The organism is Bacteroides muris (ex Fokt et al. 2023) (assembly GCF_024704895.1).
GTDB lineage: Bacteria > Bacteroidota > Bacteroidia > Bacteroidales > Bacteroidaceae > Bacteroides > Bacteroides muris.
Genome location: NZ_JAMZEE010000018.1, coordinates 1 through 57,671 on the forward strand (window position 1 = coordinate 1; position 57,671 = coordinate 57,671).

General features: G+C 48.0%; 43 protein-coding genes and 2 tRNA genes (1 of these 45 running past the window's edge). 41 read left to right on the forward strand and 4 right to left on the reverse strand.

Features of this window, described 5'->3' with window-relative positions:
- The 11 genes from M1B78_RS09055 to tsf all read left to right on the forward strand — a co-directional run.
- The coding region (locus tag M1B78_RS09055; protein ID WP_257940475.1) for a hypothetical protein at positions 1-222 on the forward strand (222 nt) is incomplete at its 5' end.
- A gap of 121 nt (positions 223-343) precedes the next feature.
- Positions 344-418: transfer RNA gene (locus tag M1B78_RS09060), tRNA-Val, on the forward strand.
- 31 nt (positions 419-449) lie between these two features.
- Positions 450-524 (forward strand) — tRNA-Val (locus M1B78_RS09065).
- A 157-nt stretch (positions 525-681) separates the two neighbouring features.
- The gene (purB, locus tag M1B78_RS09070; protein ID WP_136010321.1) at positions 682-2,028 is read left to right on the forward strand and encodes an adenylosuccinate lyase; all 1,347 of its coding nucleotides are present in this window, start codon (positions 682-684) and stop codon (positions 2,026-2,028) included.
- 136 nt (positions 2,029-2,164) lie between these two features.
- Positions 2,165-3,631: a pseudouridine synthase gene (locus M1B78_RS09075; RefSeq protein WP_257940476.1), complete on the forward strand. Its 1,467-nt coding sequence runs from the start codon at positions 2,165-2,167 to the stop codon at positions 3,629-3,631.
- 29 nt (positions 3,632-3,660) lie between these two features.
- A complete protein-coding gene (asnS, locus tag M1B78_RS09080) occupies positions 3,661-5,064 on the forward strand; it encodes an asparagine--tRNA ligase (RefSeq protein WP_257940477.1) in 1,404 nt (467 codons plus the stop codon).
- Between the two features lie 149 nt (positions 5,065-5,213).
- Positions 5,214-5,705 (forward strand): DUF4488 domain-containing protein, encoded by a 492-nt coding sequence (locus tag M1B78_RS09085; RefSeq protein WP_257940478.1) that lies wholly within the window; start codon positions 5,214-5,216, stop codon positions 5,703-5,705.
- Positions 5,706-6,041: 336 nt separating this feature from the next.
- Complete coding sequence (rplM, locus tag M1B78_RS09090; RefSeq protein ID WP_176469011.1) at positions 6,042-6,503, forward strand: 50S ribosomal protein L13; 462 nt, start codon at positions 6,042-6,044, stop codon at positions 6,501-6,503.
- A 6-nt stretch (positions 6,504-6,509) separates the two neighbouring features.
- Complete coding sequence (rpsI, locus tag M1B78_RS09095) at positions 6,510-6,896, forward strand: 30S ribosomal protein S9 (protein WP_005829603.1); 387 nt, start codon at positions 6,510-6,512, stop codon at positions 6,894-6,896.
- A gap of 172 nt (positions 6,897-7,068) precedes the next feature.
- Positions 7,069-7,905, forward strand: a complete 837-nt coding sequence (rpsB, locus tag M1B78_RS09100) for a 30S ribosomal protein S2 (protein WP_136010324.1) — start codon at positions 7,069-7,071, stop codon at positions 7,903-7,905.
- Positions 7,906-8,027: 122 nt separating this feature from the next.
- Positions 8,028-9,020: a translation elongation factor Ts gene (tsf, locus tag M1B78_RS09105; protein ID WP_136010325.1), complete on the forward strand. Its 993-nt coding sequence runs from the start codon at positions 8,028-8,030 to the stop codon at positions 9,018-9,020.
- A 112-nt stretch (positions 9,021-9,132) separates the two neighbouring features.
- Here the strand turns inward: tsf and M1B78_RS09110 are convergent, their stop codons facing one another.
- Positions 9,133-9,480, reverse strand: coding sequence for a translation initiation factor (locus M1B78_RS09110; RefSeq protein ID WP_257930854.1), 348 nt, complete (start codon positions 9,478-9,480; stop codon positions 9,133-9,135).
- A 149-nt stretch (positions 9,481-9,629) separates the two neighbouring features.
- Here M1B78_RS09110 and M1B78_RS09115 point away from each other — a divergent pair, with 149 nt between their 5' ends.
- The 9 genes from M1B78_RS09115 to M1B78_RS09155 all read left to right on the forward strand — a co-directional run bounded on the left by M1B78_RS09115 (position 9,630) and on the right by M1B78_RS09155 (position 22,061).
- Entirely contained in the window at positions 9,630-10,286 is a 657-nt protein-coding gene (locus M1B78_RS09115) for a redox-sensing transcriptional repressor Rex (protein ID WP_136010327.1), read from the forward strand.
- A complete protein-coding gene (locus M1B78_RS09120; RefSeq protein ID WP_136010328.1) occupies positions 10,286-10,903 on the forward strand; it encodes a fumarylacetoacetate hydrolase family protein in 618 nt (205 codons plus the stop codon). Before M1B78_RS09115 ends, M1B78_RS09120 begins: the two co-directional genes overlap by 1 nt.
- A gap of 184 nt (positions 10,904-11,087) precedes the next feature.
- Positions 11,088-12,707, forward strand: coding sequence for a DUF6377 domain-containing protein (locus tag M1B78_RS09125; RefSeq protein WP_016274428.1), 1,620 nt, complete (start codon positions 11,088-11,090; stop codon positions 12,705-12,707).
- A gap of 302 nt (positions 12,708-13,009) precedes the next feature.
- Positions 13,010-15,958, forward strand: a complete 2,949-nt coding sequence (locus M1B78_RS09130) for a SusC/RagA family TonB-linked outer membrane protein (protein ID WP_257940479.1) — start codon at positions 13,010-13,012, stop codon at positions 15,956-15,958.
- Between the two features lie 23 nt (positions 15,959-15,981).
- Positions 15,982-17,676 (forward strand): RagB/SusD family nutrient uptake outer membrane protein, encoded by a 1,695-nt coding sequence (locus M1B78_RS09135; protein ID WP_005833437.1) that lies wholly within the window; start codon positions 15,982-15,984, stop codon positions 17,674-17,676.
- Positions 17,677-17,692: 16 nt separating this feature from the next.
- Positions 17,693-18,994: a histidine-type phosphatase gene (locus tag M1B78_RS09140; RefSeq protein WP_005833436.1), complete on the forward strand. Its 1,302-nt coding sequence runs from the start codon at positions 17,693-17,695 to the stop codon at positions 18,992-18,994.
- Between the two features lie 156 nt (positions 18,995-19,150).
- On the forward strand, positions 19,151-19,630 hold the full coding sequence (gene ispF, locus M1B78_RS09145) for a 2-C-methyl-D-erythritol 2,4-cyclodiphosphate synthase (RefSeq protein ID WP_005833434.1): 480 nt from the start codon (positions 19,151-19,153) through the stop codon (positions 19,628-19,630).
- 38 nt (positions 19,631-19,668) lie between these two features.
- The gene (locus M1B78_RS09150) at positions 19,669-20,685 is read left to right on the forward strand and encodes a metallophosphoesterase family protein (RefSeq protein WP_257940480.1); all 1,017 of its coding nucleotides are present in this window, start codon (positions 19,669-19,671) and stop codon (positions 20,683-20,685) included.
- Between the two features lie 320 nt (positions 20,686-21,005).
- The gene (locus M1B78_RS09155) at positions 21,006-22,061 is read left to right on the forward strand and encodes a Gfo/Idh/MocA family oxidoreductase (RefSeq protein ID WP_136010334.1); all 1,056 of its coding nucleotides are present in this window, start codon (positions 21,006-21,008) and stop codon (positions 22,059-22,061) included.
- 9 nt (positions 22,062-22,070) lie between these two features.
- Here the strand turns inward: M1B78_RS09155 and M1B78_RS09160 are convergent, their stop codons facing one another.
- Positions 22,071-22,931, reverse strand: a complete 861-nt coding sequence (locus tag M1B78_RS09160; RefSeq protein WP_136010335.1) for a hypothetical protein — start codon at positions 22,929-22,931, stop codon at positions 22,071-22,073.
- 270 nt (positions 22,932-23,201) lie between these two features.
- On the opposite strand from M1B78_RS09160, the gene M1B78_RS09165 reads away from it, so the two are divergent.
- The 18 genes from M1B78_RS09165 (at position 23,202) to M1B78_RS09250 (ending at position 53,031) form a co-directional block, all read left to right on the forward strand.
- Positions 23,202-25,736: a Kelch repeat-containing protein gene (locus M1B78_RS09165; RefSeq protein WP_257940481.1), complete on the forward strand. Its 2,535-nt coding sequence runs from the start codon at positions 23,202-23,204 to the stop codon at positions 25,734-25,736.
- A gap of 559 nt (positions 25,737-26,295) precedes the next feature.
- Entirely contained in the window at positions 26,296-28,137 is a 1,842-nt protein-coding gene (locus tag M1B78_RS09170; protein ID WP_257940482.1) for an MSCRAMM family protein, read from the forward strand.
- A 100-nt stretch (positions 28,138-28,237) separates the two neighbouring features.
- A complete protein-coding gene (locus tag M1B78_RS09175; RefSeq protein ID WP_257940483.1) occupies positions 28,238-29,695 on the forward strand; it encodes a glycoside hydrolase family 76 protein in 1,458 nt (485 codons plus the stop codon).
- Between the two features lie 19 nt (positions 29,696-29,714).
- Positions 29,715-32,885 carry a SusC/RagA family TonB-linked outer membrane protein gene (locus M1B78_RS09180; RefSeq protein ID WP_257940484.1) on the forward strand — a complete coding sequence of 1,057 codons (3,171 nt, stop codon included), beginning with the start codon at positions 29,715-29,717 and terminating at the stop codon, positions 32,883-32,885.
- A 36-nt stretch (positions 32,886-32,921) separates the two neighbouring features.
- Positions 32,922-34,988: a RagB/SusD family nutrient uptake outer membrane protein gene (locus M1B78_RS09185; RefSeq protein ID WP_136010340.1), complete on the forward strand. Its 2,067-nt coding sequence runs from the start codon at positions 32,922-32,924 to the stop codon at positions 34,986-34,988.
- Positions 34,989-35,019: 31 nt separating this feature from the next.
- Positions 35,020-35,835, forward strand: coding sequence for a DUF3823 domain-containing protein (locus tag M1B78_RS09190; RefSeq protein WP_136010341.1), 816 nt, complete (start codon positions 35,020-35,022; stop codon positions 35,833-35,835).
- 176 nt (positions 35,836-36,011) lie between these two features.
- Positions 36,012-38,192 (forward strand): hypothetical protein, encoded by a 2,181-nt coding sequence (locus M1B78_RS09195; RefSeq protein ID WP_257940485.1) that lies wholly within the window; start codon positions 36,012-36,014, stop codon positions 38,190-38,192.
- A gap of 58 nt (positions 38,193-38,250) precedes the next feature.
- Positions 38,251-40,740, forward strand: a complete 2,490-nt coding sequence (locus tag M1B78_RS09200) for a glutaminase domain-containing protein (protein WP_257940486.1) — start codon at positions 38,251-38,253, stop codon at positions 40,738-40,740.
- Between the two features lie 68 nt (positions 40,741-40,808).
- Positions 40,809-43,067: a GH92 family glycosyl hydrolase gene (locus tag M1B78_RS09205; RefSeq protein WP_257930895.1), complete on the forward strand. Its 2,259-nt coding sequence runs from the start codon at positions 40,809-40,811 to the stop codon at positions 43,065-43,067.
- 128 nt (positions 43,068-43,195) lie between these two features.
- Positions 43,196-44,200, forward strand: coding sequence for a glycoside hydrolase family 43 protein (locus M1B78_RS09210; protein WP_136010344.1), 1,005 nt, complete (start codon positions 43,196-43,198; stop codon positions 44,198-44,200).
- Between the two features lie 161 nt (positions 44,201-44,361).
- On the forward strand, positions 44,362-45,450 hold the full coding sequence (locus M1B78_RS09215) for an acyltransferase (protein ID WP_257940487.1): 1,089 nt from the start codon (positions 44,362-44,364) through the stop codon (positions 45,448-45,450).
- Between the two features lie 608 nt (positions 45,451-46,058).
- On the forward strand, positions 46,059-47,153 hold the full coding sequence (gene mnmA, locus M1B78_RS09220) for a tRNA 2-thiouridine(34) synthase MnmA (RefSeq protein WP_136010346.1): 1,095 nt from the start codon (positions 46,059-46,061) through the stop codon (positions 47,151-47,153).
- Positions 47,150-48,511, forward strand: coding sequence for a S8 family peptidase (locus M1B78_RS09225; RefSeq protein ID WP_257940488.1), 1,362 nt, complete (start codon positions 47,150-47,152; stop codon positions 48,509-48,511). Before mnmA ends, M1B78_RS09225 begins: the two co-directional genes overlap by 4 nt.
- A gap of 24 nt (positions 48,512-48,535) precedes the next feature.
- A complete protein-coding gene (gene xseA / locus M1B78_RS09230; RefSeq protein ID WP_257940506.1) occupies positions 48,536-49,771 on the forward strand; it encodes an exodeoxyribonuclease VII large subunit in 1,236 nt (411 codons plus the stop codon).
- Position 49,772: 1 nt separating this feature from the next.
- Positions 49,773-49,985: an exodeoxyribonuclease VII small subunit gene (gene xseB, locus M1B78_RS09235; RefSeq protein WP_257930875.1), complete on the forward strand. Its 213-nt coding sequence runs from the start codon at positions 49,773-49,775 to the stop codon at positions 49,983-49,985.
- A 53-nt stretch (positions 49,986-50,038) separates the two neighbouring features.
- Entirely contained in the window at positions 50,039-51,058 is a 1,020-nt protein-coding gene (locus M1B78_RS09240) for a branched-chain amino acid aminotransferase (protein ID WP_176469494.1), read from the forward strand.
- Between the two features lie 76 nt (positions 51,059-51,134).
- On the forward strand, positions 51,135-51,893 hold the full coding sequence (gene trmB / locus M1B78_RS09245) for a tRNA (guanosine(46)-N7)-methyltransferase TrmB (RefSeq protein ID WP_136010350.1): 759 nt from the start codon (positions 51,135-51,137) through the stop codon (positions 51,891-51,893).
- A gap of 37 nt (positions 51,894-51,930) precedes the next feature.
- Positions 51,931-53,031, forward strand: coding sequence for an Mrp/NBP35 family ATP-binding protein (locus M1B78_RS09250; RefSeq protein WP_257940489.1), 1,101 nt, complete (start codon positions 51,931-51,933; stop codon positions 53,029-53,031).
- Positions 53,032-53,123: 92 nt separating this feature from the next.
- On the opposite strand, the gene M1B78_RS09255 is transcribed toward M1B78_RS09250, so the two are convergent.
- Both M1B78_RS09255 and M1B78_RS09260 read right to left on the reverse strand, forming a co-directional pair.
- Positions 53,124-54,728: a M56 family metallopeptidase gene (locus tag M1B78_RS09255; RefSeq protein WP_257940490.1), complete on the reverse strand. Its 1,605-nt coding sequence runs from the start codon at positions 54,726-54,728 to the stop codon at positions 53,124-53,126.
- A 1-nt stretch (position 54,729) separates the two neighbouring features.
- Positions 54,730-55,092, reverse strand: coding sequence for a BlaI/MecI/CopY family transcriptional regulator (locus M1B78_RS09260; protein ID WP_257930879.1), 363 nt, complete (start codon positions 55,090-55,092; stop codon positions 54,730-54,732).
- Between the two features lie 557 nt (positions 55,093-55,649).
- Here M1B78_RS09260 and M1B78_RS09265 point away from each other — a divergent pair.
- The 3 genes from M1B78_RS09265 to M1B78_RS09275 all read left to right on the forward strand — a co-directional run.
- Positions 55,650-56,153 (forward strand): RNA polymerase sigma factor, encoded by a 504-nt coding sequence (locus tag M1B78_RS09265; RefSeq protein WP_430732567.1) that lies wholly within the window; start codon positions 55,650-55,652, stop codon positions 56,151-56,153.
- Positions 56,154-56,215: 62 nt separating this feature from the next.
- A complete protein-coding gene (locus M1B78_RS09270) occupies positions 56,216-57,397 on the forward strand; it encodes a FecR family protein (RefSeq protein ID WP_257940492.1) in 1,182 nt (393 codons plus the stop codon).
- Positions 57,398-57,565: 168 nt separating this feature from the next.
- Positions 57,566-57,671: the start of a TonB-dependent receptor gene (locus M1B78_RS09275; RefSeq protein WP_257940493.1), read on the forward strand. 3,203 nt of this gene lie beyond the right edge of the window; 106 of the gene's 3,309 nt are visible here — the first part of the coding sequence; the start codon lies at positions 57,566-57,568; the stop codon falls past the right edge of the window.

The following is a 57,671-nucleotide window of genomic DNA, read 5'->3' on the forward strand; positions in this document are numbered from 1 at the left end:
AACAAAGCCTGGGCTTGGGAAAGTCCGGGCTTTGCGCATAAAAAAAGGTTGTGCCAGCATTTTGACACAACCTCCTTTTGTTATACTGGGCTTATTTCCCTGTCTTGGCTTAGGGTTGAGTCTCTGTATGAAGCAAAAGAAGAAACTTTATCCGATAGCATAGCCGTTGGCAATCCGGCAAAGGTAATCCGGAAAATGAAGCAAAAAAAAATAATAGTATAAGTATTTGAAAATCAGAGTATATTATTAATTGGTTAAAAAAATATCGAAAAATATTATGCAAAAGTTTTGGTAATATCAAAATAAGCTGTATCTTTGCATCGCTTTTGAAACGGAAGTGTACGGGCGTTTAGCTCAGCTGGTTCAGAGCATCTGCCTTACAAGCAGAGGGTCGGCGGTTCGAATCCGTCAACGCCCACAAAAATCCAAAACACTTTCGTTCATCAAAAGGGCGTTTAGCTCAGCTGGTTCAGAGCATCTGCCTTACAAGCAGAGGGTCGGCGGTTCGAATCCGTCAACGCCCACTGGAAATTTTGTTCGAAAGTGGTCTTGCAAGCGATTGTAAGGCCATTTTTTTTATCCATTGACTTCCTTTTCTTAAAATCTTTATCCTTTATGTCTTGTTACTCAGAAAAAAGCAGTAATTTTGCAATCCGATAATTATCATCATAAATACGACGTATGAAACTTGATTTACTTACCGCAATCTCTCCGATTGACGGTCGATACAGAGGCAAAACGGATGTTTTGTCTGCCTATTTCTCAGAATTTGCACTGATTAAATACCGTGTACAGGTTGAAGTGGAGTACTTTATCACGCTGTGTGAGCTGCCTTTGCCGCAGTTGAAAGGGGTGGATAAAGGTGTTTTCGAAACCTTGAGAAACATTTATCGTAATTTTTCCGAAGCCGACGCACAACGCATTAAGGACATTGAGAGCGTGACGAACCATGATGTGAAGGCTGTGGAGTATTTCTTGAAAGAAGAGTTTGACAAATTGGGTGGTATGGACGACTATAAGGAGTTCATCCATTTCGGCTTGACTTCACAAGACATCAACAATACGTCTGTTCCTTTGTCTGTAAAGGAAGCGCTGGAGCAAGTGTATTATCCCCAAATAGAGGAACTGATAGCGCAACTCCGCACTTATGCGGAAGAGTGGGCTGCTATTCCCATGCTTGCCAAGACGCACGGGCAACCGGCTTCGCCTACCCGTTTGGGTAAGGAAATAATGGTGTTTGTCTACCGTCTGGAACGCCAGCTGGCAACGCTGAAGGCTTGTCCGGTGACAGCAAAGTTCGGTGGCGCTACGGGTAATTATAATGCCCATCATGTGGCTTATCCGGAATATGACTGGAAGGTGTTCGGCGATAAGTTCGTTTCCGAAAAACTTGGTTTGGAACGCGAGGAGTATACTACCCAGATATCCAATTACGATAATCTGTCTGCTATTTTTGATGCCATGAAGCGCATCAATACGGTGATGATTGATATGAACCGTGATTTCTGGCAATATATATCTATGGAATACTTCAAGCAGAAGATTAAAGCCGGTGAAGTGGGCTCCAGTGCGATGCCGCACAAGGTGAACCCGATTGACTTTGAAAATGCGGAAGGAAACTTGGGCATGGCGAATGCCATTCTTGAACACTTGGCGGTGAAACTGCCGGTTTCTCGTTTGCAGCGTGACTTGACGGACTCTACTGTACTCCGAAATGTGGGTATGCCGTTCGGGCATATCATTATTGCCATACAAAGTTCCTTGAAGGGCTTGCGCAAGCTGCTGCTGAACGAGCCGGCTATCTACCGTGACCTGGACAACTGCTGGAGTGTGGTGGCCGAAGCTATCCAGACCATCCTGCGCCGTGAGGCTTATCCGCATCCCTATGAAGCGTTGAAAGCGCTGACTCGTACCAATCAGGCCATTACGGAAGTGTCCATCAAGGAATTTATAGAAGGGCTGAGTGTAAGTGAAGAGATAAAGAAAGAATTGCGGGTGATTACTCCCCATACTTATACGGGAATTTAAGTAATCACAGAGGTGTGCCGGATGAATTTTAACTTTTTAGTCCGGCAATTGTTATAGAAACATATAAAATTCAAGGTATAATAGAGACAATGAATGGCCGTGAGGCCAAGGTTTAATTTTATTCGAATAAAAAACAATGAGTACAGAAAACGAAATTTGGCGTGATGCTTCTTTCTCAGAGGAGAACTCAGGTGCCGGCCGCGATGGTAACCAATTCAGCAAGGAGGGTGGCTACAGCCGCCCGTCTTACAACCGTGATAATGGCGACCGTCCTTATCGCCCTAGATTTAACAGTGAGAACGGTGATCGTTCGCAGCGTCCTTATAACAGTGACCGTCCTTATCGTCCGCGCTTTAATGTCGGTGCAGACAATGGTGACCGTCCGCAGCGTCCTCGTTACAATAACGATAATAGCGACCGTCCCTATCGTCCGCGCTATAACAGCGAAGGCGGTGACCGTCCGCAACGTCCTTATGGAAACAATTCGGGCGACCGTCCCTATCGTCCGCGCTATAGCAGCGAAGGTGGCGACCGTCCGCAACGCTCTTATAACAGTGACCGTCCGCAGCGCCCGCGCTATGGCAATGAAGGTGTTGACCGTCCGCAACGTCCTTATAACAGCGACCGCTCTTGTAATACAGACCGTCCCTATCGTCCGCGCTATAACAGCGAAGATGGCGACCGTCCGCAGCGTCCTCGCTACAATAATGAAGGTGGTGATCGTCCTTATCGTCCGCGCTTCAATTCGGGTGGTGGAAGACCGGGTGGATACGGTAATAGAGACAGCTATAGCCGTCCTATCCGTCGTTCAGCCGATTATGATCCCAATGCTAAGTACAGCAAGAAGAAACAGATAGAATATAAGGAGCAGTTTGTAGACCCGAACGAGCCTATCCGTCTGAACAAATTCCTGGCTAATGCCGGTGTCTGTTCCCGTCGCGAGGCTGATGAATTCATCACTGCCGGAGTTGTTTCTGTAAATGGAGAGGTGGTGACGGAATTGGGAACCAAGATTAAGCGTGGCGATGAAGTGAAGTTCCATGACCAGACGGTCAGCATCGAACGTAAGATTTACGTCCTGCTGAACAAGCCTAAAGATACAGTGACTACTTCGGATGATCCTCAAGCACGTCGCACGGTGATGGATTTGGTGAAAGGTGCTTGCAACGAACGTATCTATCCGGTAGGTCGTCTGGACCGCAATACTACAGGCGTATTGCTGCTGACAAATGATGGTGACCTGGCCTCTAAGCTGACGCATCCCAAGTATCTGAAAAAGAAAATATATCATGTGCATTTGGATAAGAATCTGACAAAAGCCGATATGGAGCAGATTGCCGCCGGTATCCAATTGGATGACGGGGAAATTCGTGCAGATGCCATCAGTTATACGGATGACTTTAAGAAAGATGATGTCGGCATCGAAATTCACTCTGGTAAGAACCGTATCGTACGTCGTATTTTCGAGTCGTTGGGATACAAGGTGATGAAGCTGGATCGTGTTTATTTTGCCGGTTTAACCAAGAAAGGCCTGCGCCGCGGTGAATGGCGTTATCTCACGGAACAAGAGGTGAACTTCCTGCGCATGGGATCTTTTGAGTAATATATATAATAAGGTATAATAACTGTTTTATGGAAAAGATTAGTAGAACAAAGATTATTGACCTGCTGAAGTGTGAGGATTTTGGCGCTATGGTCAATGTGAAGGGATGGGTTCGTACCCGCAGAGGTAGTAAGCAAGTAAACTTTATCGCGCTGAATGACGGTTCTACAATAAATAATGTGCAGATTGTAGTGGATTTGGGCAACTTCGATGAAGAGATGCTGAAAGAGATTACTACCGGTGCTTGTTTGAGTGTAAACGGTGTGCTGACGGAATCTGTCGGTTCCGGTCAGAAGGCCGAAGTGCAGGCCCGCGAAATCGAAGTGCTGGGAACTTGCGATAACACGTATCCGTTGCAGAAGAAAGGCCATTCCATGGAGTTCCTCCGTGAAATAGCTCATCTGCGTCCTCGTACCAATACGTTCGGTGCGGTGTTCCGTATTCGTCATAACATGGCAATTGCCATCCACAAGTTCTTCCATGACAGAGGATTCTTTTATTTCCATACCCCAATCATCACGGCTTCCGATTGTGAGGGTGCCGGACAGATGTTCCAGGTGACTACGAAGAATCTGTATGACTTGAAGAAAGATGAGAACGGTTCCATTATTTATGACGACGACTTTTTCGGGAAGCAGGCCAGTCTGACGGTTTCCGGGCAGTTGGAAGGTGAACTTGCTGCTACTGCATTGGGAGCCATCTATACATTCGGTCCTACATTCCGTGCCGAGAACTCCAATACTCCCCGCCACTTGGCGGAGTTCTGGATGATTGAGCCGGAAGTGGCGTTCAATGATATTACGGACAATATGGATTTGGCGGAAGACTTCATCAAGCATTGTGTGCGGTGGGCTTTGGACAACTGTGCCGATGACGTGAAGTTCCTCAATGACATGTTCGACAAAGGGTTGATTGAGCGTCTGCAAGGTGTCTTGAAAGAAAGCTTCGTGCGCCTGCCTTATACGGAAGGTATCAAGATACTGGAAGAGGCTGTTGCCAAAGGACATAAGTTTGAATTTCCGGTATACTGGGGAGTTGACTTGGCTTCCGAACATGAGCGCTATCTGGTGGAAGACCACTTCAAGCGTCCGGTTATCCTGACTGACTATCCTAAGGAAATCAAGGCGTTCTATATGAAACAGAACGAAGACGGCAAGACTGTGCGTGCTATGGATGTGCTCTTCCCGAAGATTGGTGAAATTATTGGCGGTTCCGAGCGTGAGTCGGATTACAACAAGCTGATGACGCGTATTGACGAACTCCATATACCGATGAAAGATATGTGGTGGTATCTTGATACCCGTAAGTTTGGTACGTGTCCCCACTCCGGATTCGGTTTGGGCTTTGAGCGTCTGTTGCTGTTCGTGACGGGCATGACAAATATCCGTGATGTCATACCGTTCCCGCGTACGCCGCGTAACGCTGAGTTTTAGTTCTCGGAACATACGGATTATATAAGACCGCACAAACATTTTGTTGTTTGTGCGGCTTTTTTTTGTATCTAAAAGTGTTACAATCTCGAAATAAATCTTTATATTTGTGTCTGATGGAATGGCATAACGTTAACCAATATCATACGAATATGAAACGAAACTATTTCTTTACCATGCTGGCGGCGGTGCTGTTTGCGGTAGTGGAATCCAATGCGCAGGAGAGTATAAAGTTTAAGCCTGCAGATTTGGCAGGAATTTGGCAGTTATGTCATTATGTGTCCGAAATCCCGGATGTGCCCGGGATATTGAAACCGAGTAATACCTTTAAGGTGCTAAGCGATGATGGTCGCATTGTTAATTTTACGATTATTCCGGGCAAGGATGCCATCATTACGGGATATGGTACTTATCAACGGCTGACGGATAATTCTTATAAAGAAAGCATCGAGAAAAACATCCATCTGCCCATGCTGGACCATAAAGACAATATCTTGGAATTTGAAATAGGGGATGATGGGGTGATGTATCTGAAGTATTTTATAGCCAAGGATTTGAATGGGAATGAACTGAATACATGGTTTCATGAAACATGGAAGCGGATAGATATGCCTTCGAAATTCCCTGAAGACATTGTCCGCTGATGCTTTTACCCCTTTTCACGTTTCTTTCTCAATATAACTTTAAAAGCCTTTTATGACGGTATCGGCCGATGAAAGGCTTATCCTAAAGAGTTGTCCTACGGAGATTCTTCCGTTTCTCCGCAGGATAACCTTGTCTATTGTATATCAGCCAAGTGGCTCTCTAAAAAAAAGTGGAAAACTTTTGCCAGTTCTAAGAAAAACCGTACCTTTGCAAGCCGATTATTATCTCAAAAGGATAAGCATTTAATTCATAGTGAGTTAATCTTTCATTGTCCGGGATGATTGGCTTGCGGTGAAGAGAAACATTTAGTAGTAACATTTAAAAAACAATTAAGAGTGGATACTTTAAGTTACAAGACCATTTCTGCAAACAAGGCTACAGTGACTAAAGAATGGGTCATTGTTGACGCTACAGACCAGGTGTTGGGCCGTCTGGGCGCAAAAGTTGCGAAACTGTTGAGAGGAAAGTATAAACCTAACTTTACTCCTCACGTAGATTGCGGCGATAATGTAATCATTATCAATGCCGACAAAGTAAAATTAACCGGTAACAAGTGGAATGACAAGGTATATCTGTCATATACAGGTTATCCCGGCGGTCAGAGAGAAATCACTCCTGCTCGTTTGCAGGCAAAACCGAACGGTGATGACAAGTTGCTGAGAAAAGTAGTAAAGGGTATGTTGCCTAAAAACAAGTTGGGCGCACAATTGCTGGGTAATATGTATGTATATGCCGGCAGCGAGCACAAACACGAGGCACAGAACCCGAAAATGATTGATATTAACGTACTTAAATAAGAGATAATGGAAGTAGTAAATGCATTAGGCAGACGTAAAAGTGCAATTGCACGTATTTTCGTAAGCGAAGGTACCGGAAAGATTACTATTAATAAGAGAGACCTCGCAGAGTACTTTCCATCAAGCATTCTTCAGTATGTAGTTAAACAGCCGTTGAACAAGCTGGGTGTTGCTGAAAAGTACGACATCAAAGTTAATCTCTGCGGTGGCGGTTTCACCGGACAGTCTCAGGCTTTGCGTTTGGCAATTGCCCGCGCACTGGTGAAAATCAATGCTGAGGACAAGGCTGCTCTCCGTTCTGAAGGCTTCATGACTCGTGATCCTCGTTCTGTTGAACGTAAGAAACCGGGACAACCGAAAGCACGTCGTAGATTCCAGTTCAGTAAACGTTAAGAGTTGGAGAACGGTTGGGGCGGACAAGTTGCTTAATTCTCAACTTTCACCTCTCAACTCTCAACTGAAAAAGCGTTTAGTATCTAAACTACCGGGACTCTTCAGATTCAGACTACCCGGCGGTTGGTTTAGAAGAAACAAAAAAGAAAGTAAACGATTAATTTAAAAGAAAATGTCTAGAACAAATTTTGATACATTATTGGAAGCCGGTTGCCACTTCGGTCACTTGAAAAGAAAGTGGAACCCTGCAATGGCTCCTTACATCTTCATGGAGCGCAATGGTATTCATATCATTGACCTCAACAAGACGGTTGCTAAAATTGACGAAGCTGCTGAAGCTTTGAAGCAAATCGCTAAATCAGGAAAGAAAGTCCTGTTTGTTGCTACTAAAAAACAAGCTAAGCAGGTGGTTGCCGACAAGGCTGCATCTGTAAATATGCCTTATGTAATCGAGCGTTGGCCGGGTGGTATGTTGACTAACTTCCCGACTATCCGTAAGGCTGTGAAGAAGATGGCTACCATCGACAAGTTGACTAACGACGGTACCTATTCAAACCTCTCCAAAAGAGAGATTCTTCAGATTTCACGTCAACGTGCAAAATTGGACAAGACTTTAGGCTCTATCGCTGACCTGACTCGTCTGCCGTCTGCCCTGTTCGTTATCGACGTGATGAAGGAAAACATCGCAGTTCGTGAAGCTAACCGTCTGGGTATTCCCGTATTCGGTATCGTTGATACAAACTCCGATCCTACAAACATCGATTTCGTAATCCCGGCAAATGATGATGCTACTAAGTCTGTAGAGGTGATTCTTGATGCTTGCTGCGCTGCTATGCAGGAAGGTCTGGAAGAACGTAAGGCTGAAAAGGTAGATATGGAAGCTGCCGGTGAAGCTCCTGCAAACAAAGGCAAGAAGAAAGCTACAAAAGCAAGACTCGACAAGTCCGATGAGGAAGCAATCAATGCTGCTAAGGCTGCTGCTTTCATGAAGGAAGAAGAAGAGGCTTAATCATACTGTTGAGAGTTGAGAATTGAAAGTTGAGAGTTACTTTACAGCAATTCTCAATTCTCTATTCTCAGCTCTCAATTACTTTATAAAGATATTATTAACAATTAAAATAGAAAGATATTATGGCTGTAAGTATGGCTGATATAACCAAGCTCCGCAAGATGACCGGTGCTGGTATGATGGATTGCAAGAATGCTTTGACAGAAGCTGAAGGCGATTTCGACAAGGCAATGGAAATTATCCGTAAGAAGGGACAAGCTGTTGCAGCTAAGCGTTCAGACCGCGAGGCTTCTGAAGGCTGTGTGCTGGCTAAGACTACGGGTGACTTTGCCGTTGTCATCGCTCTGAAGTGCGAAACTGACTTCGTGGCTCAGAATGCTGATTTCGTGAAACTGACTCAAGATATTCTAGACCTTGCCGTAGCTAACAAGTGCAAGACTTTGGACGAAGTAAAAGCTCTGCCGATGGGTAACGGTACTGTACAGGATGCAGTAACAGACCGTAGCGGTATCACTGGCGAGAAGATGGAGTTGGATGGTTACATGACTGTAGAAGGCGCAAGCACTGTAGTCTATAACCACATGAACAGAAACGGTCTCTGCACCATCGTTGCTTTCAACAAGGCTGTTGAAGAAGGATTGGCTAAGCAGGTTGCCATGCAGATTGCTGCTATGAGTCCGATTGCAGTAGACGAAGACGGCGTATCTGAAGAAATCAAACAGAAGGAAATTGATGTTGCTATCGAAAAGACAAAAGCTGAACAAGTACAGAAGGCTGTTGAAGCTGCTTTAAAAAAGGCTGGTATCAATCCGGCTCACGTGGACAGCGAAGACCACATGGAAAGCAACATGGCTAAAGGCTGGATTACTGCTGAAGACGTGGCAAAGGCAAAGGAAATCATTGCTACTGTTTCTGCCGAGAAGGCTGCAAACCTGCCCGAACAAATGATTCAGAATATTGCTAAGGGGCGTCTTGGCAAGTTCTTGAAGGAAGTTTGCTTGCTGAACCAGGAAGACATCATGGACGGTAAGAAGACAGTTAGAGAAGTATTGAAGGAAGCTGATCCTGAATTGAAGGTTGTTGACTTCAAGCGTTTTACTTTGCGTGCTGAATAATTCCGCTTAGAGACGATTTAATAAAAAGAAGTGACCGTATTGGGAGTAAATCCTGAACGGTCACTTTTTTTGTGTCTTTTCGGTTGTTTTGAAGCGGAGGATATGCTTGAGTTCATCCCACGGGTTTGGTCTGCGTGTATCCTTCTGATTTCAGCAGTTCGATGACTCTCTGCTTGAAGTCGCCTTGCACGATGATTTCTCCATCTTTGGCACTTCCGCCTACTCCACATTTGCTTTTCAGCAATTTGCCCAGTTCTTTCAAGTCATTATCGGTGCCCACGAAGCCGGTGACAAGGGTGACGACTTTGCCACCCCGGTTCTTGCGGTCCAGTTGTACGCGCAAGCGTTGTTGTGTGGGGGGAAGGGTAGTTTCCTCCTTGTCGTCGCTCATCTCATAGTTGTAGTCCGGATTGGTGGAATAGACTATATTCAACCGGTCTTTCCAATCATTATTTTTCATATTTCTTTCTTTTAGACTTTCCAAAAGTACAATATTGTGTGGAATTATGCAATTAGAAATTATGTTAAGCTTTTGTTGCATCCGTATCACGGATTAGAAAAAAGCATTACTTTTGTCAATCACAATATTGAGAACTTAAATAAGGAACTATGAGCAGTACGTTACAGAAAAAAGAAACCATGAAGGTGCCGGAGCCTACCTTGCGCCGACTTCCGTGGTATCTTTCCAATGTAAAGTTGCTGAAACAAAAGGGGGAGCGATTCGTATCATCCACCCAGATTTCCAAGGAAATCAATATTGATGCTTCACAGATTGCCAAAGACCTTTCGTATGTCAATATCTCGGGGCGTACGCGTGTGGGCTATGAAGTGGATACACTGATAGCTGTACTGGAGGATTTTTTGGGATTTACAAATATGCACAAAGCCTTTCTGTTTGGTGTAGGAAGTTTGGGAGGTGCCTTGTTGCGCGACTCGGGTCTGAGCCATTTCGGCTTGGAGATTGTGGCTGCTTTCGATGTGAAGCCCGAACTGGTGGGTACTACGTTGAGTGGCATCCCCATCTATCACTCGGACAAGTTCAAGCAGAAGATGCAGGAGTACGATGTCAATATAGGCGTGTTGACGGTGCCTATCGAAATAGCCCAGCAGATAACGGATTCCATGGTAGAGGGCGGTATCAAGGCTGTATGGAACTTCACTCCGTTCCGTATCCGTGTTCCCGAAAACATTGTCGTGCAGAACACTTCCCTTTATGCCCATCTGGCTGTAATGTTTAACAGACTGAACTTTAACGAAATCAAGTAATGAAGATTATTGCTGTAGGAATGAACTATGCTCTGCACAACAAGGAGCTGGGACATACACACGAGAATAATGAACCGGTTATTTTCTTGAAACCCGATTCGGCCATTCTGAAAGATGGCAAGCCTTTCTTTATCCCCGACTTTTCTGATGAGGTGCATTACGAGACGGAAGTGGTCGTACGCATCTGCCGTTTGGGAAAGAACATTGCACCCCGTTTTGCGCATCGCTATTACGATGCGGTGACGGTGGGCATCGACTTCACAGCACGCGACTTGCAACGTAAGTTCCGTGAGGCGGGTAATCCGTGGGAGCTTTGCAAAGGTTTCGACAATTCGGCAGCTATCGGCACCTTTGTCCCTTTGGAACAAGTGGGCGGCAATGTACAGAATTTGGACTTCCATTTGACGATTGATGATAAGGAGGTGCAACGCGGTCATACATCGGATATGCTTTTTCAGGTAGATGAAATCATTGCTTATGTCAGCCGCTTCATGACCTTGAAAATCGGTGACTTGCTGTTCACGGGTACCCCTGTGGGAGTAGGTCCCGTCAGCATCGGACAGCATTTGCAGGGCTATCTTGGGGAAGAGAAAGTACTTGACTTCAATATCCGCTGAGCAGCATTCGGGATTTTTGTCCGTAAACCTCTATGTTAGCTTACTAAACTTCTGCTTTATAAAGCTAAAGTACCCCTTTACTAATTTCGTCCAAACATCTTTTGTCCAAAGAACTTTGTAATCAACGGGTAAATGTTTACTTTTGTGATGTAATCTTGAACTATAGACAGAGAAACCGTACTGCATGAAACGTTTGTTTGCCATCCTTTTCGCTTTGTTTTGCACTATGCCTTTATTCTGCCAAGATAGAGAGGTGGATTCATTGCTTCGGGTGCTTGATGCATCTGTGCAGGGGCGTGAACGATATACACTGGAACGTCAGTCTCAAATTAATGCCTTGCAGTGCCAGCTGAAGGCTACCCGTTCCGATGCGGAATTACTGGAAATCTACCAGGAGTTGTTCGGCAAATACAGCGCCTACCGCATGGACTCTGCCTTGTGGGCAGCAAATCGTTGCGTGGAAGTAGCCCAGCGTATGTCCGTAGCATCGCATCTCTACTCTGCCCGTATGCGTGTGGCAGAGGTGATGATTGGTACAGGAATGTATAAGGAAGGACTGGAAATTTTGGAAGACATTCCCCAGGAGGAACTGGGTGCGATAGATATGTTCTACTACTATAATCTTTATCATAAAGTGTACACGCTGATGGCATCCTATGCTTTTTCAGAAGAATTGCAGGCGTCATACTCCCGGCTGGCATATCAGTACAAAGACTCCATTCTGCGTGTGAAGCGTCCCGATTCGCAAGGCTATCAACTGACTTTGGGCGACAAACTACTGTATGAGGGTAAGTATGACGAAGCCATAGGTGTTTTGGAGGGTTGCTATGATATCCATAGCCAGAAGGACTTCAGCCTTGCCATTCCTTCTGTTGCATTGGCAAGCGTTTATGGTGCCAAAGGAGACCACAAGCAGGAAAAGAAATATCTTACCATCTCGGCAATAGCCGACGTGCAAAGCGGAACAAAGGAATACATTTCGCTTTGGAAACTTGCCAACCTGCTCTATGGCGAGGGCGACATAGAACGTGCGTATACCTATATGGAATGCTCCATGCAAGATGCTACCTTCTGTAATGCTCGCTACCGTACGATGGAGATTTCGGGGATGTTGCCCGTCATCAACTCCACCTACGAGGCCAAGTTGCATGAGGAAAAAGAACAGCTGGTCACCTTATTTATATGGATATCCATCCTGGCGGCAGTATTGCTGGTGGCCTTGGTCTATATTTATCATCAGATGAAGCGCCTTTCCCTTGCCAGAAAGACCATGGATGACATGAACAAGGAATTGAAGCACATCAACGGTGACTTGCAGGAACTGAATGCTCGGTTGCAGGAGTCGAACCGTGTGAAGGAGGAGTACATCGGCTACGTCTTCAACATGTGTTCCGTCTATATAGACAAGCAGGAAGAATTCCGCAAGATGCTGGCAAGGAAAGTGAAGGCCGGGCAGCTGGACGACCTGGTGAAAACCATCCACTCCACCACCTTTGTCACCGGCGAGTTGAAAGAATTCTTCCATACGTTCGACAGCGTCTTCCTGAAACTCTATCCTAAGTTTGTGAACGACTTTAATAACCTTTTGCAGGAGAACGAGCGCATCTATCCTAAAGAGGGCGAACTGCTGACTCCGGAACTCCGTGTGTTTGCCTTGATTCGGTTGGGAATTTCAGATAGCGGAAAGATTGCCACCTTCCTGCATTACTCTTCGCAGACCGTATATAATTACCGCTTGAAAGTGCGGAGCAAATCCTTTCTTTCTAAAGAAGATTTCCTGAATATGGTGCAGAAAATAGGGTAAAACTCCTCCTATGCCCTTTATGTGAATCTACTTTCTTACTTTCTGCTGATTTTCACAATATGCTGTTTTTTAATGTTTTATAGATAAAGCTAATCTGCTTGCGTCTACTTTAAGCTTCTACTCGCCTTTTTCGCGGGACAGTTAATCATATACCTTTGCAACATCGACAAAAGATTAAAGTTAACTGTAGTTTTTTGATAAGTATTAGTTAAGAAGATTGGGTATAAGGATTGCATGGAACCGGGCGTGCTTGGTTCCTTTTCTTGGCAAACATTATTTTTATTAACTATATATTGTATTATATGAAAAGCATGATTAAAATCGCAAAGAGTATTCTCCCGTTGCTGGGATTGCTCTTGTCTTTGTCACTTTCGGCACAAGATATTGCAGTGAAAGGACATGTGAAAGACCACACAGGTGAACCACTGATTGGGGCTAACATCTTGATAAAGAGTACCTCTGTGGGAACTATCTCTGATGTGGACGGTAACTTTACTTTGAAAGCTGCCGTCAATGATATTCTCTCCATTACATGTATCGGTTTTAAGGGCCAGGAACTGACGGTTACCGGCAGCAATACACCGCTCGTCATCACTTTGCAGGAAGACACGGAGATGCTGGACGAAGTCGTTGTAATCGGTTATGGTCAAGTGAAGAAAGGAGATGTCACTGGTTCTCTGCTAACTGTGAAGCCGGACGAGCTGAACAAAGGAAAGCAATTGACTGCCGAAGACGCTCTGGTGGGTAAGGTTGCCGGTGTGAACATTGTACCGGGCAGCGGTGCTCCGGGCAGCGGCGGTACCATCCGTATCCGTATGGGAGCTTCTTTGTCAGCAGACAACGACCCACTGATAGTTATCGACGGTGTGCCTGTCAGCAACGCCTCCATCAGCTCTATCAACCCGAATGACATTGCTTCGTTTACGGTATTGAAAGATGCTTCGGCAACAGCCATCTACGGTTCGCGTGCCTCCAACGGTGTCATCATTATCACTACGAAGAAAGGAAACACCGACGGTGTTTCACGTCCCTCTTTCAGCTACAGTGCCAACGTGGCGGTGGGCAATGTGTATAAGAAACTGGATGTACTTTCCGCTTCCGAATATCGCGAAGCCTTTGCCAAGTATGCCAATGCTCCGGAGGCTTTCAAGCTGGGTGATGTCAATACCGACTGGCAGGATGAAATCTACCGCGTGGCAATGGGTACAGACCACAACCTCTCCATGACTGGTGCTTTGAAGAATATGCCTTACCGCGTGTCCGTGGGCTATACCAACCAGAACGGTACGTTGAAAAACAACAACTACCAGCGCCTCAATGCCAGTATCGGTTTGTCGCCCAAGTTCTTCGACAAGCATCTCTCTGTTGACATCAATATCAAGGGTAGCATCGAGGACGAAAAGCCGGTTTCCACCAGTGTCATCGGAAGTGCCGTAGGTTTCGACCCTACACGCCCTGTATATCAGAACTATGACGGTAATGTAGGTTTGGGGTACTATATGTGGATGGGTGTAAGTAATACCCCCATCACGCTAGCTGCCTCAAACCCCGTCTCCGACTTGGAACTTGCCGACAAGCAGAACAATACCAAACGCTCCATCGGTAATATTGCCCTCGATTATAAAATACACGGTTTTGAAGACTTTCGACTGAACCTGAACATGGGGTATGATTTCCTGACGGAAGACAAACACGATAACATGCCTGACTTGGCCCCCGCCATGTACACCGGCAACGAACAGGATGGTACCGGAAAGCGTTATACATATCATAACGACAAACGCAATACACTACTCGACTTCTACGCCAACTATGCCAAAGACTTCAACGACCATAACCTCAATGCCATGGCTGGTTACGGCTGGCAACGTTTCTGGTACAAGAACCATGATACCACTACCGACACCAAGGGTGAGGATCTTACCTCTCCCAAGCACGAGGAAGCTGAACTCTACCTGCTCTCCTTCTACGGTCGATTGAACTACTCTTGGAAACAGCGTTATATGCTGACTGCTACGTTACGTGCCGATGCTTCTTCTCGCTTCTCGCCCGAGACCCGTTGGGGCTACTTCCCTTCCGTAGCCGCTGCATGGCGTGTGAACGATGAGGCTTTCTTGGCAGACAACAAAGTAATGTCCGACCTAAAACTCCGTTTGAGCTACGGTCAGACCGGCCAGCAGTCCATCGGTTCCTACTACCAGCATTTGTCCACCTATACTGCATCTTACGATGAGTCCAGATACTTGTTCGGTAACAAGTGGTACACCACCTACCGCCCCAACGGCTACGATCCCAACATTAAATGGGAGACTACGGAAACTTACAACATCGGTATCGACTACGGTTTCTTGAACAACCGCATCTCGGGTACGATTGACTACTACTGGCGTAACACGAAAGACCTGCTGAACGACATTTTTGTACCTGCCGGCAGTAACTTCACCAACCGTATCGAAACCAACATCGGTGATATGGAAAGCAAAGGTCTTGAAATCGGTGTGAACTTGGTTCCCATCCAGACCAAAGATTGGGAATGGAACATCAGCGGTAACTTCACTTGGAATGCCTCAAAGATTACCAAGCTGAACACCATCGACAACGAGAGCAACTACGTAAAGACAGGTAACGCCGGAGGTACAGGCCGCTATCTGCAAGTACACATGGTAGGAGAGACTCCGAATACCTACTATCTACTGAAGCAAGCTTATGACGAAAACGGACAGCCGCTGGACGGTAAATACATTGCCAAAGACGGCTCCATCACTTCTAGCGAAGAAGACTCTAACAAGTACGTCACTGGTAAGAGTTCCAAGGCCCCTTACTATTGCGGTCTGTCCACCCGTCTGTCCTACAAGAATTGGGATTTGGGCATCAACGGACACGGTAGCTTCGGTTTCTATGTCTATAACTATGTGGCTGCTTCCAACTCCTTGGATGCACTCTATGGCAGCAACGGCGTTTCCAGCAACATCCTGCGTTCTACGCTCGAAAACAAGTTTACGCAAGACCGCCAGTTCACCGACCATTTCCTGGAGAGAGGCAACTTCTTCCGTATAGACAATATCACCATCGGTCATACGTTCAATAAACTGTGGAACGACGGGACATCGCTCCGTCTCTCCTTCGCCGTACAGAATGTATGCACTTTGAGCGGATACTCCGGTCTTGATCCGGAGCTTTATGACGGAATCGATAAAAACATCTATCAGCGTCCGCGTACGTTCATGCTGGGAGTTAACCTTAATTTTTAATGACTAAAAACAGATACATGATTATGAAAACTAGATATTTCAAATTAGTAACAGTATGTTTGCTGGCTGTGTCACTTTTTGCTTCTTGCCTGGGCGACCTGGATACATTGCCGCTGGATGATAACGAACTGACCGGTGAGATGGTGTACTCTACTCCCGAGGGCTATATCGGCATGATTGCCAAGTGTTATGCTGCCCTGATACAGACAGGGCAGAAGGGTGGTGACGGAGGAGACGGCGATGTGTCGGGCATCGATGAAGGATATTCTGGTTATACTCGTGCCTTGTTCTACTTGCAGGAAGCTTGTACGGATGAAATCGTATTCCAGTCCGGTGGCAGCAAGGGTGTACGTGCCATGCTTTACTTGAATTGGGATGCTTCTACTGAGATTGTGGGTTATCCTTATTACCGTCTTTTCATGACCATTAACTATTGCAACGAGTTCCTACGTGAATGTACAGAGAGCAAATTGCAGGAGAGAGGTGTGTATGAAGCCTTGAAAGACGAGTATCAATACTATTGTGCCGAAGCCCGCTTCATCCGTGCTTATAGTTACAGTATGCTCTGCGACCTTTACGGTTCTACACCCTTCGTGGACGAAACGATGGAAGTAGGTGACATGCCCGAGCAAGCCACTCGCGAGGAAATCTACAACTTTGTGGTGTCCGAACTGGAAGAATTGACCACCCTGCTGAAAGAACCCAAAAAGAACGAATATGCCCGTGTGGACCGTGTAGCAGCCTGGTTCTTGCTGTCACGTGTTTACTTGAATGCCGAAACTTGGGTAGGAAAGAATGAATACACAAACGCATACAAATATGCCAAAAAGGTAATTACGGAAGGTAATTATCCGCTGGCTTCCGATTATCGCCACATCTTCTTGGCAGACAATGAAACTTGTTCCGAAATCATCTGGCCGCTGGTGCAGGATGCAGACTATGCGCAAGGCAGCGCAGGTACTAACTTCCTGATTAAGGCGTTGATGAATGGAGATATGGGCAACTATATCCGGATAGGTGTGAACGGCACCTGGGGCAATGCCCGCGTAAAGACACAGCTGGTGGATATGTTCGAAGAAGAAGACCAGACTTTTGTGGCAGACGACATCTGGGGGAACGGCAAGAAAGACAAGCGTGCCCAATTCTTCTCTATTGGCCACACCAAAGAAACTTGGGTAGAAGGCAAGGAGTTCCAGAGCGATTTCAATAACGGCTACGCCTGCATCAAGTGGAGAAACGTGCGCAAAGACGGCAGTGAACTGGAACCAGGCGGCACGAAGTACTCCTCTGTCGATTATCCGATGTTCCGTACGGCAGATGCCTACTTGATGGCGGCTGAGGCTATTCTGCGTGGCGCCGAAGGTGGTTCGCGTACCGAAGCGTTGGAGTATGTGAATGAAATCAGAGACCGTGCTTACATGTCCGGCAAATATGGTAATGGCGTATCGGGACGCATCAGCGACAGTCGGTTGAATCTTGATTTCCTTTTGGATGAACGTGCCCGCGAGTTGCACATGGAGTTGGTTCGCCGTACAGACCTGATTCGTTTTGGTAAGTTCACCAAGGGATATAACTGGGACTGGAAAGGTAGTGACAATGGCGTGGCAGGTTCTTACATAGGTAAGGATGTGGACGACAAATACAACCTCTTCCCCATTCCGCAGGACGAGTTTACCACCAATCCTAATTTGACACAAAATCCTGATTTCTTGAACTGAAAAGCTTTATTATCCTATGAATTTTAGATTGAAACGAATCGTTTTTTCTACCATTCTTTTTGCCGCATCGGCTGTGCATACATCGTCGTATGCACAAGCCACGCGCGAAGAAATCTTCGATAACATTGCCGTTACCGGAGGAGTGTATTATGCCTATCCGGCACCGGGTGTACAGACCAAGGCACCGAAGGGTTACGAGCCTTTCTATATCAGTCACTTCGGACGTCATGGCTCGCGCTGGCTGATTTCTGACGAGGAGTATATCCGTGTGATGGAAGTGTTTGAAAAGGCACATCAGGCAGGTAAACTTACTCCGCTGGGCGAAGATGTGCGCAAGCGGTTGGCTATTGTCTGGGCAGATGCCGAAGGACGCGGTGGAGACTTGAGCCCAGTGGGCGTGGATCAGCAGCGCGGTATTGCCGAACGTATGTATCAGGCATTTCCCGAAGTCTTTAAAGGTGCGCCGGAGATGTCGGCATGTGCTACACTCGTAATACGTTGCGTACTCAGTATGGATGCCTTCTGCGAACGTCTGAAGGAATTCAATCCCCAACTGAAGATTGAGCGTGAATCTAGCAACAAATACATGCCTTACTTGAACTTTCATACGCAGGAAGCCATGAAGTTCACTTCGCACAAGGGCCCTTGGTACGAGGAGTTCCGCAAATTCGAGAAGAGCCATGTTCGTCCCGAACGTCTGATGAACTCACTTTTCTCCGATAAAGAGTTTGTCCATAAACGTGTGAATCCGGAGGAACTGATGCGCGGTCTTTATGCGATAGCCTCGGACATGCAGGACGTGGAGCAGGAAGTATCGTTCTATGATATTTTTGAGAAGCAAGAGTTATTCGACATTTGGCAGATACACAACTACAAGAACTACGTGTGCGACGGTCCCTCGCCCATGACCAACGGACTGATGGTGGCAAACGCCAAACCGACACTGGAGAACATCATTGCCGCTGCCGACGAGGCTATTGCTTCGGGTAGAAACTCGGCTACTTTCCGCTTTGCACATGATGGAAACATTATCCCCCTGGCAGGATTGATGAAGTTGGAGAACTGCTATAACGAGGAGGCCGACCCCGATAAGTTCTATCAGGCGTGGTGCAACTACAAGGTTGCGCCGATGGCAGGAAATATACAGCTGGTGTTCTTCCGCAAGAAAGGCTCGCCGGAAGATGTGATTGTAAAACTGTTGCTGCACGAGCATGAAGTAAGTATCCCGGTGAAGACGGATATGGCTCCTTTCTATCACTGGCAAGATGTGAGAGCTTTTTATAAAGGAATTGTAGACAGTCTGCCCGACAGACCGTAACATATTCTTCATGCTCCATACCGATTGCACGGTTTACGTTCGATTTTCTTTCCACAAGGGGAGCAAAAAACGGCGTAATCCGTGCAATTTGTGTCTTGTTCCTTCTCTTGTTCCTATTTTTTCCGTACTTTCGTCTCAACTTAAAGAAGTAACGATATGAAGATACGTGTAGGTTTCGGCTTTGATGTCCACCAACTGGTGGCAGGGCGCGAGCTTTGGCTGGGCGGTATCCGCCTGGAACATGAAAAGGGATTGTTGGGGCACTCGGATGCAGACGTGCTCATCCATACTATCTGTGACGCATTGCTGGGAGCGGCGAATATGCGCGACATCGGCTATCATTTTCCCGATACTGCCGGTGAGTTCAAGAATATAGACAGCAAGATTCTGTTAAAGAAAACAATAGAACTGATAGCTGCTAAAGGCTATTTGGTGGGTAATATTGATGCTACCATCTGCGCTGAGCGGCCTAAGTTGAAGTCCTATATTCCCGAAATGCAACGTACGCTTGCCGCGGTGATGGGAATAGACGAGGATGACATCTCCATCAAGGCCACCACCACGGAGAAACTCGGCTTTACGGGCAGGGAGGAAGGTATATCCGCCTATGCCACTGTATTGATAGTGAAGGAATGACATGAAATAATATCAACTCAATTTAATCATCCACTTATATGAAGAGAATCTCCTTGACCTTTTGTCTTGCACTCTTGTCCTTCTTGTTCTGCCCGGCACAAGTATCGCCTTTGCAGTTCGACAAGAACGGAGAGTTTAAAATCGTCCAGTTTACGGACGTCCACTTCAAGTATCGCAATCCGGCTTCGGACATCGCTTTGAAGCGTATCGGCGAAGTGCTTGATGCCGAGCGCCCCGATTTGGTAGTCTTTACCGGTGATGTAGTCTATGCCGCACCTGCCGATACGGCCATGCGTAAGGTGCTTTCCTATGCTGCAGACCGTAAGATTCCTTTTGTCGTAACCTTTGGCAACCACGACAACGAGCAGGGAAAGACACGTGCCGAACTCTATGACGTCATCCGCTCCATCCCCTTCAATATCCAGCCCGACCGTGGCGGAGTAGAATCGCCCGACTGTGTCCTCACCCTGAAGTCCTCGGACGGCAAGAAGGATGCAGCCCTGCTTTACTGTCTGGATTCCCATTCCTACTCCAAACTGCCCGACGTAAAGGGATACGACTGGCTCACTTTCGACCAGGTGAACTGGTACCGTCGGCAGAGTGCCGCTTATAAAGCAAAGAACGGCGGACAACCTTTGCCTGCACTGGCATTCTTCCACATTCCTTTGCCGGAATATAACGAGGCCGCTTCCGACGAGAACGCCATACTGATAGGTACCCGCATGGAAAAGGCTTGCGCTCCGGAACTGAATACGGGCATGTTCACTGCCATGAAAGAGGCCGGTGATGTGATGGGTATGTTTGTCGGGCACGACCATGACAACGACTATGCCGTGATGTGGAAAGGAATCCTTCTGGCCTACGGCCGCTTCACAGGTGGCAATACTGAGTACAATCACCTTCCCAACGGTGCACGTGTCATTGTGATGAAGGAAGGCGCCCGTACTTTCACTACCTGGATTCGTCTGAAAGGTGGCGAAATCGTTGATAAGACGGTCTACCCCGACAGCTATGTGAAGGACGACTGGCGTAAGCGCCCGTTGGTGACGGAATAGGTCTGCCCCGCGAGGGTGGTTTCCTGATAGCCCGAAGTCTATGCCCCTTCGCTGCAAGCATTACTCTTCTTACTGTACGAGATGCCCATCTCATACTGCATGAGATGTACATCTCGAACAGTGTGAGATGGGCATCTCGTGCAGTAAGAGCAATAGCCCTCCTTCTCTTCACCTCCGGTGTTCTCTTTCCTCCCCTCTATTCTTTCTGTCCGGATGTGGCAGCCTTACTGTCATTCACCTTTGGCTTTATTCATTTTGATGCAAACAGTTGCCGTGTCGGCTGATTTTATTAATTTTGCCGGAAGAAAAAAGAATGCCTTATGGACAGGATAAGAACCGGATTAGCCGCTTACGGAATGTCGGGACGTGTTTTTCATGCTCCCTTCATCTCCGTCAGCCCCCATTTTGAATTGACTGCCATTACGGAGCGCAGCAAGGAACTCTCCCGCGGGAAGTATCCCGACGCATGTATTGTGAGGAGCTTTGATGCGCTTATCGGACTGGAAGGGCTGGATTTGGTTGTCATCAACACACCGGACGGCACCCATTATGAATATGCCCGCCGTGCCCTCGAAGCAGGCAAGCATGTGATTGTGGAAAAACCTTTCACCACTACTGTAGCGGAAGCAGAGGAACTTGTGGCGCTTGCCGCGAGCCGGGGGCTGACCCTGAGCGTTTACCAGAACCGGCGATGGGATGGCGATTTCTTGACAGTCAGTCAAATACTGTCCGAAGGCTTGCTGGGGCATCTGGTGGAGTTTGAATCTACCTTTCCCCGTTACCGTAATTTCGTCAGGCCGGATACTTGGAAGGAGACCGGAAAGGATGGCGGTGGACTGACCTATAACCTGGGTGCTCACGTCATAGACCAGGCTGTGCAACTCTTCGGGATGCCCGAAGCTGTTTTCGCGGATATTGCCACGTTGCGCAAGGACGGCAAGGTGGACGATTATTTCATTATCCATTTGTTGCGTCCCTCGAAAGCGCCCGAAGTGAGGATAACACTGAAGTCCAGTTATCTGATGTGCGCGAACGAACCCCGTTTCGTTCTTCATGGCAGGGAAGGGTCTTACGTGAAGTATGGTCTCGACCCTCAGGAAGCGGCCTTGACCGAGGGGCTGCTGCCCGGCACTCCGCACTGGGGCGAGGAAGACAAATCCTTCTGGGGATTGCTTCATACCGAAAGGGACGGCAAAGTCGTGCGTGAACCGTATCCGAGCCTTCCCGGTGATTATGCAGCCTTTTACGACAATATCTATCAGCATATCCGTTGCGGCAAACCGTTGCAGAGCGACGCTCGGGAGGTGGTCGGAGTCATCCGACTGATAGAGGCAGCCTGGGAGAGTAGCCGTATGCAGCGTGTGGTTCGTATCTGAGAAAGCCCTTTACTTGGCAGCGCCTTGCAGCTTGACATGGGTCAGCCGGGTATATTTGGTGCTTCCTATTAAATAGGTACGTGCTATGCGTGCCGATGCTATTGCCATGATTTCCCCTGTTTGGTAGGCGTGTTCCACGGCGGGCAGCCGGCATGATTTCCGGCTTGCCGTGCGTGCGTTTATCCGGATGCTGACGAAGTTGCCGACGGAGTCTCTCAGTTTCAACACTTGGCACACGTAGAAATAAGGAGTGGTTCCTTTGAGTTGTGTCTTGTACGGATTGTCCTCCAGTCGCACGCTGAGCACGGTCAGTGTCAGGTTCTTCACCTTTTCCCCTTCCTTCCCCAGAAAATGTCCGCCGGTGGTCTGGTACGTCTTTCTCCGTTGTATGTCGAGGTAAACCGAATGGTAAATCTTGGCAATCTGTACGAAACGTTCCTGCTTGGGGATGCGTGGCTGAAACTTGAAAGCTATCCACGCAAGGTAGGCGGGGTCTATACGGAGGATTTCGTGCAGGAAGTGCCCACGGTATTTTCCTATGGGGATGATGTCGTCTCCTTTGCTCTGCATTCTTTTGGCGTTGTGCTCCACAAGCAGCAGGCTGCGCGGCGAGTAGAAGCATAACGTGCTTGCCATCCGCAGCGTTTCGTGAATGTCGGTAGAAAGGTCGCAAATGTAGAAGATGGATTGTCTTTCGGGCAGTGGAGAGTAAACCCATAAAGTATATTGGGGATGTTCCGGCCGGGGCAGTACGACAAGATAAGCGCCCGCTTCCTTGTAAGGGGCTCTCCCTTGATTGTATGCATTCAACTTACTATACAGTAAGTCTTGTTCAGTCTGCGGTATACCGGGTATGATTGGATTTGCCATAGCTCGGAATAATTTATTTCAAATATACCTTTTTGGAATGAAAAAAGCAAGGGGAAGCCAAAAAATATCATAAATGTGTGTTGGTTATTTCCATGCGGCCTTGTTCTGTACCTGCCCTTTCACCATGTTGTTAGGAAAACTTACTTTTTCGAGTAAAGAGTGTTTCATTCAGTAATATTTTCTATATTTGCATTTCAATCTTTCCATTGTTTTTTATAAATGTTGGCTAATGTTTTGTGACGGTATTGCATAACCTTAAATGAAAACCTGATGGTACACTTATATAGATATATCATTTTAATAATCTGTCTTTGCACTACCCAAATGGTTTCCGCATACGGATTGAGATTTCGTGGCGCGGCCAGCCCTATCGATGAAAGAACATCCTATGATGTGTTTGCCCACAGTTCTCCCTCTTTCAAGGACTACTTCGACTTGGAGTTCAACATGGCCCTGTATTCTACCGAGAGTGTCGGCTATGTATTGCGGGTTAAAGGAGCTGACGAAGGACAGATTTTCAATCTTTTCTTTGATTTTCGTGGCGATGACATCTTGTTCCGTCTGAACCAGGAGGGGAAGTGTGTGTTGATAGCCTTGCCTGTCAGTAAGGCGGAGGCGATGAAATCCCATTGGTTTAAGGTAAAGATAGCTTTCAACCTGAAGCAGGATGAGATTACTCTCAGAATTCACAATCAAGAAAAGGTATGCAAAGGTGTGCTGCTCTCTGATGAGTTCAGTCCGAAAATAGTGTTCGGTAAGAGCGACCACATCATTGACGTTCCGGAGATAGCTATTGATAAGGTGGCTGTGAATGCCGATTGTACTTACACATTTCCCTTGGATGAGGCGGACGGAGAATCGGTCTGCAACCGGGAAGGTATTCTTTATGGAAAGGTGGAGAATCCGATATGGTTGATTAACGAGGCCTGCCACTGGAGGAAAGAGGGGGGCTTTGCGTCGGCATCGGAAGCTGGTTCCTGCTACAATGCCGACAGAAACGAGATTTATTATTTCAACCGTGATTCGTTGTTCGTCTACAATATGGAGACGGGAAGCACTTCTGCCAAGGCTTTTGCCGAACGGTGCCCTGTGAAGCTGTTTCTTGCCGGCAGTTTCTTCGATAGTGGCAGTGAAAGGCTCTATGCCTACGAGGTGTATGCCGAGAATGGAGAAACGGAGCCTATGATAGCGAGTTTGGATTTGCAGACGTTGAGCTGGAGGGTGGAGAGCTACAGTCGGCTGGACATGCAATTGCATCATCACTGCTCCTATTATGATGCAGTTCGCAAACGTTACACCATCTTCGGCGGCTTCGGCAATATGTACTACAGCAATAAGTTCTATATGTTCAATGCGGAGGAGGGACGTTGGGAAACGCAGGGTTCTCTGTCCGGCGATTTTCTTTGTCCGCGCTATTTCTCTTCGGCCGGTTATCTGGACCGTAATCATTCTGTCTATGTTTTCGGCGGTATGGGCAATGAATCGGGCGACCAGGTGGTAGGCCGTCGCTATTTTCACGACCTTTATAAAGTGGATTTGCAAGAAATGCGTGTGCAGAAACTTTGGGACATTTCAGAAGGACAACCTAATGTGGTTCCGGTGCAGGATATGGTTATACTGAATGACTCTTGTTTCTATGTTTTGCGTTATCCCGAAAGTGTGTCCAACTCGTTTTTGCATCTCTACCGTTTTTCTGTAGAAGACGGCAGTTTTCATATATTGGGTGATTCCATTTCCATTTACTCCGATAAAATTACCACGAACGCTCGTCTTTATTACAACGAGCGCCAAAGCAGGCTTTTTGTGACCGTGCAGGAAACAAGCGACGACGTGTCTTCCAGATTTTCCGTCTATTCTCTGCTCTTCCCGCCGGTTTCTCTTGACAAATATACTGCACATAACGGTGGAGGAAATGCTTCACATGCGTGGCTTGTACTGGTAGCCGCGGTTGTGGCTGTAGCTGGCGGCAGCGTATGGATGTACAAGTGGCGTCGAAACTCCGGCAAGGGCGAGGATAGCGAAACCGCGAGAGGCGACAAGGAGCAACTTCCTGATGCTTCTGATGCAAAGGTAGAGAAGATGGCGGCAGATACGGGAGTTGCCAATTCGGTGTATTTGTTCGGTGATTTTTCTGTTTTCGACCGGAACGGACGCAATATTTCTTATATGTTTTCCTTGCGTATCAAGCAGATATTCTGTCTCATTTTGCGTTATAGCGATGCCGACGGAATTTCTTCCAAGCAACTGAGCGATTTGATATGGCCCGACAAGCCAAAGGACAAAGTGAAAAACTCGCGTGGAGTAGCCATCAATCACCTGCGCAAAATTCTAAAAGAATTGGATGGCATAGAACTGGTTTACGAAAAAGGATGTTTCCGCTTCACGCTGTCCTCCGGTTTTTATTGCGACTACTTGCGCTTTATGGCGATAATTGCCGGAAACCGGATAGAGGAATGCCGGCAAGAGTTTTTGCATATCGTAGGGCGTGGCAAGTTTGTAGGTTTTATGGACAGTCCGTTGTTCGACGGTTTCAAGCAAGATGTGGAGTGCCGTTTGGAGGTGTTTGTCTTGCAACTGATGAAGAAGGCTTTCGAGGCACAGGATTATTCGGAAGCTGTGAGCTTGGCCGAAGCGGAATTCAATATCGACCCGGTGAACGAGACGGCTTTGTACTGTTGCATCAAGTCACTTTTCATGCTCAAGCATGAGAATGCCGCTATTGGCACTTACCAGAGATTCGTGGCGGAATACAAAAAATACACGGGGGAGGATTATCCTCATCCTTTCAGTCTTTACTGGAGTTAGTTTCCCGGCACGTTGCATCCGGTGCTTCCAGTCTTTTCTCTTTTTGTTCTTCGGTCTGCCTCTTTCAGCTTGTCCGATAACTCTTGTCATGTTACATCTATGGCTGATAACTGTTTACAAAGCAAAAAACTTTTGACTTCAGTCGCATATTCAGGGTACCTCAGTTGTATACTTAGGGTGCCTTAGTCATATACAGAGATAGGACTATTATGAGACTTTTGATAATCAATTCTTTAAGAATTAAGGCTCCGGCATTGATAAAAGGAGACAAATGGACTGTTGGAAATGGGAATTTGGTAGAGCGTGCGATAATTGCTTGACTTGCGTTGCCCATTTCAAAACTAGAAGAGCCGAATGAATCCTTTTCTTTCCTTTCTTTTATGGGTTAAAATGGCCCGGATTAATGCTTTTTTTATCCCATTATACTCAAATTAACCCTAAAATTAACCCATAAGAAATCAAATTTGTAGTCGAAGGGGCGGTTTATAATGCCCTGAGGCTGATGTGGTCGATTGGCATCGGCTCCTTTGTTGTATTAACTTCTAATAATAATTAAACTATGAAACAGGCAAAAAAACTGAAAGTCTTCGGACTGATGACCATGCTTATAAGTATGGTGTTCATGGTAAGCTCCTGCTCGGATGACGATACGGACGGAGGGGGGGTATCTTATGGCAAGGTGACGGGTGTCGTCACTGACGATTTATCTTTTCCCCTTGAAGGGGTAACGGTTCAGGTCGATGGTTCCGGTATAACGGCTACACCGGACGGTCCGCGGGCCACGACAAATTCACAGGGTGTGTATACACTCGAAAACATTTCAATAGGTACACATATAATTACATTTACGAAAGCCGATTATCAGACGGTAAGTGTTACCGTCGTAGCTGGAAAATTCAATGAAGAACAAGTAGCCGAAGTCAGTCCTAAGATGGAGTATGCAGCTGCAAAAATCAAAGGAAAAGTGACCGATGCAGGAAAGGGTAGTGCTCCGTTGGAAGGAGTGACAGTCAGCATCAGCTCCACGCAGACTACCACCACCGGAAGCGACGGTACGTTTGAAATCGGCAACTTGCCACTGGCCGACTATACCGTTACCTTCACGAAAGAGGGTTATGCTTCTATCGTGAAGAAAGTGGTTATGGCCGACTTTACGGACGGCATTGCTACTACAGACGTGCGCATGGGGGGAACGGAAATCCTGCGCGGACTGACCATCGACGACTTGAAAGCTGCCGAAAAATGGTATTATAACGAATACCGCGGTGGACGAAACGCCGAAAGCTATCCCCACTGGGACTGGGCTTGCAACTACATGTGTACGATGGACTTCCGTGGCGACTGGGAAGAGCAGAACGAAGGTACCACTCTCCGCATTCGCAACAATGAGGCCGACCGTAGCAATCCGGCAGATATGGAAGTGTTCGATTCATTTGTCTTCGGTAGCAAGCTCATTACACCCGACAACTACATTATGACACTCCAAATCCGTACGCACAATGCTGATGACGCTGCTCCGGCTTACTATGGTGTGCAGGTGGTAGACTTGTCTGAGGCCGATCCGAAAGCCAAGATTATTGGCGATGTCAGAACCTATGCTTCCGGTGATTACGGTTCAGTCCCAGTAGACCTGAGCGAATACATCGGTAAGGAAATCATCATCGCCATCGGTACTTTCCGCGCCCAGACAGGCGACTATTGGAAACAGCTGGTATTGCGCCGCATCTCGTTTGCCACAGAGGTGGTTAAAGGCTGGGGCTGGTTGCCGGGTACCGAAATCGCAAAGCTGGAAGGTTGGAAGATGACGCACGAGATGGTACGCTCCACCATGCCGCATATCAAGTCGCAGTTTACCGGTATCAATCCCATTGAAGGAAACCGTGATAACTATGTGGACGCTTATCGTGCTTGGCGCGAGGTAGACCACGTATGTGCCGAGTGGTCGTATATGCCGTTGACCAAAGACCCCGAAGTATTCCCTTCCGAGGGTTATCTGATTAAGACACGCGGTGGAAACGCTGTAAGCACTACCGTGCCCGAATCTTACTTCTATGCCAAGTTTTCCATTGCTTCCGGACGCAACAAGCTGACGCTGAAGACGCGTAACTTCAGCGCCACCAACGCCACCTTCTTCAAGGTGACAGCCATTCGTATGGACGGAACTGTTACCCACTTGGCACCTGTCTCTAATACAGCTCGGTTTGCCGAAGCGGCTGCCGACGGTTGCTGGAAGTTTATCCACGAGGCCGGAGGAAAGGGCGATTCGGAAGGATATGCCGATTTCGTTTACGATTTGTCTCAGTTCAACGGAGAAGACGTGATGTTGACCATCGGCATCTTTAAGGGCGAAGCGAATGACGATGAGAACAAGCTGGTGATGCGTGGCATAACAATGGAATAACAAACTACTGATATTTAATTATTCTTGAAGCTTTCCCCTTGCTTCTTTCCGCATCTTATGGAAGAAGGAGGAGGGAAGGCTGAGGAAACTAATAGTATGTATGAACAGAATGAAAAAATTATTTACTTTACTGACTTTGCTTTTATGGACGTTAGTGGCTTGCAGCAACGACTCTGCTGCTGATGAAAAGCCGGGCAGCGGGGGGACGGATATTCCTGTGGGTAATCTGCCGATGCAGAACGTGGCGCGTGCCATAGAACTGATTGACAATGCCGTGGAGTGCTATTTCACGGGTACGGGCATGGCTATGTCACGTTATTACAATCCTTATACCGGCAATCGTTCCAGCGAGTTGGGCAGTGTGTGGATGTACACCAGTTCCATTGAGGCTGTAAACGCTGCGATGAAAGCCATGAAGACCGGGCAGGCAAAGGGTGAAACGGCTCTTTATGATTCTCACTTTAACCGTTACAAGGAACTCTTGACCCAACTTTATGATAATTTGGAGTATTACGCAGGTACTTTTACGCTGACCTCTTATACGCAGACCAAGCAGTGGACGGTATACGGCGTAAACCGTGGAAACGACAAAGGAACTGCCCAGGTAGAAGGCATCCTCAATGTTTACGATGACCAGATGTGGCTGGTACGTGAATTATTGGAATCCTATCATATCACCGGTGAGCAGCGCTACCTGGATAAGGCGGAATACCTGGCAGAGTATGTGCTCGATGGCTGGGACTGCACGCTCGACGAGCAGGGCAGACAGCTGGGAGGCATCACCTGGGGCCCCGGTTATCTCTCCAAGCACTCTTGCAGCAATGGCCCTATGGTCAGCCCGCTGGTATGGCTACACGAGATTTATAAAGGAAAGTCCGATGAAGTGACCTACGGCTACGTGGATACGGACAACAGCCGCAAGCTGCGTACAGAGAAGAAGGCCGATTACTACCTGAACTTTGCCAAGGTCATTTACGACTGGCAGAAGGCACATCTGTTGCGCCCCGACGGCGTGTACGACGATATGATGGGTGGAGCTGAATCGCCTGAGATAGAATATGTCACTATTGACGGTGTCCGCTATCGGAAAGGCACCAAGCTGCGCGACCGCGTAGGTCCCGCCATCACTTACAACAGCGGTACGATGCTTTCCGGTGCAGCCGACCTCTATCGGGCAACCAGCGATGCCGCTTACCGCACGGACTTGGCTGCATTGACCGACAAGAGCTTTGCCTATTTTGCCAAGGAGGACGCCTCCAAGCCGGGTTGCTACGCCTTCGACATCAGCGGCTTCCGCAACTGGTTCAATGGCGTGCTGATGCGCGGATATGTGGATGCCTCTGCGGCGCACACCGCTGCATCGGGCTGTATCGCGGCTTTCCAGCACAACTTGGATTATGCCTACGATAACTACCTCTACAAACAGATGCTTCCTACCAATTTGCTGGTGGGCTGGAACAAAGCCGAGAAGAGCAAGAACAATGTGGAAGCAATGTTCACTTTTGCCTTTGCCGCAGAATATGCCGTATTGGCCAATTATGAATGGAGCAAGAATTAATATTAAAAAATAATGGACTATGAAAGATTTTAGCAAGATGCGACAAGGACTGGCTTGCGTGGTGATGGCATTGCTTATGATGCTGATTCCGACAGGCGTTTTCGCACAGAACTCTATTTCCGTTTCGGGAGTAGTGATAGACGATACCAACGAGCCGGTTATCGGAGCGGCCGTTATGGTGAAAGGCACCACCGTCGGTGTGATTACCGACATTGATGGCCGTTACACCATCAACGCTCCTGCCGATGGTGTCCTCAGCTTTTCCTACGTGGGATTGAAAAGCAAGGAAGAGAAAGTGAACGGACGTACCACCATTAACGTTGTGATGCACACCGACTCCCAGATGATAGATGAGGTGGTGGTTATCGGTTACGGTACGCAACGCCGTGGTTCGGTAACGGGTGCCGTTGCCGGCGTAAAGGGTAAGGATATGATTCAGACCAAGAACGAAAACCCACAGAATATGTTGACTGGACGTGTGGCAGGTCTTCGTGTATGGCAGAAGAGTTCCGAACCCGGTACGTTCAATAACAGTTTCGATGTGCGTGGTATGGGTACGCCGCTGGTGGTTATCGACGGTATTCCCCGCAGTGTGGAAGAGTTCCAACGCTTGAATGCTCAGGACATCGAGGACATCTCCGTATTGAAAGATGCCTCTGCTGCCATCTACGGTGTGCGTGCCGCCAACGGTGTGGTACTGGTGACCACCAAGAAGGGAGCGGCTGGCAAGACCGAATTCTCTTACAACGGTTCTTACACCTTCCAGCAACCTTCGCGTATGCCTGAGTTGTGTAATCCTTTTGAATCAATGACGCTCTTCAACGAAATGTCTATGAACAACATCAACGGTGGTTCGTGGGTATTCGGCGAAGATGCCTTCGAGGCATACCGCAACGGCACACGTCGTACGACGGACTGGAACGACCTGATTATCTCCAACGTGGCTCCTCAGACACAACACGACATCAGCATCTCCGGTGGTACCGAAAAGACGAAGTTCTACATCAGCATGGGGTACTTCTATCAGGAAGGCATCTTCCGTTCCGGCGACTTGAATTACAACAAGTTCAACTTGCGTTCCAATATCTCCACCGAGATTACCAAGGGTATCAAGTTCGAACTGGGTGTGAGTGCTGTTTCCGACGAACGTAATACGCCTTTCTCAAGTGCGCAGGACATCATTCGCAACTACTGGCGTCAAGGTGTGCTCTATCCTGCGTTCGCCGACCCCGAAGGAACGATGTTGAACTACAACGGTTTGGATATGGAACAGAACACCGTGGCTATGATGACGGCTGACGTTTCCGGTTACAAGAAGTACAAACAGAAATATTTCCAGTCCTCGGCTACTCTGACGGCAGACTTCGGCGAATACACTCCGGTGTTGAAGGGGTTGACTGCCAAAGCTATGTTCAGCTACGACTACCGTGCCGACAACAACGAGGCTTTCCGCAAAGAGTACTATCAGTATGCTTACGACGAGCAGACCGGTGCTTACAACCAGAAGGTCTACAACGAAAGTTCGCCCAGCAATATGCGTCGCGAGTTTTATGACAAGTCTCAGATGCTGGGGCAGTTTACCGTGAACTACAACCGCACTTTCAACGATGTTCACCACGTAGGCGGTGTAGTTGGTTGGGAAGTCCAGAAGCGCAACGGCGATAACTTCTACGCCATTCGCGACTTGGCATTCTCTATGCCTTATCTGCTGGCGGGAGTGACCGAAGGTCAGATTGGTGCTATGCAGACAGGTGGTGGCGACCTCTACGAACAAGCCAACGAAGCCTTGATAGGTCGTGTCAACTACTCGTTTGCCGACCGCTACCTGCTGGAAGCACAGTTCCGTTACGACGGTTCCAGCAAGTTTGCCAAAGGACATCAATGGGGTTTCTTCCCCTCCGTATCGGCAGGTTGGAGAATTTCCGAAGAACCTTTCTTCAAGAGTATCGATGCTCTGAAATTTGTCAATCAGTTGAAGTTGCGTGCCAGCTATGGTGTACTTGGTGATGACGGTGACTTGAATTACGACTGGGCGATGGGATATACCTATCCTGCGACAAGTTCCAATATGGCTAATGGTGACTATGCTTCTTACTCACCGGGTTATGTCTTCGGCGGCAAATTTATCAGTGCAGCCAGTCCGATGGCGCTGCCCAATGAGGACATCACGTGGTTCAAGTCCAAGACGTTCGACATCGGTTTTGACTTTGAGGCTTGGAACGGTATGCTGGGTGTTTCATTCGACTACTTCAACCGTTTGCGTACCGGTCGTTTTGCCCGTCGTTCCGGTGCCTTGCCTACCGTGGTAGGTGCCACTGCTCCGCGCGAGAATCTGGACAGCGACCGTCAGTTCGGTATGGAATTGGAATTGACACACCGTCATAAGATTGGTCAGGTGGCCTACAACCTGAAAGGTATTGCTACCGTTACCCGTCAGAAGTACCTGACAGCTTCGGAGAAGGGACCTTGGGCGAACTCCTACGACCGCTGGCGCAACGATAACCTGACACACCGTTACCAAGGTGTGCAGTTTGGATATACTTCTGCCGGACGTTATACCAGCTGGAACGATATCTGGAGCTATAACGCTTTCAAGGAACGCGACATTCTGCCGGGCGATTATAAATATGAAGACTGGAACGGTGACGGCGAAATCAACGGCCAAGACGAACACCCGTTTGCTTTCGACCAGACTCCGTGGTTGCAATTCAGTTTGAATGCCGGTCTGCAATGGAAGAACTTCGACTTCAATATGTTGTTGCAAGGTTCTGCACTGGGCTCTATGGAATACAAGGAACCGCTGCACGAAATCTGGGGTAAGAACGGTGGTGGCGCATTGACTCAATTCCTCGACCGCTGGCATCCGCTGGATCCGAAAGCCGATCCATACGATCCTGCTACGGTTTGGACTTCCGGTCACTACGCTTACACAGGCCGCTGGGCAAAAAACAATTCAGCCTTCAACCGCGTAAGCACTGCTTACCTCCGCTTGAAGAGCATCGAACTGGGTTACACTTTCCCGAAATTGAAACAGATTCCCAATGCCAGCCTGCGCGTCTATGCCAATGCTTACAACCTGCTCACTTTCACAGGTGTGAAGTTTGTAGACCCTGAACATCCCGATGATGACCTGGGCCGTATGTATCCGTTGAACAAGACCTATACACTGGGCGTTTCGCTCTCATTCTAAATAACCAATGATATAAATCTAAAAAGAACAATAAATATGAAACATAAACTGATATCCGCGATGTTGTGTATGACCCTCGCCACTTCCTGTGTCGATATGGACATTGCACCCAAGAATATCGTGACTTCCGAGTCGTTGCTTTCCAATGAATCGGGAATGGACATCTATATGGCACGTATGTATAGCAATATGCCGTGGGAAGACTTTAAATATATGGCTCAATGGGGATTGAATTTCAGCGGCTGGCTGAATGCTATCGGTATCGAGGGCACCGGCGAAGCTATGAACCGCGATGGTATCTGCCGTGCGTTTACCGGTGAAGACAATGCTTATTGGGGAAGAGCTTTTGAATTGTTGCGCGACGCCAACTACCTGATTGAGAACCTGCCGAAGTACCAAGGTTCCTATGCCGAGATTGCCTACAATCACTATTTGGGTGAAGCTTATTACGTGCGTGCCACGGTCTTCTACGCCATGGCTCGTCGTTTCGGTGGTATCCCTTTGGTGACAAAGGTCATCCAGTACCCCGGGGACGGTAATCTGGAAGTGCCCCGTGCCAGTGAGGAAGAAACTTGGGACCGGATTCTGGAAGATTATGACAAGGCCATCGAACTGATGATGGCTACCAGCCCCAAGAGCGGTTACAGCAACAAGTATGTAGCGTTGGCTTTCAAATCCGAAGCAATGCTCTATGCAGGTAGCGTGGCTAAGTACAACGAAACAGTAACCGGCCGTCTGACCGGTCTGGGTGCCAAGACCGGCGTGCGTGTCATCGGATTTGATGAAGGCCGTTGGCAAGAGGCTTCCAAGAAATACTTTGCCGAGGCTTATAAGGCTGCTTCCGAAGTAATCAAGAGTGGTGTATACTCACTTTACAAGAAGAAATGGGCTGCCAACGACCCGGAAGCACAATACCAGAATATGGTGGATATGTTCTCCGATCTTAACGGTAATCCGGAGAATATCTATGTAAAGGAATACGTCTATCCTACCAGTACCCATGCTTACGACTCTTACAACCTGCCACGTACTTTCAAGGCTCCGTTGAACTGCGGTGTCTGCCCGACAGCAGACTTTGTAGAGTTGTTCGACGGTTTCGACCGCTATGCCGACGGTACGCTGAAGGTAACGACCGGTAATTCGAACACCGAGGGCAACTATATTATGTATGACGAACCGATGGATTATTACAAGAATGCCGAACCGCGTCTGCGTGCATATGTCATCTTCCCCGGTGATATGTTCAAAGGCAAGGAGATTGAGATTTATGCCGGTGTTTACACAGGTTCTGCACCGATCAAACCGCTCTTTAATGATTATTCGTATGGCTCGGCTACTGTTAAGTACAACCACCTGAGTGCTTATACTGAAAAGCCCAAGACGCTCTATCTGAGTACCGGTGCTAACGACCAGCAGGAAATCGTGACGTTGGCGAATGGCTCTACAATGACGGCTGCCGGCGAAAACGGCCCTTTCTATAATGATGGCGGTAGCGCAATGACCGGTCTGTTGTCTCGTAAATGGTTGAATCCCGATCCTGCATTCGTGCCCCGCGAAGGTAACAGTGCACAGCCTTTCATCTTGATGCGTTATGCCGAAGTATTGCTGAACGCTGCTGAGGCTGCTGTGGAACTCTCGCTGGCAGGTGCTTCCTCACCGGACGGTACCGATATGTTGGGCGTGGCTACGCAGGCAGTCAACGACATTCGCGAACGTGCCGGTGCCAAGTTGCTGGCTTCTTCACTGAACGGTACGGTAAACAGCCGTGACATCGTTCGCAAGGAGCGCCGTAAAGAGTTGGCGTTTGAAAACAAGATCAAGTGGGATTTACGCCGCTGGCGTGTAAATCACTATGAAGGTCGCGACGGATTCTGGGGCGAACAATGCGACAAGGACCGTTTCAGCAATACGACTCGTTATCGTTTCCGTGGTATCTATCCGTTCTACTCGACAGCTACTGGCAAGTGGTTCTTCGATGTTTGCTTCAACTACACTACGGCAGGTGACAAGGACTTCGGTTATACTCCGTTGGACTATTACTTTGAAATCCCGGGCGGTGAGGTATCGAAGAGTAACGTAATCGATCAGCAGCCTAACCGATAAAAACTAATTAGACAATTAAAAACTTAAAAGTATGAGAAAGACAATATTTTATAGCTTATTCAGCACCCTGTTTCTGTTGACCTCGTGCAGTATGTTTGAAATAGACAACTATGATGAGCCTGCCGAAACGATTTGGGGCGAGGTGGTTGATGAAGCCACAGGCAAGCGTGTACTGACCGATCAGGGCAGTGAGGGTATCCGTGTTCGTCTGACCGAATTGAGCTGGGGCGACAACGTACAGCACAATCCCGACTTCTTCTGCATGATGGACGGTACGTTCCGGAATACAAAGATTTTCAAGGGTGAGTACAACGTCCGTGTCGATGGTCCCTTCATTCCCTTGGTACGTGAAAACACGGACGGTACTTTGCTTTACGACGGTTCCGTCAATACGGAAATCAGTGGTACGACGAAGCTGAAATTTGAAGTGCAGCCTTTCCTGAATGTGGAGATTGTGGGTAATCCGCAGGTAAGCAACGGAGTTGTCAAGGCACAGGTACGCGTGACTCGCGGTGTGTCAGATGACATCTTCCGTGAGAAAATCCAGCCGATGGGCAACTGGAAGGACGAATACCTGAACGTAACCGATATACAGCTTTTTGTCAGCTATTCAAGCACCGTGGGCTATCGGGCACGTGACGAACGTTGGTCAAGCAGCATCAACTACGACGGCAAGAGCTTTGAGGAGTTGCTGGGCAAGGAAGTTACCATTCAGTCGAACGGTAGTGTACCCTCGGGGCGCAAGGTGTTTATACGCGCAGCTGCACGTATAAACTACGATACGCCTGTGGGTAGTGGTGTTCGCAGATGGAACTACAGCGAACCGATGGAGGTGCTGATTCCTTAATCAGACAAGCTCGTATAGTAGCGTGTGCCGAAAAGACTGGTACAATAGAGTTTTTTAGATGCGTCTAAAAAATGCGATACAGTGTTTTCGACACACACTTTCTGTCTATGTGAAGCCATTGTTGCAGATAATGGCAAGAGCAAGAATCCAAATTTCATAAAAAAACAGAAATTGATATGAAGCAAAAACATCTTTTGATGAGTCTGGCTATCTTGGCAACGGGCATTCCTGCGAGTGCTCAGACCCGGAATAGTGTGAAAACTACTTTTCAAACCTCACGCGAGTGGAAGCCTGCCATCGACAATAGGGCTGATGCCGTGATGGTGTATGGAGTAGGGGGAAATCCCTCGGACAAGTCACGCAAGCTCTCTTTCGAGGAACGTGTGAAATCCTGGAAAGATCGTGGATATACCATTCATTTTATGACCGGCATTGCCTGGGGCGAATACCAGGATTACTTCACCGGACAATGGGACGGGAAGTGGCATCTGGACGAAGGACAAGTCACACAGGCCGGAGATACGATATGGCATGGACACATGGTTCCCTATATCGTACCGTCGGAAAATTTTCTGAAATACCTGAAAGAAAGACATGTGAAGAGGGTGATTGATGCCGGTGTGGATGCCATTTTCATGGAGGAGCCCGAGTTCTGGGCAAGAGCCGGTTATAGTGAGTCCTTTAAGAAGGAATGGAAAAACTACTATGGCTTCGACTGGAGACCGCAACATGAGTCTCCGGAAAATACTTACTTGTCGAGCAAGCTCAAGTATTATTTGTACTACCGTGCGTTGAACGAGGTTTTCACCTTTGCCAAGGAATACGGCAAAAGCAAGGGGATGGACGTGAAGTGCTATGTGCCTACCCATTCATTGGTGAACTACTCGCAATGGCAGATTGTCAGTCCGGAAGCAAGTCTGGCTTCGCTTCCTTGCGTGGACGGTTACATAGCCCAGGTATGGACCGGCACTTCGCGTGAGCCGAATTTCTTTGACGGTTGCAAACGTGAGCGTGTGTTTGAGACTGCCTATCTGGAATATGGCTCCATGGAGTCGATGACTGCTCCCACCGGTCGTAAGATGTTCTTCCTGACCGACCCTATTGAAGACTGGCCGCGTGACTGGGCAGATTATAAGAAGAATTATCAGGCCACCTTTACGGCACAATTGCTCTATCCCAACATAGCCGATTACGAAGTGATGCCTTGGCCGGAACGTATCTACGAAGGACTATACCGTACAAGTGCCAATAGCGATAAGAAAGAACGCATTCCCCGTTTCTATTCCACACAGATGCAAGTGATGATTAATGCCTTGAACCGTATGCCTCTGACCGATAAGAAACTGACCGGAAGCGAAGGATTCAGCGTACTGATGGCGAATTCCTTGATGTTCCAGCGTTTCCCTACGCACAACGGATATGAAGATCCGCAACTTGCCAACTTCTACGGTCAGGCGTTGCCTTTACTCAAACGGGGCGTGCCCGTTAAGACCGTCCACATTGAGAACCTTGGCTATAAAGAAGCGCTGGCTGACACAAAAGTGTTGCTGATGACTTATGCGAACATGAAACCGCTTGAGTCCGAAGCGCACAGCCGCATTGCCGATTGGGTGAAGAAGGGCGGGGTGCTGATTTACAGTGGGACGGACAACGATCCATTTCAGAATGTAAGAGAATGGTGGAATACCAACGGGCATAACTATGCAACTCCTTCCGCACATCTTTTTGAGCAGATGGGACTCCCTGCCAGACCGGAACAGGGAGAATACAGTTACGGTAAGGGAACCGTATGTATTGTCCGTACCGACCCTAAAGATTATGTCCTGCATGAAGGCGGTGACAAAGATTTTTTGTATCTTGCAGCCCGAATGTACGAGCAGAATGCCAAAGCGGGGAAACTGGAATTCAAAAATAATTTCTATCTGCAAAGGGGGGATTACGACTTGGCTGCTGTGCTTGAAGAGAGCGTGAGCGACGAGCCGTTTACTGTGGAAGGATGTTTGATTGACCTTTTCGACCCTCAATTACCGATATACACTTCCAAGCGGATAAATCCGGGTGAACAATCTTTGTTGCTGAATGTGGAGCGCGTGGCCGGTAAGAAGAAGCCTCAGGTTCTGGCTTCGGCAAGTCGGGAAGAACAGGAAGAACGCGGAAAAGGCCGGTACTCCTATGTGGCGAAAAGTCCTGCCGAGACTTCAAACGTATCGCGGGTGCTGTTGCCCCGTTGTCCTAAGAGTGTGACAGTTGACGGCAGAGAAGTATTCGATGCCGAGCGTTGGCATGCAGCAAGCCATACCTATTTGATAGAATTTGAGAATAATCCTGACGGAGTGTCGGTGAAGTTTTGCTGGTAATCTCGGCCCTTTTATTTTTTAAGTGTAACAACATAAACAATTATTTTATATAACCAATATGAGAAAAAAGCTTTTATACACCTTGTTGGCATCATGCCTTTTTGCATGCAGTGACAAGGGTACGTCTTACGACGTCATAAAGAACGACTTGAGAGCACCTGCCTACCCGCTTGTAACTATCGACCCTTATGCCAGTGCATGGTGTATGAGTGACAACCTTTACGACAGCCCCGTACGGCATTGGACGGGTAAGGATTTCCCGCTGGTTGGCGTGTTGAAGGTGGACGGTGTTTCCTACCGTTTTATGGGAACCGAGGAATTGGAAATGAATGCCATCGTTCCCACCTCGCAGCAAGGGGACTGGACGGGCCGGTATACCACGGAGAAGCCTGCGGGCGATTGGACTTCTGCCGTTTACGACGATTCCAAATGGAAGTCGGACCGCGGTGCCTTTGGTACTAAAGAAAATGAGCCTACGGCCAAGACTCAATGGGGAACCCGCAATATTTGGGTGCGCCGTACGGTAACTATCGACCATGATTTGGCCGGTATTCCTGTCTATCTGGAATTCTCCAACGATGACGATGCCGTGTTCTATATCAACGGAGTGAAGATACACAGTACCGGAACCACATGCAACAAGAACAAAGTTGTGAAACTTCCCGATGAGGCTTTAGCAGCCTTGAAGCAAGGGGATAACATCATTGCCGCGGAATGTATCAATCCTGTTGGTAACGGCTTGCTCGACTTCGGCCTGCAGATTCCGAAACATCTGGAAACCGTGTTTGGCAAAACTGCCGTGCAGACCTCTGCCGACGTGCAGCCCATGCAGACACACTACGCTTTTACTTGTGGTGATGTCGACCTGAAAGTCACCTTTACGGCACCTCTCTTCATGGAAGACCTGAAGCTGCTGAGCCGTCCCGTGAATTACCTTACTTATAGTGTTGCTGCCCGTGACGGCAAGGAACATGAGGTGGAGGTGTATTTTGAGGCTTCTCCGCGCTGGGCGCTCGACCAACCTTACCAGCAATCAGCAAGCAAGGGATATGAAGCAGACGGACTGCTCTACCTGAAGAGTGGAAGCAAGGAACAGGACATCCTGGCAAAGCAGGGTGATGACCTCCGCATTGACTGGGGATATTTCTACATGGTTGCCGGCAAGGAAAACACTGCATACAGTGTCGGCAACAGTACCGAACTGCGCAAGAACTTCGTGAACGGAACCATGAACTCAGCTTCGCTCGAGGGAGAGGATAGCAATGGAAACATGGCTTTGGTGCGTAGCTATGGCAAAGTGAAGAATATCACCGACAAGATAATGCTTGGATATGACGACATTTATTCCATCCAATACTTCGGTACAAACTTGCGTCCTTACTGGAACTCGAAAGGCGACCGCACCATCGAGGCGGAAATGCTGGCTGCCTACAATGAGTATGATAAATTGCTGGCACGTTGCTATGCCTTCGATAAGAAGTTGATGGAAGATGCTTCGGCGGCAGGAGGCAAGGAATATGCCGACCTTTGCGCGTTGGCCTACCGTCAGTCCATTGCCGCCCACAAACTGGTGGAAGCTCCTAATGGTGACTTGTTGTGGCTGTCGAAGGAGAACAACAGCAACGGCTGTATCAACACCGTAGACCTGACCTACCCCTCGGCTCCCCTTTATCTGATTTATAATCCTGAACTGGAGAAAGGCATGATGAACGGTATCTTCCATTATAGTGAAAGCGGTAAATGGACCAAGCCCTTCGCTGCCCATGATTTGGGAACTTATCCTCTTGCCAACGGGCAGGTATACGGAGGCGACATGCCGGTGGAAGAGAGTGGAAATATGCTGATTCTTACGGCTGCCATTGCTGCTGTAGAAGGCAATGCCGACTATGCTGCCAAGCATTGGGAAGTTCTCACCACCTGGACCGATTATCTGGTGGAAAAGGGACTCGACCCTGAAAACCAACTCTGTACCGATGACTTTGCCGGACACTTTGCCCATAACACCAATCTCTCCATCAAGGCAATTCTAGGAGTAGCCTCTTATGGCCGGTTGGCCGAAATGCTTGGCAGGAAGGATGTTGCCGAAAGCTATACGACGAAGGCCCGCAAGATGGCAGCCGAATGGGAGCGCATGGCCAACGACGGTGACCATTATCGCCTGACCTTTGACAAGCCGGGCACCTGGAGCCAGAAGTACAACTTGGTTTGGGACAAATTGCTCGGATTGAACATCTTCGACAGCAAAATTGCAGAAATGGAGATACCTTATTACCTGACCAAGCAGAATATCTATGGTTTGCCCCTGGACAGTCGTGAGACTTACACCAAGACCGACTGGATCATGTGGACTGCCACTATGGCTCCTGACTTGGCCACTTTCCGTGAATTCATCGTTCCTATGCATAAGTTCATGAACGAAACGATAGACCGCGTTCCTATGTCCGACTGGGTGTTTACCGACAAGCCCAACTGGCGTGGTTTCAAGGCGCGTTCGGTAGTAGGGGGATATTACATGAAGATGCTTGAGGCTAAATTGATGCAGAAATAACAATGATAAAACTTATGTATATGAAACGATTTTTTGCATGGGGAGCCGCTTTCCTACTTGCAGGAGGCATGCAGGCGGCTTCACTGCCGGATGACGGAGAGAATACTCCGGTTGACTATGTCAGCACTTTGGTGGGAACACAGTCCAAACATGCTCTTTCTACCGGAAACACGTATCCGGCTGTAGCTATGCCTTGGGGTATGAATTTCTGGACTCCGCAGACCGGAACCATGGGCGACGGATGGGCCTATACTTACGATGCCGACAAGATTCGCGGCTTCAAGCAGACACATCAGCCCAGTCCGTGGATTAACGACTACGGGCAGTTTGCCATCATGCCCGTCACCGGAAAGGTGGCTTTCGACCAGGACGAGCGTGCCAGTTGGTTTTCTCACAAAGCCGAGACTGCCACTCCTTATTATTATAAGGTATATCTTGCCGACCATGACGTGACAACAGAGTTTGCTCCTACCGAGCGTGCCGCTGCTTTCCGCTTTACTTTCCCTGAAACGGAAGAAGCCTATGTGGTGGTCGATGCCATGGACAATGGTTCTTTTGTGAAAATCATTCCGGCTGAACAGAAAATCATAGGCTACACCACCAAGAACAGTGGTGGCGTGCCTGAAAACTTCAAGAACTACTTTGTATTGCAGTTCGATAAGCCTTTTACTTATACTGCTGCCGTGAAGGATGGAAAGATTGACTCCCGCACCACCGAGGCAGGCGCCAATCATGCCGGTGGCATCATCGGTTTCCACACCAGCCGTGGCGAGCAGGTGAATGTACGTGTGGCTTCTTCATTCATCAGTCACGAGCAGGCCGAGCTGAACTTGAAGGAACTGGGCGGCCGGACGCTTGAAGAGGTGGCGAAGGCCGGGCGTGACGAGTGGAATCGTGTGCTGGGCCGCATTGAAGTGCAGGATGCCGACCTTGACCGTCTGCGTACTTTTTACTCTTGTTTCTACCGTTCGGTACTTTTCCCGCGCAGTTTCTATGAGATAGATGCGCAAGGTCAGGTAATGCATTATAGCCCTTACAATGGCGAGGTGTTGCCCGGATATATGTTTACCGACACCGGTTTCTGGGACACTTTCCGTTGTCTTTTCCCCTTCCTCAACCTGATGTATCCGTCCATGAATGCCAAGATGCAGGAAGGATTGGCCAACACTTACAAAGAGAGTGGTTTCTTGCCCGAATGGGCCAGTCCGGGACACCGTGGCTGCATGGTGGGCAACAATTCCGCCTCTGTGGTGGCGGATGCCTGGCTGAAAGGGCTGCGTGGCTACGACATCGAGACATTATGGGAAGCTGTGAAGAGCGGTACGAAGAATGTGCATCCCAATGTTCCCTCTACCGGACGCTTGGGACATGAATATTACAACAAGCTGGGTTATGTGCCCTATAATGTGGGTATCAACGAAAATGCAGCCCGTACGCTGGAGTATGCCTATGACGATTGGTGCATCTACCAGTTGGGACTTTCGCTTGGCAAGTCGAAGAAAGAACTGGCCCCTTTTGCGAAACGCGCGCTGAACTACCGGAATCTTTTCGACCCTGCCTGCAAGCTGATGCGCGGCAAGAATGAAGACGGTACGTTCCAATCGCCGTTCAACCCTTTGAAGTGGGGTGATGCCTTCACCGAAGGAAACAGCTGGCACTATTCGTGGTCGGTTTTCCACGATCCGCAAGGACTCATTGATCTGATGGGAGGCAAGGATTCCTTCAACCAAATGATGGATTCCGTGTTTGTGTTGCCGCCTGTGTTCGACGAAAGCTATTATGGCAGTGTCATCCACGAAATCCGGGAGATGCAGATTATGAACATGGGCAATTACGCTCACGGCAACCAGCCCATACAGCACATGATTTACCTCTATAACTATTCCTCCCAGCCGTGGAAGGCGCAGTACTGGCTGCGTGAGGTTATGGAGCGCATGTACAATGCCAATCCCGACGGCTATTGCGGTGATGAGGACAACGGTCAGACATCTGCCTGGTACGTGTTTTCAGCTTTGGGATTCTATCCCGTCTGTCCGGGTACAGACCAGTATGTGCTGGGTGCCCCTCTCTTCCGTTCTGTGCGTCTGCACTTGGAAAATGGCAAGACTGTGACGATTGAAGCTCCTGAGAACAGTCGTGCCAACCGCTACGTGCAGAAACTCACAGTGGACGGTGTTGACTATACACGCAACTATCTGACACATGAGCAACTGATGAAAGGCTCCTCACTGCGCTTCACTATGGACAATGTGCCCAACAAACAGCGTGGGGCAGGAGAGGAGGATGCTCCTTACTCCTTCTCGAAAACACTTAAACAGAAGAAGTGATTTCAAAGCCAAAACCATAGCAATTAATGATGAGGGTGTGCCGAATGTCTGACGGAGTAATAGCTGAAAACATTCTGACACACCCTCTCTCTCTTACGATAAATCATTGTTTGAAAACCCTATTTACCATGAAACTTAAGAAACTTACTATTTACTGTTTGGCATTGTTTTGTGCCTTTTCTTCTCTTTACGCGCAATCTGGCAAGGAAGTTCAAAAGAAACGTAGCGGCAATCCGGTTTTCCCCGGTTGGTATGCCGACCCTGAGGGGGTAGTGCTGGACGGGAAATTCTGGATTTATCCTACATATTCCGCTCCTTATGATGAACAGACTTTTATGGATGCTTATTCTTCGCCCGACTTGGTGCATTGGACCAAGCATCCACGTGTGCTTTCAAAGGAAAATATCCCATGGCTGCGCCGTGCTTTGTGGGCGCCGGCTGTCATCGAGGCCAATGACCGCTATTATCTTTTCTTCGGAGGAAACGACATACAGAACAACTCTGAGATTGGCGGTATCGGGGTGGCTGTGGCAGACAATCCGGCAGGTCCTTTCAAAGATGTGCTGGGCAAGCCCTTGATTGATAAGATTGTGAATGGCGCACAGCCCATCGACCAGTTTGTGTTCCGCGATGACGACGGTACTTGCTATATGTATTATGGAGGATGGGGGCATTGCAACATCGTGAAATTGTCTCCCGATTTACTTGGCGTCGTTCCTTTTGATGATGGTACAGTCTATAAAGAAGTGACTCCTCAAGACTATGTGGAAGGCCCTTTCATGTTGAAACGTAACGGAAAGTATTACTTCATGTGGTCGGAAGGCGGTTGGGGAAGTCCCGACTACCGTGTGGCCTATGCCATTGCCGACTCTCCTTTCGGACCGTTCCATCGCGAAGGGACAATTCTTCAGCAAGATGCCGATGTAGCCACCGGTGCTGGACATCATTCTGTGGTGCGTGGAAAAGGCAAGGATGAATGGTACATCATTTACCATCGTCGCCCGTTGGGAGAGACGGCTGCAAACAGCCGTGCCACCTGCATTGACCGGATGTACTTTGACAAAAATGGAAAGATAAAACCGGTACGTATGACTTTCGAGGGAGTGAAAGCTACCAAAACTCCACTTGACTAATAGCAATTTTCAATTCAAATTAATATGAAGAAATATTTTTGGGGGTGAGTTGATATTGAAGTTGGTTAATGGAGGGAAGGTGGATTTATTGGATAGCATCGATTAAGATATGACATGAAGAACTTATATGTGGTTCGAATAAATAGAAAACTTGAAATAAAATGAAACGTATTGCTTTTTTGGATTATGTGCGCGTGTTTGCGTGTTTTTTGGTAATGCTGGTTCATGCCAGCGAGAATTTTTATGGAGCTGCCGGCTCTACGGACATGGCAGGACCGCAGTCCTTCCTTCAGAATGAGGCGGATAGATTGTGGGTATCAGTTTACGATGGCTTCTCCCGTATGTCCGTGCCTCTGTTCATGATTGTTTCGGCCTATCTGCTTGCACCGATGAAGAAAGGACAGAGTTGTTGGCAGTTTTATCGTAAACGTTTCCTGCGTATCATGCCGCCGTTTATCTTTTTTATGGTGCTGTACAGCACGTTGCCCATGTTGTGGGGGCAGATAGACGGAGAACAATCCCTGAACGACCTTTCACGTATCTGGCTGAACTTTCCTGCGCTTGCCGGGCACTTCTGGTTCATGTATCCGTTGATAAGCCTTTATCTGTTCATTCCGGTCATCTCACCGTGGCTGGAGAAGGTCTCGGCCAAGGAAGAATGTTTCTTCATCGGACTGTTCCTGGTTTCTACTTGTATACCTTTCCTCAACCGTTGGTTTGGCGAGGTGTGGGGACAGTGCTTCTGGAACGAATATCACATGTTATGGTATTTTTCGGGTTATTTGGGCTACCTTGTGCTGGCACATTATATCCGCGTGCATCTTGCCTGGGGGCGTTCCTTGCGTCTGAGGGTCGGTTTCCTGCTCATGCTGGCGGGCGCGGTGGCCACCATGTGGTCGTTCTATGTCCAGGCTGTTCCGGAAGTGGTTCATTCTACGCCGGTCATTGAGGTGGGATGGGCTTTCTGTACACTTAATTGCGTGGCGTTGACGGCAGGTACGTTTCTGTTGTTCAGCTGTATCGGCATTCCGCAGCCTCCGCGCATCATTGCCGAAATGTCGAAACTCAGCTACGGCATGTTCCTTATGCACATTTTCTGGCTCGGCTTGTGGGTGTCGGTGTTTAAGTCTGCATTGGGCTTGCCCACTGTAGCTGCCATTCCGGTTATAGCGATATGTACGTTTATCAGTTGTTTCGTGGCAACCAAGCTCATTTCGTTGATACCGGGCAGTAAGTGGATTGTCGGGTAAAGATGTTGATTACCAGTATTATGCGTGAATAGATTACTCATTCTTTTATTTCTTTCTTTCGGTTTGTCGGCTGGCTTTCGTACGGAAAAAGGTTGGAGGTGAAGGCTCAAGAACTGTCAATTGCCTGCCTCCAATTCCATAGCTAACGGCTGCATCGCTACTGCATAACGGCTGCATCGCTACTGCATAACGGCTGCATCGCTACTGCATAACGGCTGCATCGCTACTGCATAACGGTTGCAGTGCTACTGCATAGCGGTTGCAGTGCCACTGCATAGCAGTTGCAGCGCCACTGCAAACATAGTTGCAGCGCCACTGCAAAATGAATGCATTGTTTTTGCAGTGCTTATCTGTTGATTCATACATGGTTATGCTAAAAGAAAGAAATCTGCGATTAAAGACCGAAGCGCAGTCAAAAGAAGGCAGGAGCGTCTATGGAGTGCGATAGTGCGAAGAAAGGAGGTTTCACCGCAAAAGCCGATGAATAGGAGGGTTGAGGAAGAAGGTGAAGGTGATGGAGGATGAAAATACTCTCTCTTTAGCTGAAAAACTGTGTATTCTGCTTGAAAACGTGTACTTTTGCAAACTGTATGAATGAATGGCAGAATATGAACAAATCCGAAAAACGAGTATTAGTGGGAATGAGCGGAGGTATCGACAGTACCGCCACTTGCCTGATATTGAGGGAACAGGGCTATGAAATAGTCGGTCTCACTATGTGGGTGTGGGGAGACGAACCGGTAGAAGCCCGCAACCTTGCCGACAGTATGGGAATTGAACACCATGTGGCGGATGAGCGTGAGGCTTTCCGGCAGATTATCGTTCAGAACTTTATCGATGAGTATCGTCGGGGGCGTACTCCCAATCCTTGTGTGATGTGCAATCCGTTATTCAAGTTCCGTATCCTGGTGGAATGGGCCGACAAGCTGGGATGTACATTCATTGCTACCGGACACTACACCCGTCTGGAGGAACGGAACGGGAAGGTTTACATTGTTGCCGGGGATGATGACAAGAAAGACCAGTCCTATTTCCTGTGGCGACTGGGGCAGGAGGTGTTGAAACGGTGTGTCTTCCCGTTGGGAGCGTTCACCAAATTGCAGGTTCGCGAGTATCTTCGTGATAAAGGATATACGCTCAAGGCCGAAGAAGGGGAAAGCATGGAAGTCTGCTTCATCAAAGGAGACTACCGCGACTTCTTGCGCGAGCACTCTCCGGAGATAGACACTGAGGTGGGGCCGGGCTGGTTTGTCAATTCGGAAGGTGTCAAACTGGGCGAGCACAAAGGATTCCCTTACTACACTATCGGACAGAGGAAAGGCTTGGAGATAGCTTTGGGCAAACCCGCTTATGTGCTGAAAATCAATCCGCAGAAGAATACCGTGATGCTGGGCGACGCGGAACAATTGAAGACCGGATATATGCTGGCCGAACAAGAGAACCTGACGGATGAAGACGAATTCTTTAGCTCAGAAGAACTCACCGTGCGCATCCGATATCGCAGCAAACCTATTCCTTGCACCGTGAAGCGTCTGGAGGACGGGCGTCTGCTGGTGCACTTCTTGTCCGAAGCTTCTGCCATTGCTCCGGGACAGTCTGCCGTGTTTTATGTCGGCCGGCGTGTAGTCGGCGGCTCATTCATAGCTTCCCAACGGGGCATCGGAATGTATATTGCAGAAAATAATAAAAACACTGATATATGAGAAAAACCCTTTTCCTTCTACTTTTTACTTTGGCTGTTGTAAGTGCATCGGCCCAACAAGACACATTGAAGTATCGCATCAGTCTGACGGACAAGGCTGCCACTGCATTTTCGCTGGAGCATCCGGAAGCATTCCTTTCTGAAAAGGCCATCGAGCGTCGTCGCAAGCAGCACCTTCCGATAGATTCTACGGATTTGCCGGTGTGCCGTAAGTATATAGACGAAATCCGGCGTCAGGGTGTAAATATAGTGGTTACCGGTAAATGGGAGAACTTTGTTACGGTTTCATGCAACGACTCCTCTTTGATAGACCGCATTGCCGCGCTTCCTTTTGTGCGTACTGCGGAAAAGGTCTGGATGGCTCCCGAAGGTGACGGGCCGATGATGTCGACTCATCGTGATTCTTTGATAAACCGGCCGACTATGTATCCGGACAGTGTGTATGGGCTGGCCATTAATCAGATACAGTTGAGCAACGGTGATAAATTACATCGTGAAGGTTTCAAGGGACAAGGCATGACGATTGCCGTTATCGACGCTGGTTTCCACAATGCCGACAAGATAACCGCCATGCAGAACATCCGTGTCTTGGGAACCAAAGACTTTGTAAATCCACAGGCGGATATTTTCGCCGAGAGCAGCCACGGCATGATGGTGCTGTCTTGTATCGGCATGAACAGGCCCGGCATCATGACCGGTACGGCACCCGAAGCCTCCTTTTGGTTGCTGCGCAGCGAAGATGAGTATTCCGAGCATCTGGTGGAGCAGGATTATTGGGCCGCAGCGGTAGAGTTTGCCGACAGTGTGGGGGCGGATGTTCTCAATACCTCATTGGGCTATTATACTTTTGACGACAAATCAAAAGATTATAAGTTCCGTGATTTGAACGGACGGCATGCACTGATGTCCCGTCAGGCTTCGCGTGTGGCAGACAAAGGAATGGTGCTGGTATGCAGTGCCGGTAATTCCGGCATGGGTTCGTGGAAGAAAATCACGCCTCCAGGTGATGCCGACAATGTGCTGACCGTGGGTGCTATTGACAAGGAAGGTGTGTTGGCTCCTTTCTCGTCTATCGGGAATACGGCAGACCATCGGATAAAACCGGATATTGTGGCTGTCGGTCTGGGGGCTGATGTCATACGTACGGACGGCAATCAGGGAAAGGCAAACGGCACGTCGTTCTCTTCTCCCATCATGTGTGGCATGGTGACCTGTTTATGGCAGGCTTGTCCCGAACTCACGGCGAAGGAAGTGATAGAACTGGTACGACGTTCTGGTGACCGTACGGACTATCCTGATAATATCTACGGTTATGGTGTGCCTGACATGTGGAAAGCGTATAAGAGCCATAAGCAGTGAGTTTTAGTGAATAAACCGGAAATCATGGAAGCCCTTTCTTTATATGACTTGAATGCATTGGTGCGGCGCTGCATAGAGCAATGCCTGCCTGATGAGTTCTGGGTACAGGCAGAGTTGAGCGATGTACGTACCAACAGTACCGGACATTGCTACCTGGAATTCGTGCAGAAAGATGCCCATACCAACGGCCTGATAGCTAAAGCCAAGGGGATAATCTGGGCAAATGTGTTCCGCCTGTTGAAACCCTATTTTGAGGAAGCCACGGGGCAGGCGTTTGTTTCGGGCATCAAAGTGCTGGTGCAGGTCACTGTCAACTTCCATGAGCTTTATGGCTACAGCCTTACTGTGCAGGATATAGACCCTGCCTATACCTTAGGCGATATGGCGCGCCGCCGCCGGGAAATATTGAAGCAGCTTGAGGAAGAGGGAGTGCTTACCCTGAACAAAGAACTCGATATACCTTGCCTGCCGCAACGCATTGCCGTCATTTCTTCGCCCACAGCAGCCGGTTATGGTGATTTCTGTCATCAGCTGAAAAACAATTCCCGGGGCTTCTTCTTTTATACGGAACTGTTTCCTGCCCTGATGCAGGGCGACCGTGTGGAGGAGTCCGTTCTGTCTGCCCTCGACCGTGTGAATGCCCGCTTGTCCGAGTTCGATGTAGTGGTCATTATCCGTGGTGGAGGCGCTACGTCCGACTTGTCCGGTTTCGATACCTATCTGCTTGCTGCCGCTTGTGCACAGTTTCCGTTGCCCATCCTGACGGGTATCGGCCACGAACGGGACGACACGGTGCTCGATTCTGTGGCGCATACCCGTGTAAAGACCCCTACGGCTGCCGCGGAGTTCTTGATAGACCTCATGAACAATGCCGCCGATGAACTGGAAATGCTTGCTTCCCGCTTGCATGAGGGTGTCAGGAATCTGTTGCAACAGGAACAGCGTAAGCTCTTTAATTACAAGAACCGCATTCCTTCTGCCGCATACCGTCACATATCCGATGCGAAAATGGCTTTGCTGACTGTGCGGAAAGATGTAGTGCAAGCCGTCACCTCCTCTTTGTCCCGTCATCGCCATCGTCTGGAATTATTGCAGCAACGCTTGGCAGATGCTTCGCCGGAAAAGTTGCTGGCTCGCGGTTACAGCATTACGCTGAAAGATGGGAAAGTAGTGAAAAATGTCGGCTTGCTGAATGAAGGAGATGAAATCACCACTTTACTCCAAAAAGGGGAAGTAATCTCAATCGTAAATCGTAAATAATATGGTGTCCAAGAAAAAAGAAACCTACTCCGAAGCCATGGCGCGTTTGGAGAAAATTGTCAGCCAGATAGACAACAACGAACTGGAGATAGACATGCTTGCCGAAAAGATAAAGGAGGCAAACGGAATTATAGCATTTTGCAGCGATAAATTGACCAAAGCTGACAAGGAAATTGAAAAATTACTGTCGGAGAAGCGGGAGTCTGAAGAATAAAAGCTATTTTTGTTGCAAAATGTACGTAATAGAAGTAACTAATACTTTGAGATATGAAAGAACTTGATTGGGCTAATCTGCCGTTCGGATATATGAAGACAGATTACAATGTGAGAATTTATTATCGTAACGAACAATGGGGCGAACTGGAAGTTTGCAGCGAAGAAACCATTCCTATGCACATGGCTGCCACTTGTTTGCACTACGGTCAGGAAGCGTTCGAGGGTTTGAAGGCCTTTCGTGGCAAAGATGGTAAAGTGCGTATCTTCCGTTTGGAAGAGAATGCGGCCCGCCTGCAATCCACTTGCCGCGGCATCTTGATGCCGGAACTTTCTACAGAGCGTTTCAAAGAAGCTATTCTGAAGGTGGTGAAGCTGAACGAACGTTTCATCCCGCCTTATGAATCGGGGGCTTCTCTATATATTCGTCCGTTGCTGGTGGGTACCGGTGCACAAGTAGGCGTACATCCTGCCAATGAATATCTGTTTGTGGTGTTCGTGACTCCGGTAGGTCCTTATTTCAAGGGCGGATTCTCAACCAATCCATATGTCATTATCCGTGAATTTGACCGTGCTGCACCGTTGGGTACCGGTATCTATAAGGTAGGTGGTAATTACGCAGCCAGCTTGCGTGCCAACAAGAAAGCGCACGATTTGGGTTATGCCTGCGAGTTCTATCTGGATGCCAAAGAAAAGAAATACATGGACGAATGTGGTGCTGCCAACTTTTTCGGTATCAAGGACAATACGTATATTACTCCGAAATCCACCTCCATCTTGCCCTCCATCACCAACAAGAGCCTGATGCAGCTGGCAGAGGATATGGGTATGAAGGTAGAGCGCCGTCCGGTTCCCGAAGAAGAGTTGCTGACTTTCGAGGAAGCGGGGGCTTGCGGTACGGCTGCCGTTATCAGCCCCATCGAACGCATTGACGATGTGGAGAACGGTAAGTCGTACGTTATTTCCAAGGATGGAAAGCCGGGCCCGGTATGTACGAAACTCTACAATAAGCTGCGTGCTATCCAATATGGCGACGAACCCGATACTCACAGCTGGGTGACTATCGTTGAATAATTAGAGATTCTCTTGTGTCATCTGTATGCACTTCTGTTTTCGGGACATAGCATAATATATATAGAACCAAGTAATTATGGGAAAAAACAAGTTAGAGAAGTTTGCCGATATGGCGAGTTATCCGCATGTTTTCGAGTATCCGTACTCCGCGGTAGATGATGTGCCGTTTGACATGAAAGGGAACTGGCACAGAGAGTTTTTCAAGAACGACCATCCCATTGTTCTGGAACTGGGCTGTGGTAGGGGAGAATATACTGTCGGATTGGGACGTATGTTTCCCGACAAGAACTTCATCGGAGTGGATATAAAGGGGGCCCGTATGTGGACGGGAGCTACCGAGTCGCTGCAGTCAGGCATGAAGAATGTGGCCTTTCTGCGTACGAATATCGAAATCATCGACCGCTTTTTTGCCTCGGATGAGGTAAGTGAAATCTGGCTTACTTTCTCGGACCCGCAGATGAAGAAGGCTACAAAAAGGCTTACTTCCACATACTTCATGGAGCGCTACCGCAAGTTCCTGAAGAATGACGGCATTGTTCATCTGAAGACGGACAGCAACTTCATGTTTACCTATACCCGGTACATGATTGAAAGAAACGGGCTGCCGGTGGATGTGATGACGGAAGATTTGTACCACTCCGGCATGGCTGACGAGATACTTAGCATTAAGACCTATTACGAACAACAATGGCTGGATCGTGGCTTGAATATCAAGTATGCCAAGTTCCATCTTCCGCAAGCGGGAGAGTTGCAGGAGCCGGATGTGGAGATAGAGCTGGATGAGTATCGCAGTTATAACCGTAGCAAGCGTAGCGGACTGCAAACCAGCAAGTGAGCCTTTGACTTTAAATTCTTAATTTTTAATTAGAACAATGACATTATATCCAAAATTAATCCTTGACGCATTGGCGACAGTGCGTTATCCCGGTACCGGAAAGAATCTCGTTGAGGCTGAGATGGTGGCCGATAACATGCGGATTGACGGGATGAAGGTCAGCTTCTCGTTGATATTCGAGAAACCGACCGATCCCTTCGTGAAGTCAATGGTGAAAGCTGCTGAGACAGCTATACATACGTATGTTTCTCCGGAGGTGGAGGTTGTAATTACGACCGAAAGCCGTCAGGCGGCACGTCCGGAAGTGGGTAAGCTATTACCCCAGGTGAAGAATGTTATCGGAGTGTCTTCCGGGAAAGGTGGTGTAGGCAAGTCCACGGTTGCTGCCAACCTTGCCGTGTCTTTGGCAAAGTTGGGTTATAAGGTAGGTCTGCTGGATGCTGATATCTTTGGCCCTTCCGTTCCTAAGATGTTCCAAGTGGAAGATGCCCGTCCGGTGGCAGAGAACATTGGTGGACGTGACTTGATTGTTCCGATAGAGAAGTATGGTATTAAGCTGCTTTCCATCGGTTTCTTTGTAGATTCCGACCAAGCCACTTTGTGGCGGGGAGGTATGGCAAGCAATGCTTTGAAACAGTTGATTGGTGATGCCGACTGGGGAGAACTGGATTATTTTCTTATCGACCTTCCTCCTGGAACGAGCGACATTCATTTGACTGTGGTGCAGACTTTGGCACTGACAGGAGCTATCGTCGTCAGCACGCCGCAGGCTGTGGCGCTGGCAGATGCCCGCAAGGGTATCAATATGTTTACCAATGATAAGGTGAATGTACCCATTCTCGGTCTGGTAGAGAATATGGCTTGGTTCACGCCTGCCGAATTGCCTGAAAACAAGTATTACATCTTTGGAAAAGAAGGCGCAAAGAGACTGGCTGAGGAAATGAACGTACCCTTGCTGGGGCAGATACCTATTGTACAGAGCATCTGTGAGAGTGGTGATAAAGGCACTCCGGTTGCTTTGGACGAGAATACGGTAACCGGGCGTGCGTTCCTGCAACTGGCTGCTGCCGTAGTACGCCAGGTAGACCGCAGAAATATGGAAATGGCACCGACGCGGATTGTGGAAGTGCATAAATAGAGATGGATATTTTTCTTATAAAAAAAGGAGCAATTACCCAATGACGGGTAACTGCTCCTTTTTTCATAAGCTTGTTTAGAGAGAGAATTAGTTTATTTAGTTGGAGCAACAGTGGCATTCCGGACAGCAGGAATCTTCTCCGGTTTTTGCAGACGGAACATGATGGGGACTGTATATTTTACGTTTACAGCTTGCCCTCTTTGCATACCGGGCTTCCATTTGGGCATGACACTGACTATGCGTACGGCTTCTTTGTCCAACTCAGGGTCGACACCATGAAGTACTTTTGCATTGGCGATGCTGCCGTCCTTTTCCACCACGAATTGCACGATTACCCGCCCTTGTGTACCTTTCTTCATGGCTGCTTCCGGATACTTGATATTCTCGCGCAAATACTCCATCAGTGCCGACACGCCTCCGTCGGGAAACTCGGGCATGTGTTCCACTATCTCGAAAATACCATTCTCATCGGGAGCGGGTGCAGGTGGGGTGTACTGATGCTCATCCATGTTGATGGTGCATGTGTTTTCTCCTCGAGAAAGAAGGAAAATGAAGTTGTTTCCGGTTGGAGAGGTGGCATACATCGTGGCATGTTTCAGTCCGCTCATATCTAAGGTGATGTCAACCTTGCCGTCTTTTCCGGTCTTGAAGTTCAGTAGTTGTTCTGTCAGTTTGGTTTGTATTTTTACGTTCGGCACCACTTTCCCTTGCTTGTCTACTATAGTGACATGGAAGGTGGTTTCACCTTTCTGCTCCGGACTTATAATACTGAGGGGCAGCTCTTCTATTGCCGTTAGGGCGGGAATCCATATCTCGGAATTCCGTGCCACGGTTTCGATATTGCTGACAATCAAAAGTAAGGCCGCTAAAGGAAGAAACATCAGATATTTGGTTCTTCCTATTTCTTTGGTTCTCTTTTTGTTCATCATCTTGATGCGTTTTTTTAGAGGTAAAACATTGAAACTGTTATAGATAGTTGCTGCAGCCTTTTGATGTGACAATCCTAGCAGATGGTACTGGTAGGTTTTGGAGTCATAGCCGTTCTCCAATACGCGGGCATCGGCCATATATTCCAGATTGGTACGGATTTCCCGTTTCATGAGCCAGGCAAAGGGATTGCACCAGCAGAAAATGCACACCAGTTCACTGATGATGACATCAATGGAGTGCCATTGTCGGGCGTGTGTCTGCTCATGGGTCAATATTTCGTTGAATTCCTCTTCCGTATGCGAGGACGGATGGATAAAAATCCAGTGGAAGAAGGAGAAAGGCCCGTCTGCTTTGGGAAGCAGGTGTATGCTTGTATTGCCTATTTGTATCTTGCGGCATCGGCATGCCAGGTGGATGATGCCCGCCAGTTGCATGATGAGGCGTATCATCAGCAATGCCACCATTCCCCAATAGGCGATATTGGCATATTCTGAAAGGATGCTTTTCCAGTCGGCAGGAGCCGAAGCGGCATCTGCGGTGAGTTCCGGTAGTACGACGCTGGCATAGAGGTTTGCCATGGCTGCTGTCGGTGCCTGCTCCATAATCCACGTTTGTATGTTCAGCAGAGGTACGGTGGCGGAAACGGCAAAGAAACAGAGCAATGCGGTTCGGTGCCAGCCGAAAAACGTGTCTTTGTAGAAGAACAGCCGATAGAATGCATAGAACAGCACTATCGCTACATTCACTTTCAGAAAATAGGCTACCATGTTACTCCTTTCCTTTCTCTATCATATCTATAATGTCTTTCAGGTCATTGGCCGAAATCTTCTGCTCTTTGGCGAAGAACGAAACCATTTCCTTATAGGAATTCTCAAAGTAGTTGCGCACAAAACCGCTCATAAAGCTACGTTTGTATTCGCTTTCGCGTATGAGCGGAGTGTATTGGTAGGTGTTGCCTACGCGTGCGGCACGGATATACTGCTTGCGCTCCAGATTTTTCACAATAGATGCTACGGTGGTGTAGGGAGGCGCCGGTTTGGGATATTTGGCAACAATCTCTTTTACGAAGCAACTGCCCAGTTCCCAAATGTACAACATTGCTTCTTCTTCTTGTATCGTTAACTTTTCCATGGATAAAGTATTTAAATGAATTCAATGCAAATCTACGAATATTTCGTAAACGTGCAAATGATAATGTGTTAAATGATATAAAAGATCTCATACCTTGACTGGAATGGCTTCTTTCGCCGATTTTCGGTTTTATTGGAAAATCCGTGTCCGCAAGAAGTGTGCAGATTGTGCGCACCGCGCGAACAATACAAGTATAACATAGGACGGAAACGGCCGATTAGCATCTGATAACCATAATCGGGATGGTTCGTTAAAAATCAGACCTCGTTTTAACACCAATCCCTAGAAACGAGGGCAAAGCGAGAGTAAAACAGTGGTTTTCGGGAAGAAATTATGATAAAATAGTTGACATCATTTAATCGGTTTTCGTGAACCCTTTTTTTTAGAGCAGGCAGGCCTTGTGGGCAGAAGCGCGCAGGGAGCCGCGGGACTGGAAGCGTTTTTTTATGATAAGTTTCTTTATAATAATAAATTTCCCTATTTTTGCCTAAAAATCTGTATAGCAACGATAATTTACCATAAAACGATATATGCTCCTTCGGAATAAAATGACTGATATGGATGAACATGCTTTCAAACGCTTTGTCGAATCATATACCAGTGATTTGCTTTATTATGCACAATATATCGTTCGTTCCAAAGAAGAAGCCGAAGAGATAGTGAGTGATGTTTTTGTTACAGTCTGGCAGAACAGGAATAAGATAAGAGAAATAGAGCATGTAAAAGCCTGGTTGTTGACTATTACCCATAACCAGGCTGTATCTTATCTACGCAAGAAAAAACATGCCGTCTCCTCCGTCACATGGGAGGAGATTGGCGAAAATGCCATTCCTGCAGACTTGCAGACCCCCGACGAACGGCTCATCAGTCAAGAAGAAATGAGCCGGATAAACCATGCCATCCATACCCTTCCTCCAAGATGCCGGCAGGTCTTCGTGCTGGCCAAGATAGAAAAACTGCTTTATAAAGATATTGCCGGGCTTTTGGGAATATCTGTCAAAACAATTAATATCCACATTGCCAGTGCTTTGGAAAGAATATCCGAGGCCATGGAAAAATAATTTCAAAAAAAAACGCTTTTCATATAGGAGATTTTGAAATGAATTGCGTCATCTTATAAGATATGGAAGATAACAGAAAAGAAAAAAGAGACAAATACGAATTGTGGGCCTCCCTCTTGGAGGGGCAATCCGTCTTTTCCAGCGAGAATCTTTCCCAATCGGACGAGGAATTGCAGAAATTGAGTTTCTTGTGGAACCAATGCGATCCTCCCCAGACGGATTCCGGAGAAATCTGGGAGAAGACCCTTCGGAAAATAAAGGCGGAAGAAGAGGCGAAGGCAACGGCTTCTGCCAAAAAGAAGTCGGCTCTGATGCTGATTTGCGGTCTGGCGGCTGCATCTGTGGCATTGCTGTTCGGTTTTGTCCGTTTTCTCGACCGGGCAGACAGGGTGGAAGACCAAAAGACCAGGATGGAACAGTTCATGCTGGCCAATGCAGACAAAGAGGAGGTGAAAGAGGTGACATTGGTCGTCTCTGATAAAAAGAAGATAGAGATTGTGAACAATGCCCAAGTGGCCTACACCCCGACCGGGCAAGTGAATGTCAACGCTTCCAAGCTGGAGGAAGCAGTCGCTTCGGAAGGAACCGCAAGTGACGGAGATGCTAAAGATGCCTACAACCAGATGATTGTGCCGAAAGGACGTCGCTCTATGATTGTGCTTGCCGACAACAGCAAGATTTGGGTGAACTCCGGCAGTAAGGTGATTTATCCTCGCACATTCGGAGAAGGGAAGCGTGAGATATTCGTAGAAGGCGAAGTTTATCTGAAGGTGGCGCGTGATGAGGCAAGGCCTTTTGTAGTGAATACTTCTGCGTTCGAGGTCGAGGTGTTGGGGACATCTTTCAATGTCTCTGCGCCCAAGGGCGGTGCTCGGGCTGATGTGGTGCTGGTAGATGGGGCGGTGGATGTAAAAGACCGTCAGGAAAGACATATAAGGATGAAACCTGACGAACGTGTGGAACTGGACGAGTTGGGCATCTCGAAGATAGAAACTGTGAATGCGCGGGATTATATCCATTGGATAGACGGGGTGTGGATGCTGGACGGAAAGCCGCTGAAAGAAGTAGTCCGATATCTGACGGAGTATTACGGGCAGTCTGTCTGCTGCACGTCTGCGGTGGCCGACAAGCCTTTTTATGGAAAACTGTTTCTGAATGAAGAACTGGACGAAGTGCTGGAGGCAATCAGACAGACACTGCCTATGGAGCCGTCTGCCCGAAAGAATGCTGTTTATGTAGAATAAATGAAAATGTAGTGTTAACCTTATTAATTAAATTGTTTGGAATGAATAAAAAAAGAAAGTAGAACCGTTTTTTGGGTACAAAAGCGGCCGGACAGTACTCCCAATACCAGCCGGCCGAAAGTGATTTTAATCAAAGTTATTTTTAGTAATCAAAATCAATACGAAAGTATGAAAAAGAAGACAACTTATGGTCGGATAAAGAGATGTTTTATATCTATTTATCTATTAGTTAGTGTTTTTTTAGTAGCGGAGGGCTATTGTTCTCCCCTTTATG

Bases quoted from the DNA above. Each gene is read 5' to 3' on its own strand.
- rpsI (WP_005829603.1), top strand. From the start codon at position 6,510: ATGGAAGTAGTAAATGCATTAGGCAGACGTAAAAGTGCAATTGCACGT.
- M1B78_RS09240 (WP_176469494.1), top strand. From the start codon at position 50,039: ATGAAAGAACTTGATTGGGCTAATCTGCCGTTCGGATATATGAAGACA.
- M1B78_RS09155 (WP_136010334.1), top strand. From the start codon at position 21,006: ATGGACAGGATAAGAACCGGATTAGCCGCTTACGGAATGTCGGGACGT.
- M1B78_RS09250 (WP_257940489.1), top strand. From the start codon at position 51,931: ATGACATTATATCCAAAATTAATCCTTGACGCATTGGCGACAGTGCGT.
- xseA (WP_257940506.1), top strand. From the start codon at position 48,536: ATGGAAGCCCTTTCTTTATATGACTTGAATGCATTGGTGCGGCGCTGC.
- M1B78_RS09125 (WP_016274428.1), top strand. From the start codon at position 11,088: ATGAAACGTTTGTTTGCCATCCTTTTCGCTTTGTTTTGCACTATGCCT.
- trmB (WP_136010350.1), top strand. From the start codon at position 51,135: ATGGGAAAAAACAAGTTAGAGAAGTTTGCCGATATGGCGAGTTATCCG.
- M1B78_RS09180 (WP_257940484.1), top strand. From the start codon at position 29,715: ATGAAAGATTTTAGCAAGATGCGACAAGGACTGGCTTGCGTGGTGATG.
- M1B78_RS09110 (WP_257930854.1), bottom strand. From the start codon at position 9,480: ATGAAAAATAATGATTGGAAAGACCGGTTGAATATAGTCTATTCCACC.
- M1B78_RS09140 (WP_005833436.1), top strand. From the start codon at position 17,693: ATGAATTTTAGATTGAAACGAATCGTTTTTTCTACCATTCTTTTTGCC.
- xseB (WP_257930875.1), top strand. From the start codon at position 49,773: ATGGTGTCCAAGAAAAAAGAAACCTACTCCGAAGCCATGGCGCGTTTG.
- M1B78_RS09260 (WP_257930879.1), bottom strand. From the start codon at position 55,092: ATGGAAAAGTTAACGATACAAGAAGAAGAAGCAATGTTGTACATTTGG.
- tsf (WP_136010325.1), top strand. From the start codon at position 8,028: ATGGCTGTAAGTATGGCTGATATAACCAAGCTCCGCAAGATGACCGGT.
- mnmA (WP_136010346.1), top strand. From the start codon at position 46,059: ATGAACAAATCCGAAAAACGAGTATTAGTGGGAATGAGCGGAGGTATC.
- M1B78_RS09215 (WP_257940487.1), top strand. From the start codon at position 44,362: ATGAAACGTATTGCTTTTTTGGATTATGTGCGCGTGTTTGCGTGTTTT.
- M1B78_RS09210 (WP_136010344.1), top strand. From the start codon at position 43,196: ATGAAACTTAAGAAACTTACTATTTACTGTTTGGCATTGTTTTGTGCC.
- asnS (WP_257940477.1), top strand. From the start codon at position 3,661: ATGGAAAAGATTAGTAGAACAAAGATTATTGACCTGCTGAAGTGTGAG.
- M1B78_RS09120 (WP_136010328.1), top strand. From the start codon at position 10,286: ATGAAGATTATTGCTGTAGGAATGAACTATGCTCTGCACAACAAGGAG.
- M1B78_RS09165 (WP_257940481.1), top strand. From the start codon at position 23,202: ATGGTACACTTATATAGATATATCATTTTAATAATCTGTCTTTGCACT.
- M1B78_RS09225 (WP_257940488.1), top strand. From the start codon at position 47,150: ATGAGAAAAACCCTTTTCCTTCTACTTTTTACTTTGGCTGTTGTAAGT.
- M1B78_RS09190 (WP_136010341.1), top strand. From the start codon at position 35,020: ATGAGAAAGACAATATTTTATAGCTTATTCAGCACCCTGTTTCTGTTG.
- M1B78_RS09265 (WP_430732567.1), top strand. From the start codon at position 55,650: ATGGATGAACATGCTTTCAAACGCTTTGTCGAATCATATACCAGTGAT.
- M1B78_RS09170 (WP_257940482.1), top strand. From the start codon at position 26,296: ATGAAACAGGCAAAAAAACTGAAAGTCTTCGGACTGATGACCATGCTT.
- M1B78_RS09175 (WP_257940483.1), top strand. From the start codon at position 28,238: ATGAACAGAATGAAAAAATTATTTACTTTACTGACTTTGCTTTTATGG.
- M1B78_RS09200 (WP_257940486.1), top strand. From the start codon at position 38,251: ATGAGAAAAAAGCTTTTATACACCTTGTTGGCATCATGCCTTTTTGCA.
- M1B78_RS09270 (WP_257940492.1), top strand. From the start codon at position 56,216: ATGGAAGATAACAGAAAAGAAAAAAGAGACAAATACGAATTGTGGGCC.
- M1B78_RS09150 (WP_257940480.1), top strand. From the start codon at position 19,669: ATGAAGAGAATCTCCTTGACCTTTTGTCTTGCACTCTTGTCCTTCTTG.
- M1B78_RS09160 (WP_136010335.1), bottom strand. From the start codon at position 22,931: ATGGCAAATCCAATCATACCCGGTATACCGCAGACTGAACAAGACTTA.
- M1B78_RS09115 (WP_136010327.1), top strand. From the start codon at position 9,630: ATGAGCAGTACGTTACAGAAAAAAGAAACCATGAAGGTGCCGGAGCCT.
- rpsB (WP_136010324.1), top strand. From the start codon at position 7,069: ATGTCTAGAACAAATTTTGATACATTATTGGAAGCCGGTTGCCACTTC.
- ispF (WP_005833434.1), top strand. From the start codon at position 19,151: ATGAAGATACGTGTAGGTTTCGGCTTTGATGTCCACCAACTGGTGGCA.
- M1B78_RS09205 (WP_257930895.1), top strand. From the start codon at position 40,809: ATGCAGGCGGCTTCACTGCCGGATGACGGAGAGAATACTCCGGTTGAC.
- M1B78_RS09075 (WP_257940476.1), top strand. From the start codon at position 2,165: ATGAGTACAGAAAACGAAATTTGGCGTGATGCTTCTTTCTCAGAGGAG.
- M1B78_RS09085 (WP_257940478.1), top strand. From the start codon at position 5,214: ATGAAACGAAACTATTTCTTTACCATGCTGGCGGCGGTGCTGTTTGCG.
- M1B78_RS09135 (WP_005833437.1), top strand. From the start codon at position 15,982: ATGAAAACTAGATATTTCAAATTAGTAACAGTATGTTTGCTGGCTGTG.
- M1B78_RS09185 (WP_136010340.1), top strand. From the start codon at position 32,922: ATGAAACATAAACTGATATCCGCGATGTTGTGTATGACCCTCGCCACT.
- M1B78_RS09130 (WP_257940479.1), top strand. From the start codon at position 13,010: ATGAAAAGCATGATTAAAATCGCAAAGAGTATTCTCCCGTTGCTGGGA.
- M1B78_RS09255 (WP_257940490.1), bottom strand. From the start codon at position 54,728: ATGGTAGCCTATTTTCTGAAAGTGAATGTAGCGATAGTGCTGTTCTAT.
- purB (WP_136010321.1), top strand. From the start codon at position 682: ATGAAACTTGATTTACTTACCGCAATCTCTCCGATTGACGGTCGATAC.
- M1B78_RS09195 (WP_257940485.1), top strand. From the start codon at position 36,012: ATGAAGCAAAAACATCTTTTGATGAGTCTGGCTATCTTGGCAACGGGC.